Source organism: Pseudoalteromonas sp. G5_S1_54_S4 (genome assembly GCF_054968565.1).
The window spans coordinates 1-57,243 of the sequence record NZ_JBQKUL010000025.1 but is presented as its reverse complement, the minus strand read 5'-3'; the positions used below and the strand labels follow the sequence as shown (position 1 = coordinate 57,243).

Here is a 57,243-nt window from a genome sequence, read left to right as displayed (position 1 = left end):
GTCGCGCATATTTCTGCCGACGCTACGCTCATTTTTCTACATTATATAGTTTTAACAAATTACCTAAGGCATTACTATCACTAAGTTTTCTAAATTTTTTAGGTAAAGTTAAATGAACTAATATGCGCGCAGCGCTCTAACCAATCAATTAACGACGATATTCAGCCAATCTCAATGACCGATGTTCACTCTTAGCTGCCTATTAAATGAAGCCCTAAGCTTTTATTTACGTCTTCTATTCGGCGCTCTTTGTCCTGTAATACGTTTTTTATCGCGATCTTTACGCGCTTTGTTAGTGTTTTTGCGGTTATCTTTAGGTGGCTTATTTAAGTCGGGCTCGTAGCCTTCAAGCCATTGTGGTGTTAAGCGGGTATCAAGCAGTACTTCAATTTCTTCAAGCAGCCATTGCTCATCTAAGCTCACTAATGACATTGCAAGGCCTTGCTCGCCAGCTCGTCCTGTACGGCCAATACGGTGAACATAATCTTCAGCTATGTATGGCAATTCAAAATTAATTACGTATTTAAGTGCCGGTATGTCTAAACCGCGCGCCGCTACATCGGTGGCTACTAAAACACGCGTACTGCCCTCTTTAAAGTTTTGTAATGCGCGATCGCGAGCACCTTGCGATTTATCACCATGAATAGATTCGGTTTTTAAACCATCTTTACACATTTCTTTAGCAAGCTTATCGGCCATTTGTTTTGTGCGGGTGAATATAAGCACTTGGCGCCAGTTTTTCATGCCAATCATGTGCGAGACCAGTTCGCGCTTTCTGTCTTCATCTACTGCGTAAATAACTTGTTCAACCTCTACAGCAGCAGAGTTGCGCTTATCAACTTCAATAAGTTCAGGGTCTTTGAGCAATTTTTTACTTAGCTCAAATACACTGTCATCAAAGGTGGCGGAAAACAGTAAGGTTTGACGATCGCCTGGGATGTGACGCAGTATTCGTCTAATTTCGTCAATAAAACCCATATCCAGCATACGGTCTGCTTCATCAAATACCAAAGAGTCCACGCTTGAAAGCACCACACTGCCCTTCACTATGTGATCAAGTAAGCGCCCTGGCGTTGCCACTATTACTTGCGCTGTTTTAAGTGCTTTGATTTGTGGGCCAATGCTTGCGCCACCATAGGCAAGTGCACCTTTTATATCTGTACCTTGTGCGTATTTTTCAAAGCTTGCAAATACTTGCTGAGCAAGCTCCCTAGTGGGCGTTAAAATAACCACACGGGCAATGCCTGGTTCGTCTTTTTTAGCGGAATTTAAAAGCTTATGTAATAGCGGCAAAACAAAAGCGGCAGTTTTACCAGTACCAGTTTGAGCGCTGCCCATCACGTCTTTGCCCGCTAAAATTGGCGGTATAGTTTTGTGCTGAATGGCGGTAGGCGTAGTGTAATTATTTTGCTCTATTGCCGTTAATAGTAACGGGTCTAGGGCTAGTGATGAGAACGATGTGGCAGACATAAGCTTGGCTTTAAAATAACAAAGAACGCTATTATACCTGAGCTTTAGTAATAAAAAAGGCGCTAAATAGCGCCTAAGTAAAATGAAATATTTAAGCTGGTTTTAATGTGGCTTTACGCTCATTATAAAATGCAATTAAATCATCTACGGTGCTTTGACAGTATTCACGAATACCCGATACCACCATGTGCTTTTCACCAAAACCCACCTTTTCGCCGTTTTCGAGTAAATTAAAGCGCAAGGTTATTTTGCCGCGTTTACCAGCGTATTCAAAGCTAGGCTCTGCAAACTCTAGGGTCGGTGATTTAATATCAATGTTATTAAGATTAATGATCATTGATTCATAAATAATCATAGGGCGCGCAGGATTTATCATTACCTCTTGCTTGCCCATTAAAGGAATAATTACATGCGGGAACGCAGCACCTGAGAACTCAACATAATTTTTTATTAAACTATTTGTAAGTGTTGGGCATTTGCTGGTTTTACCGTCGCGCTTAACCTTTAAAATTACTTTTTCGCCATGGTTTACATCAAACTCTTCTCCAGGTTGTTCTGGAAAATTTAGCTTGGTATTTTCATCAACCATACCGGCAAAGGTAAACTCCATTCGCTCACTAATGCCATAGCGGTCTAACACTAGAGAAAAAAGTAAGTCTCCTGGTGCGCAAAACTTTTTAGCGTCTTTATCATGAAGCGGGTTGTAGTCGTCGGCTACACATTTAGCAAAGCGACAACCTTGCTCACGAGAAATTGAAACATAATCAGCATGCTGCTGATAGTAAGGACTTAACATAGTGTGTTCACTGCTTAAACTGCTTATAACCTAGCTATACTACCAGAAAAAAAATCTTGAGAGGTCGAATCTGTTTAATAAAGGCGAAAAATGATAATTTGCAACTCGCTAATTAACTAAGTAAATTAGGCAAATACGAGTTTAAGGGATTAACTAATGAAGTATTTTTCTTTATTAATATGCGCGGTTTCATTTTTAACTGGCTGTAATAACGTTACTTACACAACCAATATCGACGACGAGGTTTTATCAGAACACGTTTCAAGCCACATTAATAAACGTGGCCTAGAGCAGTTTTACAGTGTTCAGGACGCTCTCGATAGAGGTGCAAGCCCTCTTGGTGGAATAAAAGGCGAAAGCTGCGATGTATCAGATGATACGCGAACATCCTCAATTAGCTATAACCGTTTGAAATCACAAGCTATAGAATCCCTTAAAAACGATGTACTTTATTTAGGTGGCAATGCATTTACACTAGAGCAGTGCCAATCAGTATCCCGCTACAATTGTGATTTAGCCGTTATTTGTAGCGGACAAGCCTATAATTATTAATAGCTCAAAATTATCTAATTGAGACTATAACGCTATGTAATTCGTTTTCTCTCATTTCCCCTATCAAACAACAAGCTGTATTTGCCAATGACTTTTTACTTTTTAGCTGCCGCTATTTTATGTGTTTTCCCACAGTGTAAACTCACTGTATTTTGCCAACCATTATGGCAATACTTATTGCTGCTAAGTGTTATTACTGCCTATTATCAAGAGTATATAAATTTAAACGCGGTTGCTGTTATAGCTGTTTATGTGGGGTTGTTTCACTTTACGCTATTGGCAACCTCAGCGTTAAAACGTAATGTTCTAACGTCTTTATTTATAACAGCCTCACTCGGGTTAGCCTTACATTGGTTTGCGGGTTTTAATAACCTGCCAATTGTTGTTAATGAACAAGTCACCAGTAACGCAATTGCATTTACCCTGTATGCTAATTTTGATAAAGCATTAGCGGGTTTAATGCTGAGCGCTTATTTTTTTGCAAAAAATAAAACGGCAAAGCCAGTGACTATCGGCTACCCCGTTTTAATTATAACTATCACTATTTTAGCGGCGCTTATAACTGCTTTAACATTGAACCTTGTTGAATTTGCGCCAAAAGTACCTGAATTTTGGTTGTTATTTATAGCTATCAACCTACTTTTTACCTGCGTTGCAGAAGAGGCATTATTTAGGGGAGTGATACAAACTAAGCTTTCAAAACTAATAACCCCTAGCAGGTTTGCACTGCTCGCACCGGCTATCAGTACTTGTGTATTCTCACTGGCACACTTTTCAGCGGGTACTCATTATATGCTTGTGGCGGCCGTTGCAGGTTTTGGATATGGCTATATTTACTATAAAACAAGCCGGTTAGAATGGGCCATTTTATGTCATTGGCTCGTTAACGTGTTTCATTTTTTCTTATTTACTTACCCTATGCTGGCAACTCCATCTTAGAATTACAGGCACAAAAAAGCCGCTTAAATTAAGCGGCTTTTAAATCTGTATACACGATTACGCACTTGGGTAATCGCGGTATGCGCGTTCTATCTTTTTAGCCTGCTTTTTAGAAATACCTAAATGGGCAAGCGCGACACGTAAACGTGCACGCGATAGGTCAGACCCTAAAATCTCCATTGCATCTAATACCGAAGTTGATGATGTTTTGCCGGTAATAGCCACAAATATAGGCTCTAAGAAATCTTTAATTTTAAGCTCGTGGAAGGTGGCTACTTCTTTTGCAATTGCAAAAATAGCTGGTTTTTCAAAGCTACGTAAGCCTTCTAACTGCCATACAAAAAACTGCAGCGCTTGGCGAATAACATCTTCGTCAGCTTTACCGGCTGTTAATAGCGCTGGGTCGTAGGTCGGGATGCCGCCTACAAAGTGCCCTGCTAAATCAACCATGTCAGAGAGTGTATTTATACGCGTTTTAGCTTCAGGTAAGACTTTAGCCAGCATGTCGCCATTAAATTTCCAGTCAACAAAACGCTGCATTAGCTCTGCATCAGTTAAGTTTTCGCGGATCCACATACCGTTTAACCAGCTTAACTTGTCTACGTCGAATACTGGGCCACCAAGCGATACACGCTTCATGTCAAAATGTTCAATCATTTCATTAAGGGTGAACTTTTCACGCTCATCAGGCATTGACCAACCCATACGGCCTAAGTAGTTTAGTACCGCTTCTGGTAAGTAACCCATTTCTTTGTAGTAATTAATAGACGTTGGGTTTTTACGCTTAGACAGTTTTGATTTATCTGGATTACGCAGTAATGGTAAGTGACCTAGTACGGGTGCTTCCCAACCAAAATCTTCATACAGTTTTAATAGCTTAGGCGCTGAGTTTATCCACTCTTCACCACGGAAAATGTGGCTAATTTGCATATGGTGATCATCCACCACGTTAGCTAAAAAGTACGTTGGAAAACCATCCGCTTTTAATAGCACTTGCATGTCTACGTTTTCCCACGGGATCTCAATTTCGTCGCGTAGGTAATCGTTAAACTTAAAGGTACCTTCGCTTGGGATTTTCATACGTATAACGTACGGTTTACCAGCAGCTAGGTTTGCTTTAATTTCCTCTTCTGTATGGTTTAAGCCACGACCATCGTATTTAGGACGCAGACCTTCGGCCATTTGCTCTTCACGCATTTGGTCCAGTTCTTCGCTGGTTGCGAAACAGTAGAATGCTTTGCCGTCTTCAACTAACTGATGAGCGTATTTTTTATATAAATCACTGCGCTCAGATTGACGGTATGGACCAAACTCACCACCTACATCAGGACCATGATCCCACTCAAGGCCTAACCAGCGTAAGCTATCCATGATGGCTTGTTCAGATTCTGGTGTGCTGCGAACTTGGTCAGTATCTTCAATACGAAGTACAAATTCACCGCCTTGCTGTTTAGCAAAACAGTAGTTAAATAAGGCAATGTAAGCGGTGCCAAGATGCGGGTCACCAGTTGGCGACGGAGCAACACGGGTACGAATTGTCATGGTAATGTCTCTTTTAATAAGTGAGATGGTATGAAATACCAATAAATATTTTAAGCGGCTACTTTGTTTAAGTAAGCAATAATATCGTTTGATTCATAAAGCCATTTTACTTGGCCATCTTGCTCAATACGTAAACAAGGTACTTTAACTTTTCCGCCTTGCTCTAATAGCTCTTGGCGGTATTGCTCATCATTTTTTGCATCGCGTGTTTCAATTTTTAAGCCTTCACGCTTAATTGAACGGCGCACTTTTACACAAAAAGGGCATGCTTTGAATTGATAGAGCTTAAATTGTGCGGTTTGCTGATCAAGCTTAGTTTGCTCTTGCGGATCACGTTTTTTGCTACGCGGCGTAAAAACAAAATTAAAAAATAAGATGATACAACCTAAAACCCAGCGAACTAATTTCATCTTCAATACTCTTTACAACAAATTTAAGGTGCAAGATTTTAACACAAAAAAGCGCAACACTATAAGCGGATTATACGTTGCGCTATATCGTTAAAAAAGTGCTTAATTACAACACCACCATATCATCTCTGTGTAGCACTTCCACGCCGCTATCGTAATCAAGTAAATGGCTGATTTGATTAGAGTGTGCGCCTTTTATTTTATCGATTTCAAGATGGCTAAAGCGCGTTAACCCGCGTGCAATAATTTGCTGGTTTACATCAATTAAGTTAATTAAATCTCCACGTTCAAATTCACCTATTGCACGCGTAATGCCTTTAGCAAGTAAACTGGCGCCCTTAGATTGCAATGCATGCACCGCACCGGCATCAATTAAAATTTGGCCGCTACTTTTAGGCCCTGCTAATAACCATTTTTTTCGGCCATCTTTAGGGGCGGTAAGTTTTAAAAAACGGGTGCCAGGCAGTTGCTCGCTCATGCATTTTAAAATCACATTTTCATCCGCGCCTTTGGCAATAATCACCTCAACCCCAGCTCTTCTGGCAATATCTGCTGCCTGCAGTTTGGTTGCCATACCCCCTGTGCCTAGGTTTGTACCACTGCCACCCGCAAGTTGGCGTAACTCATCATTAATATGGGTAACTTCGTCAATCAAGGTGGCGTTAATGTCGGTGCGCGGATCGCTGGTAAATAACCCTTGTTGGTCGGTCAGTAGCAGTAACTTATCGGCATTGGCTAAAATTGCCACCAATGCCGACAAGTTATCGTTATCACCTACTTTTATTTCACTAGTAGCAACTGCGTCGTTTTCATTAATGATCGGCACAACATCGTAATTTAATAAGGCATTGAGGGTATCGCGGGCATTTAAATAACGCTCTCTGTCGTCAACATCCGCGCGCGTTAGTAGCATTTGCCCCACGTTAACACCATATAACGCAAATAAACTTTGCCAAATATGAATGAGTTGCCCTTGCCCAATAGCGGCCAACATTTGTTTGTCTATTAATGTGCGCCCACAGGGTTTTAATAACTGTTCGCGACCTGCGGCAACCGCACCACTAGAAACTAAAATAACCTGGTGACCTTGCTTTTTTAGCTCACAGCATTGGCGAACAAGTTCCACCATATGTGCTTTGTCTAACTTATCGGTACCGCCAGTGAGTACGCTTGTACCTAGCTTTACAACTACGACCTGTTCCCTTTGCATGTTTTTTACTTAGTGCAATAAATGATGAATTTATTTATACCAGTTCGGTATTTTTGAACAAGTAAAAAATATTCAATCACACCGTCGCCGTGCTAGGATCGCACTATATTCAACCGATTAAATTACACCTTATGCCTGCCAGTTTATGTTTAATTATTGCCACCTTTTTGTGGGGTAGCTCCTTTATTGCACTTAAATACGCGATTGCGATTTATGATCCGGCCTTGGTGATATTTTTGCGTATGCTCACCACTTTACTGATTTCGTTATGTTTGTGGCGTTACGTAATTCGTTTTGAATATTTAAAAGGCGATTGGAAGTATTTATTAGGTATGTCGCTGGCAGAGCCTTGCTTGTACTTTTTATTTGAAGGCCACGCAATGGAGTACACCTCAGCCTCTCAGGCGGGGGTTATTGTGTCTTGCTTACCTATTATTGTGGCGTTATTAGCCTTTTTTATGCTCAAAGAATACATTAGTAAAGCTATTGTGGTGGGTTTTACACTGTGCATTGGCGGCAGTATTTTACTGACCCTACTTTCACCCAGTTCAAGCCAAGCACCAAACCCGTTATTAGGGAATTTTTTAGAATTAATGGCCATGGTGTGCGCTGCATTTTATACCGTGTGTATAAAGCATTTAGCTAACCGCTACTCCCCACTCACATTGATTGCTCTGCAAGGCGTGAGTGGTAGTTTGTTTTTTGCTCCGTTTTTACTATTTATTGACCTACCCAGTGAAAACCAACACGATTTAACCGCACTAATGAGCATATTGTACTTAGGCTCTTGTGTTACTTTGGGTGGGTACGGCATGTACAACTATGCGATTAGTAAAGTGTCGGTATTAACCGCCGCGGCTTACTCTAATTTAATCCCTATTTTCACTTTAATTTTGTCAGCCATTATCCTCAACGAAGTACTGACTCTTGGCCAGTGGATCAGCATATTTGTGGTGTTTATAGGCGTAATGATTAGTCAACGCCATCAAGAACTAGTGGTCGATATTCCTAACTCAACTTCGGGTGAGAATATTTCTGCCGACACTAACCATCTTAAATCGGTACCCGAGGCCAGTGAATCAAAAGGGTAACAGGTTAATAAATACAACCCTGATTGCTGCAAAAAATCGGTGTTGTACTGATTAATTACCTCAACGTGTGTTACTGAATAATGCTGCACTTGGCCATTTTTAAGTTGTAGAGAAAATTGCTCCCCCACTTTAGCGTTTTTTAAAAACGCAAAGTGGGTATCGTTGTGGCCAGCAATAAGTGCTCCTTGCGAGTTACCAACATCAGCCCCACCTAACTCCCCAGCTGGTAAAAAGTGGCTCGGCGCAAACGCTAAGTTTCTACCACTTGCACCATTAAGCACGGTTAGTCGTTTATTATGCTTTGGCCATATTATTTGTGCCACTGGGTAACTATCAGCATAAAACCACGGCTTAATTTTTTTATTGGGTGATTTAAGGGCTGTTTGCCATGCTTGCTCTATTAACACTTGTGCAAGCCATGCCTTTGCCTGCATATATGCACCATGACCAAATAAGGTCAGTCCTAAGGCTAGTAAACCTATGCTCAACCACTTTTTCATTTACAGCGCCTTACTAACAACAGGCCACCTAGTAGCATTAAAGCTCCAAACACAATATGCATTTTGCTTTGCCCATCAGTTTGCGGCAAGCGCATACTCATTCCTTGCGGCATTGAATTAGCCACTTGTGTAGTTTGTTTAGCAACTTCTTTAATGGTGCTCTCTTCTATGGCAATAAACGCAGTAAATGGGCTAAGTAACTGATGCTCAAGCGCAAGTTGCTGCACTTGCTGTTTTACTTCACTTTGTTGGTTGTATAGCAATAATGACTTTATTTTTTGACGTGCCCAGAGCTTATCAATTCCTGTGGCTTTTGAGCTTGCTTGCGAATTAAGCTTAACCTTAAACTCCCCATGTGTTGTTTGCCCAGTAAAAGTAATTGTATTGGTATTATCTAATTTAATAGCCACCATAATAGGCTCAGCAAAATACAGATCCGGTAATGGGGAGGGCCAAAAATCTAAGCTATCTCCATTTGTATTTGTTAACGCTAAATTAGTCATCGCCGGGTGAGCGAGTTTATCAAACAACTGCTGCATTTTTGGCTGCACATCAAAGGTGCTACCAATAAAGGTATAAGACCCCTTACCTATATCAGCAGCGCGGCGCATAAAAAAGCGATTAGGTGCGCTACCAATACCGACGGTAAATAAGCGGCTGTCACCTAAAGTGCGCGCAATACTTTTAAATAACTGATCTTCGTTACTCACGCTACCATCGGTTAAAAACACCACTTGGCGTACAAAACCCTCAAACTGCGCACCATTAAGTACGGCATCAAGCGCACCTTGTATTTCAGTACCACCGTCGGCTTGTAAGTTATAAATAAAACGCCTTGCACGGCGTAAATTAAAGTCACTAGCAACCAAAGGGGTATCACTCATGGCAGTAACCTGATTATTAAAGCCAATAATATTAAAGCTATCATCACTATCAAGTAACGAGAGTGCGTAAAACAATGCTTTTTTAGCTTGCTCCATAGACTGCCCATGCATAGAGCCCGAGGTATCAACCACAAACACCATTTCACGCGGCAAACGCTCAGACTGGATAAACTGATCGCTTGGCGGCATCAACATCGCTAACGCAAACTGCTCACCATTTTTTGCTTGCTGAGTAAAAAGTGCGGCTTGAGCTTGCGCTTTTTGTAGTGGCTTAAACTCCAGTACAAAGTCTTTATTTATTGCTTGCTGTGGTTTTAGCACAATGCTGTATTGCCCAAACGCAGAGTTTCCAATATTTACCTGATGGTACTTAGCGTTTATATCAACCAATTCTAAGCCTATATCCATGTTAATTGTTAAGCTTAAATCGCTGGCATTAGCCGCCTCATTGGTTTGCTTTGTATAAATAGGGCTTAACCATCCTTGTGGAGTAAACGAAGATGTATGATCACTTTTTACCGCATGTTTATCTTGCTCTTCGTTCAGTTTCCCTGTTGTTGCATGATAGCGTGGCGTAATTGTGGTTGGAAAATGGATCGCAAAGGTTCCGTGTTGGTAATCAATAATCTCTTGATACTCAAGCGTTATAACTATTTCTTCTCCTGGCCCTACATTTGCCACATTTGTAATAAACATATTTGCACGCTGCTGTCGCAGCAATGAAGCTTGTTTGCCTGCTTTTTTGGCAGCTTGGTACTGTTTTTCAGCTTGGCGTTTTTTTGCTATTTTACCTTTAATAACTCGCTCGCCAATGCGCATGGTCATTGCTTGCACGGCGCTTTCATCGGGTAAAGGAAATACATAACGTGCATTTACTGCAAAAGGATTTTCATTTATGTAGTGCTGCGTTACTACAACATGATTAATTAGTCCTGTTAGGGTCATTTTCGCATCGCTTTTTAAAATAACCCCAGGGTTTACCGCCACTCCTTGGCTATCAAACAAGGATAGTTTTGGCGACTGCGCATGGTTTTTAAAGCTGGCCAAAAGCACAATGATAATAAAAATAAAAAGGCTTACCTTGGTAAGCACTTTGGTGGGTTTACTCAACATAAATCACTCCATCGAACGCCTTGCGATTAATTGCTTGCTGTTTGATTAGTCGTTTGATTAAGCGCACGGGTGGTCAGGGTAACGCGCCTGTCAAAAAAGTTATCTTCAAGGGTGTTACTATTTGCTATGCTTTGTTGCTCGCCAAATGCTTGTGCGCTTAAACGTGTATGGCTTACTCCCTGTTTAATTAAGTAACTTTGTACGGCGTTTACTCTGGCTTTTGAAAGTAATAAGTTCGCTTGCTCTGCACCACGCTGATCGGCAAAGCCACTTAAATCGAGTGCGAGTTGCGGTTGGCTTTTTAATAACGCTACCAATTGATCAAGCTGCTTGGCAAAATGTGGAGCAATATCGCTAGAGCCTGTTTTAAATTGCACTGTCATTGCCAATAAATTATTAAGCTGTGATTGCGTTAGTTGCTCATTCTGCTGCGCCAGTAGTTCAAGTTGCGCCTCTAGGTGACTGTTATGATTAAGTACGTGTTGGTAGTCGTTGGTTTTCTCTGCCATTACAGTTAAAGCTTGCTGCTGCTCAGCAATGGTTTGCTCAGCCACCTTGGCATCGCCAATCAAACCACCAGCAAATGCGCCTACAAACGCGCCGATTGGCCCACCAACAACACCACCAATAATGGCACCGGTGCTCAGGCCAACAATTGTTTCTTTTTTTGCTTCTTTTGATGGGGTATCCGCAGCAAATACTGGCGTACAAAAAGTGCTAACAAGTGTGAGTGCGATTAATGTTTTCTTCATGGTCTATTCCTTACTATTAATAATGGTTGGCAAGCTATTGGTTGGCACTTGCGTTGTATTGGTAATTTCAATAGCTGTATTAAAACACCATGAAGTAGCAATAAAGGGGAGTAAAAATGGCAAACTGCTGAGCAATTGTGGCAAAAAAATGGCAATTGTGTTTTTAACCTTACTTAGCGCAAAAACTTCGCTATAGTGCGCCTAAGTCAATATGAGTAATTAAAAAATGAAAAAAATAGCTATCGTTGAAGATGAAACCGCCATTCGCGAAAACTACATAGAAATGCTAAGCGCTCAAGGCTATCAGGTAAGTGGTTATGAAAACCGCCCTCAAGCAGAAGTAGCTTTTAAAGAAGCACTCCCCGATTTAGCCATTGTTGATATTGGCTTAGGCCATGAAATAGATGGCGGCTTTTTACTGTGCCAAACACTGCGTTCACTTTCTAAAACCTTACCAATTATTTTTTTAACCGCTCGCGACAGCGAAATAGACACCGTATGCGGCCTGCGCATGGGCGCCGATGACTACTTAACCAAAGATATTAGCTTAGCGCATTTAGCCGCGCGTATTGGTGCGCTATTTCGCCGTATGGAAGCATTAGAGCAACCCGCCGATGCCAACGCACTGATAACACGCGGCCAACTAACACTCGACACGCAACGCATGCAGGTGCTTTGGCAGCAACAGTTGGTTGATTTAACCGTAACTGAGTTTTGGATGCTGCATTCACTCGCCCAACGACCTGGCCACGTTAAAAGCCGTAATGAGTTAATGAGCGATGCTAAAATTTATGTAGACGACAGTACCATTACCTCGCATGTAAAACGCATTCGTAAAAAGTTTATAGCACTCGATAGCCAGTTTGACTGCATTGATACCGTGTATGGCATGGGCTACAGGTGGGAGCAACCCACATGCTGAGATTTGGCCTACGCAGTAAATTTATTCTACTTTCATGCTTTTTGTTTTTGTTGCCATGGTTAGGCTACGAGTACGTATGGGAAATGGAAAAGTTTTTACGCCAAGGCCAAGAAAAAACGCTCGTAGGCACTACACGTGCACTGGCCACGGCCCTGCACGAACGTCCCGCTTTATTTGACGAACAAACCAACTTTTTAGACCAAGTTGTAAAAGGCCGCGATCTCTATGCTTATAATTTAAAAAGCCCGATTCAGCTCGATGGCAAACTCAACGACTGGGACGCTTATCAATCGCTGTTTTGGCTTTATGATAAACGCTACTTACAAGCAGCCAATGATAACCATCAACTGAGCGACTTATCATTTGAGCACATGGTAGGTAAGTTTGATAATTACTTATATGCTGTATTTAAAGTCACAGATGACACTGTAATTTACCGTGCTAAAAACAGCCTCAGCATTACCAATAACGATTACATAAAAATTGGCCTAAAAAACCCTGATGGACAATTTAATACTTATATTATTGCTCCGCGCCAAGATGGCTGGGTCAACGCATTTGATGCCAACAGTAAAATGCCTTTTACTAAAATTCAGGGTTTCTTTAAACAAACTGACACTGGTTACAACCTTGAGCTGCGCTTTCCTTTGAGTATGCTTGGCAATAAACTGGGATTTGCCATTGCCGATGTTGATAGTAAACAGTCAAACCAAACACCCAATACCATGTCTACATCCAACTTAAATAACCCGAATGATTTAGGCTCAGTACTGGTGCCCTCCCCTGAAATAAACCGTATATTAAAAGGCATGGGACACAGCGGCAGTCGCATATGGGTGGTCGATAATCATCACCGTGTATTAGCGCAATCGGGCAGTATTCAAAATGCCGATGGCGTATGGGCCGATGGGCTAAAAAATCAAGCGCCAAAAACTGCGTGGCAGCGCTTTGAACAAGCCTATTTACATCCTTTGTATTATAAAATTTTAACGCGTCCTGAAGATGAATTTATAGATACCTTACACGATGTTGCTTCAATGCAAGGTACTCATTTAGCCAAAGCACTCAAAGGCCAACCCGCATCGTCGTGGCGACTCACCCCCGACAATAAAGCAGTGATTTTATCGGCCGCGTATCCTATTTGGATTGAGGATAAGGTTATTGGCGCAGTTATAGCCGAAGAAACCACCAATGGCGTGCGCACACTGCGTAATAAATCGCTGGAAAAACTGTTTAATGTGATTTTAGCGGTCATGTTAATTGGCACAGTCACTTTGTTCTTTTTTGCCTCACGTATATCGAGCCGTATTAGGCGACTACGCGATACAGCAGAGCAAGCCATTGATGCACAAGGGCGGGTAACAGGCCATATAAATTACAGCGATGCCAATGACGAAATTGGCGATTTATCGCGTAGCTTTTCAAATATAGTGAGCCGCCTTGGAGGGTATACCGATTATTTAGAAAATATGTCGTCGCGCTTATCTCATGAGCTGCGCACGCCGGTTGCGGTTGTACGTTCATCACTTGAGAACTTACAAAGCTTGCAGCAAAGTGAACTGAGTCAAAAATACCTTGAGCGTGCTAGCGAAGGAGTTGAGCGCTTAGGAAAAATAATTACCACCATGAGCGAGGCAACCCGCCTTGAGCAAAGCATTCAAAGTAATGAGCCAGAGCCGTTTGATTTACAAAAAGTAATTAGTGGCTGTATGCAGGGCTACCAACTTACTTATCCTAACCAGTTATTTAGACTCAACATTTGCCAATGCACACTGCCAATGCAAGGTACCCCTGAATTTATAGCGCAACTGCTCGATAAGCTAATAAATAATGCCTTGGAATTTAGTGAAGCTAACACCGCGATTGAAGTCAGTCTGAAGCAAAGCGAAAACAAAGCAACATTAACGGTAAGTAATACAGGTACTTTGTTGCCTGAGGGGCTTACTGAACATATTTTTGATTCTATGGTATCGGTGCGCAGCCAGCAAATGCAGCAACAACCGCATTTAGGTTTAGGACTTTATATTGTCAGGCTGGTGTGTGATTACCATAACGGTACAGTAACAGCACACAATAATGAGCAAGACAATGGTGTGGTGTTTACCGTGAACCTGCCTTTAAATAATTAAACAAAAAGCGGTTTAATTATAAACCGCTTTATTTTAAAGCTTTGCAGTTAATTTAATTCACACTCAAGTGTAACGATTCACTTTTAATTCATTCGCTCAGTCTTAGTCTACTCACCTAGGAGGAGTCAAAATGAAAGAGTTATTAGAACCCGAAGAAATAGAGTTTATTCTCGATTTATATCGTCCTAATGCAGCCAATAACCATGCTCAACAGGGCGCGACTAAAAAGCACAAGGTAAGTAATAAACAAGCCATGCAAGCTGAGGCTTTAGCTCGTAGTGCTTAACTACACAAACCTTACAAGTTAGCCATTAAGCTGTAAAAACGCTTTAATACAGTCTATTTCTGCCTGCTTGACCGTTTCGCCTATTTCGGGGCCTTTTTTACCGCTTTTAAGTGCATGTTGCACAATTTGTTTTTTATCCATTTTTTGTAGTTCGTTGTGAATAGCACGTAATTTAGCGGCTTGTGGATAGGGCTTATCCACTAGCGTTTCGCCTCGTCCTTGTGCATCACACTGGCACGCTTGAGTAAAGGCAATAAAACGCTCTGGGTGCACTAGTGCATTTAAATTAGTGACGATTAATTTATGAATGGTTTGCGGCCTTAATTGTTCAAGCGTGTGACAAAGGGTATGGTTATCGCTGGTGAGCACGCCGATATCGCGAAAGCGATTAGGCACTTTTAGCCGCTCACAAAAGGCCTCAACCACAGCAACCCCTTCACGTTCATGGCCGCGTAAATTCCCCTGTTTTTTGTAACTGAGCGCTTTACCAAAATCATGAGTTAAAGCAGCAAACCGGGTTTCTAGGTTAAAGTTTAAATCGGCTGCTCGTCTAAGGACTAACATAGTATGGACAAAAACATCGCCCTCGGGATGATGATTTGCCGGCTGCGGAGTGTTTTTCATCTGTTCAATTTCAGGAAAAATACCTAAGCCATCTAATGCTTGAAAATAAAGCTCTGGATGCTTTTCACCAAGCGCTTTTTCTGTTTCAAGCCAAACTCGCTCTGGCACTAAATGTTCCAGCTCGCCTTTATTTTTAAGCTCCTGCATTAATGCAGTAGTACTTGGATGAATAGACCATTCACTACCATAACGGGCTAAAAAACGGGCAATACGTAATACCCGAACAGGGTCTTCTACAAATGCGTGTGTGGTGTGGCGCAGTATTTTATTTTTTAAATCATCTTGACCATTAAAAGGGTCAATAACAGTGCCGTTTTCGTCAAGTGCCATAGAGTTAATGGTTAAATCTCGGCGTGCTAAGTCTTCTTCAAGGGTTACGTTTGGGCTCGCATCCACCACAAAGCCGGTATAACCTTTACCACTTTTACGCTCAGTGCGCCCTAGTGCATATTCATCTTTGGTTTTTGGGTGCAAGTAAACGGGAAAGTCGCTGCCAATGGGTAAAAACCCAAGCGCTTCCATAACCTCTGGCGTTTCACCAATAACAACGTAATCGTTATCTTTTGATTGTATGTTTAGCAGTTTATCTCGTACTGCTCCGCCAACTAGGTAAACTTGCTTTAAGCTTTGTTGCACTTTATCCCCAACCACTACTTTTAAGGTTTTCTTTGATGTTAATCATACCTAATCGCAATTTAAAAATCAGCGTTGTTTGCCAAGCTTTAGTAAGCTCATTACAATAGTGCATTATTTTTTTATACCTAAACTCACCTTAACTAATGAAAAAACATTCAGCAAAAAAAGAACTTAGGTTACTACCCATCCTTTTGATCGTTATTATTATGTGTGTTGCGGGGCATTTTTTGCTGCAAGCTAATTTTCAAGACAGTCATTTGGTCGAATACCTATTAGCCGCGATTCCATTTGCTATGTTTGGCTTAGTGATAGTGGCCTTTAAAATGGCAGCTAAAAGTGAAGAACAAGAAAGTGATGAGTAAATAAGTTACTGATAGTTTTTTTCTGCTTTAGTGACTTTGTATAAATAGCGTCTTGATTCCGCACGTGAGTGCTTAGTGGTGAGAATGTTATAAAACTGGCTTGAAGTAAGCTGATTTATTTGTGAAAACGCCACACTTCTATTTTTATTAAATATGCGCAATACATTACCCGCCCCACCGTTATAAGACGAGATCATGGCAAAGTGCTTACTTTTATCGGTAGTAATTTTATGTAAGTAATTATTTTTTAAGATACTTAAATACGCGCTGCCAATATCAATATTATGTTTTGGATTAAACAACACCGCTTTGGTTGGCTGCCCGGGTACTTTTTTAATTTTTTGATACACATCCCGCCCTGCAGTTGCGGGGATCACTTGCATTAATCCATATGCGTTTGATGAGCTCACCGCATGTGGATTAAAGCTACTTTCGGTTTCAATAATGGCATAAATAAGTGCTGCCGATATTTGATATTTTTTTGCAGCCGCCAGCACATAATCACTGTACTTTTGCTTTCTTAAATGGGTGTTTTGCTCCACTAAATCAAAGCTAACCGACGAAATAAGATGCCCATACTGACGCCTTTTTTGTAAGCGATTACTCACTAAATAACGCGCAAACCGATTCGCCCGCCAAGAGTATTTTATTGGTAACTTATCTTGGTCGAGTACTTGTTGATATAAAAACGGTTCGCCTTCTAATATGGGGGCTTCGCTGGTAAAAATATCGGTTTTATCGGGGTCGCTGGAGGTCAGTAGGGTCATAACAATGGCCTGCTGTAACAAGCTTATTGTATTTTTTAACGCGATGGTTTCTACTTTTACAGTGCCTTGCTCAAAATCAATAATGGCACGAGCTTGGTAATCATTACTGTATTTGACGTATTTTTTTGCACTAGGCTCTTGCGTATTTTGCTTACCCCACTTGCGCCCAACAACGCTTTCTAATGCGGCTAAAAGCTGTTTTACGCTACCAACCTGCGCTTTAATAGAGCGGTGTGTTTTTTGAGCTTGCTTGTGAATTGCAACCACATTGGTCGGGTCGTTTTTTACTTGCTTTACCAGTTTATTTAAATCAACAACGGGCGGTAAACCCGACAGTGATTTACAGCCACTTAAGCCAACTAGCAAAAGTATAAACGCATACTTTTTCACACAATATCCAAACAAATGCTTAGCAACTATAATACATAATAACCAAACCAGTCCGGTTTAATTGGTTGCGCTTGGCCGCTTGGGGTTAGCTTAATATTAAGCTGACTATCGAGTAAATCAATCGCAAAGCAGTCATCAACATCATATAAATCATCTTTATGAAGATGACTCAGCCCTGCTAATAAGTCATTTTTAGCGCGTTGTTTCGCTTCTTCACTACTGCTGGCGACATACAAAGCAAAGTCGTGTTGCTCTGCCATTGAGTCGCTTCTGTAAGCACCTAAGTTAACAAAATAAAGTTGCTTATTTTGCTCTACATAACTATCAACCACCTCGATTTTATAACCATCAATATGATTAACCGCCATGTAGCTATCCATGTGTACACTGTTTTTATCACCCACCCATTGGCTTTTTAGTTTGGTATAGGTTTGCTCAATATTTTGGCCTACCACAAAACGTACGTCGTGCATTTCTATGTGACAACCTTGAATGCGTCCACCTAAATACACCATGAATAACTGCATGCTCACTTCCTTTTAAAAACCAAATTAAATTAAACTATCTACGTCAATCTCATGCTTTTTAATCAACTTATAAAAATCAGAACGATTACGCTTGGCAAGTTTGGCGCCTTCTGCCACATTGCCCCCTGCCATTTTCAGGGTATTAATTACATAGTCTCGTTCAAATTCTTTTTTAGCTTCATTAAGTGATAATGGCTCAACGTTACTTTCATTACTGTTTAGGGCACTAAGCACTAAATGTTCAGATATAACCTCACTAGGAGTCAACGCAACCACCTGCTCCACTACATTTTGTAATTGACGTATATTACCTGGCCAATCATACCTTACTAGGGCATGCATGGCATCGTTTGCAAAGCGCTTTTCTTTTTGCTCCATACGCTTTGCGATGTTGGCACTAAAAAAGTTGGCTAATAAGCTAATATCTTCACGGCGTTCACACAGCGGGGGCAACTTTAAGTTTACGACGTTTAACCGGTAGTATAAATCTTCTCTAAACTGTTGATTACTAATCGCTTCAGGCAGGTTTTTGTGGGTTGCAGAAACAATTCGCACATTAATAGGAATTTCTTCTTGAAAGCCCACTGGGCGAATGGTTTTTTCTTGCAGCACACGCAACAACTTAACTTGTAAATTAAGCGGCATATCACCAATCTCATCTAAAAATAAGGTACCGCCTTGCGCTTGCTGAAATAGGCCTTGATGATCTTTTACAGCTCCTGTAAATGCCCCTTTTTTATGACCAAATAACTCTGATTCTAATAGCTCACCAGGCACGGCCCCACAGTTTATTGCCACAAATGGACCATCACTAACATGGCTATGCTGATGAATCGCCTGCGCAAGCAACTCTTTACCGGTACCGCTGGCACCAGAAATAAGCACGTTAACTTGTGTAGGCCCTAATAGTTTCACTTGCTCCAGCAAATGCAGCATAGCGCCACTGCGGGTGACAATATTACTTTGCGGGGCGACTTCATCATTATTAACCCCATGTATCTCAATGACTTTGGCTAGGCTGTCAAACAGCTCATCTTTATCAACGGGTTTTGTGATAAAGGCAAAAATACCTTGCTTGGTGGCCTCTACCGCATCAGGGATAGATCCATGAGCCGTCATCATAATAACAGGCAACGCAGGGTAGCGGTTTTGCAGCTGTCGGTGCAGCGCCATGCCGTCCATTTCATCCATTCTTAAATCGGTGATCACCGCATCAAACACTTGGTTTTTAAGTAGTTGTAATGCGTTCATACCACTATCACAGGTCGTTACTTCATAACCCTTTGATTGAATTCGAATCGCCAGTAATTGCAGCAAGCTGGCATCATCATCAACGAGTAAAACTTTAGCACTTGATGGAAGTGTGACTGACATAGTTACTGCTCCTTGGTTTCTTCACGTAATAAAAGTTGCTGTTCAATTGCGGCTAATGACGACAAGGTTTTTTGCATTTTGGCGTTCAATGCTTGCTGTTGTTTTTTTGCATCTATTTGCATTAATACATGCTGTTTTTGCAGCCATAAATAGTGCTTTATATCATCGGGCCAATAGTACGCCTGATCCAGCTTAAGTAATTGACTCATCACAGTATTGGGGTCACTACTAAGCTTTAAACATGCTGTACTAAAAAACGCTTTTAGTGCTTGCTCCCCTAAGTAGGTTTCATTACTGGGCGCTAATTTAAAACCACCGCACTGATTGGCATGCCAAGCAATAACTTGCGCTGCAGAGGGATATATTGGCTCTGATTTTGGCCGAGGTTTGGGGTTTGGCTGATTCGTTTTGCTACCTGGCTGAGAGGGTACATTTAATGCTGATTCCCCCTGTGTTTGAGTGTTTGTTATTTCACACCCAGATAAAAAAACAATACTGCTGGTTAGCCATACAATAGCCATTAAACGCGCAGACATATTATTTAACTCCTTTATTTTTATAGGGGATGACAATGTTAAATCGACAGCCTTGCGGCTCATTATGCTCAATTTTTAGTTGCCCATGTAACTGTTCAACTGACTCTTTGACTATAGTAAGGCCTAAACCACTGCCTTGTAAGCTAATCTCTTTGATATGTTTACCTTGATAAAACGCCCCAAAAACATGCTCTCTTTCATGCTCTTTAATGCCACAGCCCTCATCTGCTACCTGCATATTTAGGCCGTTATTTTCTAGACTCAAGCTAATAGTAACGAATTGGTTTGGCTGAGAAAACTTTAAGCCATTGGAAATTAACTGAATTAAAATCATTTCAATTAACTCCCTTGGCAAACTAAGAGAAATATTAGGTAAACTATTGTGCCAAATAAGCGATTGTTCTCGCGCATTTAAGCGGTGCTCAAAGTGGTTATTTACCTTTTTTATTAGCTGGTTAAATTCCACTTCACTGACGTTGTCTTTACTGGTGCGAATGGCGTTATAACTCAATAAACTGTCTATCATAGTACGTAGCCTCACCATCGATTGACTGATCAGCCCAAGTACCGCTTTTTGCTCGTTATTGATGGGGCCAACGATTTCATCGGCTAGTAATTCAGTGCCCTCAACCATAGAAGCCAAAGGGGTTTTTAATTCGTGAGTAACGTGGCGTAAAAATGTATCTTTTTGTTGTTCTAACATATGCAGCTGCGCTTGCACCCACTGCAACTTGTTACCTAACTCTATGAGTTCAGCCGACCCTTGCACCGATATTTTTTGCTGCCAATCTCCTTGGCCTAACTTATCAATCACTGAGGTTAAGCTTTTTAAGCGCCCGCTTATGCGCCACAAAAAACCGCCGCCAACAAGCAGCGTTAAAGGCGTAAGTGCAATCAACCAGTTTATAAAGGAAGCTTGTAAATTTGTGAGCTTAATTTGGTTTTGAGTGATTTTGGCTTCATTTTCCTCACGTAACCACAATGTTAGCTCCGCTAATATTTCGCTGATTGGCACAAATAATTCAGCTTGTTGACGCGCTTCAACCACAAGTTGAGTATGCGCCGTTTGCAAAGTATCCGTTAGCCGTTGCCATTGGTGTGTATTTGCTTGGTTATTTGAAAGCTGTTTTAGCTCATTGATGTTTTGCAATGATGATTGCCATTTATCTACGATTAGCTTATCGAGTGAGTCGCTCTTTAATACCCAGTTTTGTCTTGTTGCCCTTTCTAAACTATTAAGCTCTTGCTTAAGCACATTAAACGACTTAGTTACTTGGTAATTATTACTCACAATTTGCTGAGTGACCGCTAATTGCTTATTTAATACATTTAAAAACACAATAACCACTATAGATAAGGGCAACAGCGACAACAGCATGCTGATTACAAACTGGCCAATTAAATTGGGGCGCCAATTTATCAATGCTTTATATTTTTCAGCCATGACTGCGGGCATACAAAAGTCCTTTGCTATTTTTAAACGTTCTATTATTAAGCGCTCAACTTATACACTCGCTGAACCATCAAGGATAAAAACCCTGCTGTCTCTAAATAGCGACAAGTTAAGCAATTGATTTAAAAAATTTTAAACGCTTATAACTGCAAAATTGTTGCATAAAACACACAGTTACTTGTAAAAATTACGCACCAATCACCACAAAAAAACATAACTCACTGATTATTAATAAAAATAAATATTGGCATCATTTTTGTTACGAGAACATTAATATTAATCTAAAAAGAGCCAAGGAATGTTCAGAAACAATTTACAGAACGCTGCACTTATCGGTTTGTGCCTAACCAGTACTCATTTATTCGCTCTTGATGTAGATGCTGAATTTAATCGTTTAGACAAAGACAGTAATGGCACATTGAGTGAAGCTGAAGCAGGTGAAGATGCTTTATTACATGAGAACTTTGCACAGATAGACACCGATGAAAACGGGCTCATATCTCTAAACGAATTTAAGCTGTTTATAAAATAAAGGAGTACATTCATGAAACAACTAATTGGTGCTTTTTCGCTCCTATTTTTAGCTATTAGTGCCACCGCACTGGCATCGCCATTAAATGTACGTTTTATGCATTTAGATAAAAATATGGATGACCAAATATCGCTTGTTGAGGCAAGGCAAGATAAACAATTACTTAAGCAGTTTGCCGATTTAGACAAAGATAATAACGAGATGATTTCTAAAAAAGAATTCCAAAACTTTAAACCTTAAGTTTAGATTCAAGTTTAATCTATTAGTATAGAGTTAAAAGCACTTGCCATAATCCCTGAGGGAGTGTGTAAACGGATTTAATGTTGGGATTTAAATTATGGCAAGTGCTTTATTTCATTACTGCCAGCAATTAAAATATGCCTTGGAACGCCAACCATGAAAATACAGCTTCTCCTTATTGGTGCTTTACTATTTGTTAGCCATAGTGCATTTGCACTTGATGTAAAGCAACGCTTTGAACATCTAGACACCAACAACGACGGGTATTTAACCCATAGCGAGCTTGCTGCTCAGCCTCAGCTATTAGACTCATTTTCAAATTGGGATGAAAATCAAGACAACAGAATTTCTTTAACTGAGTTTAAAAACTATCTAACCACCAATTTATACTGAGTATTTAGATGAAACCTATCCGCCATATTATTTTGCTAACGCTTACTGTTGTTAGCTGCATGAGCTTTGCGACAAGCAGCTATATTGCCTCAGAATTTGAAAAACTTGACCGTAATCAAGATGGTTTTTTAACTCGTTCGGAAACTGCCAGTGATCCTGCTTTATGGTCACGCTTTGGCAGCTACGACCGTGACAAAGACGCACAATTGTCATTAAGCGAATATAGTTTGTACGCCAGTAAATAAATAGCTCCCTCAAATAAAGCCTAGTTAATTAGGCTTTATTTGAGAAGATTAAACAAATTCTTTCCTGTTAACACGCACCCTATCCTACCCTGAATTTGCTTGCTCTAGCTAAAAACTGGGCTTATTCGACTATTAATAAATTATGCTATTGGTATTCTAAATTTGAGTTTGCTACTGTGATAGTACAAATAATAACAACATACCTCTTATGCGACTCAATAAATTAATTAAACCGGTATTACTAGCAAGCCTCTGCGCCTTATCTAGTGTGGCAATTGCACAAACGAAAGTAATATATAATGCCAATGGCTACACCCCTTTATACAAAGGAAAAATGCGCCATGGCGAAGTAAATACATTTACAACCTTAGTCATAAAAGATGGCAAAGTTGTAAAAACAGGTCCTGACAGCTTAAAAAATAGCTTCCCGGGCGCAACCCTAATTGACGCCAATGGAAAAACCTTATTACCAGGGCTCATTGATGCCCACGGACACGTAATTGGCCTCGGTGAAAACTTGTCACAGCTGGATGTGCGCGGCGCAAAATCGGTAGATGAAATAACCGCTAAGCTCAACGAATTTGCCAAAGGCAAAGAAGGTTGGATTATTGGTCGGGGCTGGAACCAAGAGCTATGGTCCGACACGCGTTTCCCTACCGCTGCTGATTTAGACAAAGTCGTCAGCGACCGCCCTGTTATTTTATCGCGAGTAGATAGCCATGCTATTTGGGTTAATTCAAAAGCACTAGAACTTGCCAATATTAATGCTGACACACCAGCCCCAGCAGGTGGAGAAATTATAAAAGACGAGTTTGGCAAACCAACCGGTATTTTTATAGATAAAGCAGAAACCTTGGTTACCCAGCATATGCCTGCAACGTCTGCGCAATCGGTTAGCAATGCATTAGATGCCGCAGGTAAACATTTGTTAAGCTTAGGCATTACCTCAACTCACGATGCAGGTATTGATAAAACCACGTGGCAAGTTTATAAACAGCACGCTGAGTTAGGTACATTACCGCTTAGAATTGTAGCGATGTTAAGTGCAGCAAGCCCAGATTTAAACATGATGCTTAAAGCGGGTCGGTATCAAGATGCTCAAGATTTTTTATCTATTCGCAGTGTAAAAATTTACGCTGATGGTGCATTAGGGTCACGCGGTGCCGCGCTTATTGAAGAATACGCAGACAGAGCAAACCACTTTGGCCTAATGCTTGAAACCCAACAAAAGCTAGAACAATTATTTACACTCACTTTTAAAAGCGGGTTTAGTGCAAATACCCACGCCATTGGCGATAGAGCAAATAAAATTGTGCTCGATGCCTATCAAAATGTATTTAAGCAAACCGGTGGTATACTACTGCGTAATCGCATGGAGCATGCACAAATAGTCTCGCCAGAGGATATTCCGCGCTTTAAAACCCTGAAAATAATTCCATCAATGCAACCTGTGCATGCTACATCTGACATGCATATGGCAGAGCAGCGTTTAACCGATAAACAACTCCAAGGCGCATACGCTTGGCAAACATTCTTAGAGCAGGGGTCGACTATTGCAGCGGGTTCTGATTACCCTGTCGAGCTGGCGAACCCGTTTGATGGCTTATATTCTGCCATTACACGTATGGATCATAATCAATTGCCTGAAAACGGTTGGCGCGCCAGTGAAGTGTTAAGCAGAGAAGATGCATTACGTGCGTTTACCCTTGGCGGCGCGTATGCAGCGCATCAAGAGTTTAAGCTAGGGAGTTTAGAGCAAGGTAAATGGGCTGACTTTATACTGGTTGATCAAGACTACTTTAAAGTCCCCATTGAGCAGCTATACAAAACTCAGGTGCTGCAAACCTGGATTGCGGGTACGTTACGCTACGAAAAAGACGTCGCAAAAGCTGAGTAATTAAAAACAAAAAAGGGTTAACTTGCGTTAACCCTTTTTTGTATCAACTTTTGACTGACGATATAGCTTAATAATGTGATAAATATTAACCAAAGCCAACAAGCCGTTGGTAAAAGCCACCGGCACTGAGCCTATAGCCGCACCGTAAAAAGTAAACGCAATACAGCCCAATAAATTAAACCAACGTAGTTTGGTTACATCAGTCATGGTTAATGATATGACTAATAAGACGGATGCTAAATAACCTAAATATTCCCAACTCAATTGTTCTCTCCTAGGCTTTAGGTTAGTATTATGCGTTAAATTTTAGTACATTATTAAGCTACGCTACGCAGTAGTTAAAATAAAAAAGCTAACTTACCAATAAAACCTTAAAATATACTGGTTAATACCACAATTTTTAATCATTACACGGAAGAATGAAGGTCATTTAACGCTATTAATTATCTTAACGGCGTGGGCAAGTTAGCATAAATTCTTAATCTTAATGCTATCGTCATTAAGGTGTAATAAATAGGACAATTGTCCGAAGAGCATGATTGATGTTTCAATACCATTTTTCCAGTTACCTTGTTGATCAACTGCTGACGTTTGCCGGCAGTAGTTTTCAGCAATCAAAAAAAGAAATATTAATACAGCAAGACCAACCGTTAACTAAGTTGGTGTTAGTGCGAAGTGGAACTGTATCGTTTAGTTACGATGTAGGTAATGGCAGGCGCCTGCTTCTTGGCCAACTCGACTGTAACAATACCCTAATTGGCGAAATTGAAGCACTTAATAATAACCCCTGCATTTACACGGTAACCTGCTTTAGTGATGTCACGTATAACTTGATTGAATTAAAACATTGGCGCGCATTATTGCTCGATAAACCCGAGCTAAGCTTATATACGGCGCAAACGATTGCGGCTAAGTTTCAAGAAAATCAAAAAATTAATTTAGATAAGCTGTTACTGCCGTTGAGCTACAATATTGCCAAAGACTGCTTATTACGTGCAGAGAATAACAATCCCACCTTGTTACGTGCTTACCCTACGGTAAATGCAGAAGCTGAGCGCTTTGCAACCACTGAGCGTGCATACAGGCGTGTAGTGAGTGAGTTAGTAGAGAAAAACTTAGTGCAAAGAAGCACGCAAGGACTACAAGCTGTCGATATACCCAAATTAAGTGACTATGTAGATAGCTTTGCACAGCTTTAAAGATAATAAAAAAGGCCATTAAGGCCTTTTTTATTGTTTAAAGTAATACTTACTTTTCAAGTAAAATATCGTGGATTTTAGCTAAATCAGATTTACCTTCAATAATTTCATCCGGCGTTAAACCTGATAATTCATGCGGGAATACTAACCATTCTTCAGATTCATGAATGTAGTAATCAGGCACTGTATCTACTTTTGAATTTTTTGGCTTGTAGTATGGACAAGCAATACGAATATCACGTGGTAAGTTTAAACGCATTAGCTCAGAGAGCTTCTCTTTTAACGCTACAATACTACGACCTGAGTCAAAAACATCGTCAACAATCAATAAGGAGTCACCTGCATTTGCGTTTTCAACTATGTAGTGTAAACCATGTACTTTGATTTCTTTTGATTGCTTACCAATACCGTAATAAGACGAGGTACGAACCGCAATGTGATCCGTTTCTATGCCTTTGTAATCATAATATTCCTGAACCGCAATCCCAATTGGAGCACCACCGCGCCATATACCAATAATAAAATCTGGACGAAAGCCATCTTTATACACTTGTGCCGCTACGCGGAATGAATCTTCAAGTAATTGTTGAGCCGTGATATAGCACTTTTCTGACATAGTAAGGATCCCAGTGGTATGTATAATATTTGAGCGAGGTTTAAATAAAAATAGATGCCCAAACACGTAATGGCGAAGGATTTTACCGTAAATAAAACAAAATTGCTTGTTTGGCGGATAAAAAAATAGGCACCCTAAGGTACCTATTTTTTAACTAATGCGTAATCTCAGTAGATTATGCCTTTTCAAGTAGGGTACGTGCTACGGTGCGCATACCTTGTGTAGTTGCACCTGAAGCCCATTGACTTGTGCTACCACCCATATTAAATGCAGCAGCTAAATCGATGTGTACCCAGCCTTTGCCATCGTTTGGCACAAAGCGAGATAAGAAACCAGCGGCGTTAGATGCACCACCGAAACCACCGCCTTTTTGGGCGCGGCTATTTGCTGTATCCGCATACGGCGATGGGCAGTTTTGTTGATGCCATTTTTCAAGTGGTAATGGCCATGCGGCTTCCATTTCTTGTGACGCAAAGTCTTCCACTTCACGCACTAGCTCTTTATCAAGGGCAAACAATGCATTGTACTCTTGACCAACAGCAACAAGGGCGGCACCAGTAAGGGTTGCCGCATCAATAATAAGTGGAGCGCCTGTCTCGCCTGCGGCCATTAAGCCATCAGCCAATACTAAACGTCCTTCAGCATCGGTATTTACAATTTCAACGGTTGTGCCATTTTTGTAAGTAAGAATGTCACCTAGTTTGTATGCATTACCCGAAATTAAGTTCTCTGCACAACATAAAAACAACTTAATACGCTTTTCTACGCCACGGCTAATTGCCAGTGCCAAACCTGCGGTTACCGTTGCTGCACCACCCATGTCGCACTTCATACCCAACATACCTTCGCTTGGTTTAATTGAGTAACCACCTGAGTCAAACGTAATACCTTTACCAACAAGAGCTGCGCTTACCGGTGCGTTCTCATCGCCAGTTGGGTTGTAATCAAGCTCAAGTAATACTGGCGGACGCTCACTACCACGACCAACGGCATGAATACCAATCCACTGCTGTTCTAATAGCGCATCACCTTTTATGATTTGATAGCTAACATGCTCTGGTGCAAGTGATTGAATAAATTCAGCGGCTTTTTCAGCTAAGCTTTCTGGGTAAATGTCATCGGCGGTACCATTGATCATTTCGCGCGCCCACGTTGCCGATGCTTTTAAATCAGCGAGTTCTTTAAGATCAGATTGTGCGTTATCAACAAACTCAACACCGTTTAGTACTTTTGGTGATACAAAGCCTTGGTAAAAAGCCCATTGGCTCTCTGTGCACCATACATCACCCTCAAGAACAACATTTTTAATGCCTTGATTTGCAATTGTACGACCCGCTTTTTGCACATTTTTTAATGTTTCTTGCTCAGATAAATGAACCGTTGCGCCGTGTTCGTTAAAAGATAATGACGCACTTTCGCCCCAATGCCCTGGTGCCAACTGCTCGCTTAATTGAACAACAAATTTTTCACTCATGTTAGAATATCCTTGCACTTAAATGTGCGGTTGAGTTTACTATAGAGCGCTTAAGTTCCCAACAGCTTGAGGTGAATAACCTCAACCTGCCTGTAAACCTCAATTTCACTTACCCTAAACTCGGGTTAATAAATTTGCTAACATATTGAGCTATAAAAATATTTAAGTTTATTATCTCTAGAAAAAATGAACTCAACGCAGTTAGCGCTAAAACAACTACTTGAAATAAACTTATTATCCAGCGCTCAGGTTACATAAGGAAGTCATAAATGAAGTACACCCCGCCATTACAATCTGCCACTTTATTAAAGCGTTACAAACGCTTTTTAGCTGATTTAGAGCTCAGTGATGGCACTACTTTTACCGCTCACTGTGCTAATACGGGTAAGATGACGGGCTGTGCCGATGCCGGTTTTACTGCCTTTTATTCCACCAGCAGTAATACCAAGCGAAAGTACCCGCAGTCATTAGAGCTGACGCAAAATAATGTATCACAGCTTATTTGTGTAAATACCGCTATCGCCAATAAAGTGGTCGAAGAAGCACTTAATAATAGGGTTATTGATGAGCTTACAGGCTATCAACACATACAAAGTGAAGTGAAGTATGGCAGTGAAAACAGCCGCATCGACTTTTTACTTACCCACAGCAGCAAAGCCAATTGCTATGTTGAAGTTAAATCAGTCACGCTGCTGAGCGAAGATCGTCCACAAAGTGGTCAAGGCTACTTCCCTGACGCCCAAACTGTTCGTGGGCAAAAGCATATTCGTGAATTAATCGACATGGTAAAACAAGGGCATCGAGCGGTATTACTATTTGCAGTGCTGCACCAAGGCATCACACAAGTCAGTGCTGCGGTGCATATTGACCCAACCTATGCACAATTGCTTAGCGAGGCCATTGAGCAAGGCGTAGAAGTATTAGCTTATAAAGCACACATTTCAGCGAGTGAAGTTACTTTAATTGAAAAAATAAACTTTGTTGAATCGCCAAATTAAGCGTATGAATAAAATCTGATTAATTTGCTCAATTCACTAATAAGCTCTTAAAGCGCAATTAATATTACTAAAATAAGAGTGCAATTTGTTAAATATGCACTTTGCTGGGCTTTTCTGAACAGCGTGCTTTTAAACGCTGGTATTGTATTACGCCTAAAAAAATACTTAACCGAAAAGTAAAAGATAAGTTGTTTTTATTATTTTTGCCCACATAACAACGCCAGTTTATAAACCGATACTGTAATAAAAAAGTATAAACACTGCTTTTGCTACTTTTATATGGGTAAACAGGGTTGAAGCTAATTCGATTATTTAAAAATAAATTTGCCTAGGGTATGAGTTTCTGTTATTTATACCGCCGGCTAATGCTGAGGCATTAAATTAAGGATTTAGGAGAGAGTTATGCCAGACCAAAAAAGACATGGTTTATTGGCTCAAGCCGGTTTAGAACCATACCAAGAAAAACCGGGTGAAGAGTACATGAATGAAGCACAACGTGCTCATTTTAAAACAATTTTAGAAACTTGGCGTAATGATTTACGGAACGAAGTTGATCGTACTAAGTCACACATGCAAGACGAAGCAGCTAACTTTCCTGATCCCGTTGACCGCGCAGCACAAGAAGAAGAGTTCTCATTAGAGCTTCGTACTCGTGACCGCGAACGCAAATTAATTAAGAAAATTGAAAAAACAATCAACTTAATTAAAGAAGACGAGTTTGGTTTTTGTGAGTCTTGTGGCATTGAAATTGGCATTCGTCGTTTAGAAGCACGTCCTACTGCTGATTTATGCGTAGACTGTAAAACACTTGCCGAAATTAAAGAAAAACAAGCTGGACGCGGCTAATTAAGTTATAGCCATGTCTTCTACAGCCGTTACCGCGCAAGTATCTGACTATCGCGGCCGATTTGCACCGTCTCCTTCGGGGCCGTTACATTTTGGCTCACTTGTGGCGGCTGTAGGTAGCTACCTAGATGCAAAAGTTAACCAAGGGAAATGGTTAGTACGCATTGAAGATATAGACACCACTCGCGTTGTTAAAGGCGCAGCCACCGATATCCTAAATACCTTAGACGCCTACAGCCTTAATTGGGATGAAAACGTTGTGTATCAAACACAGCGTCTTACTATTTATCAAGATGCAGTAAACTCACTGTCAAAACAACAGCTTATTTATGCCTGCCAATGCTCTCGTAAGCAAATAAAAGCGCTAGGTGGAATTTATCAAGGGCAATGTAAACATAGCCAACTCAGTGAACAGGGTCATGCCCTTCGCTTAACTCAATGCCATGCAACTGTGACTTATAACGACCTTATTCAGGGGCGTATTGACGTTGACCCTGCTCTGGCCCATGAAGATTACATTATAAAACGTAGCGACGGTTTATTTGCCTATCAACTGGTGGTGGTTATTGATGACATTGAGCAAGGGATCAATCGAATTGTACGAGGCGCTGATCTACTTGAACCTACCGCCCGTCAAATAAGTCTGTTTAAGCAACTTAATAACCCTATTCCAGAATTTGCTCATTTACCTTTAGCGGTAGCAAAACCTGGATTTAAACTCTCTAAACAAAATTACGCCCCCGCTATTTGCAAACAAAATCCCAAACCGACTTTGATAGCGGTATTTAACTTTTTAGGTTTGCCAACCCACGACCAACTTATGGATTTAACCACAGAGCAATTACTTGCTTGGGGCGTGGCACATTTTAACTTAAGCCGCGTTCCCACTACGCGTGAAATACAGATTTAACGCTCTTTCGCGGATTGGGTATAACAAATTCAAATAAAATCGTTAAAAATGGCTTAATTTCAGCACTGCAACTTAATTTTTCCACCTTGCTGGTATATGATAGCCGCCTAAATATATGCTAATTACATAAAACAGTAAGTACAGCTCTATGAGAAGGTACTTGTTGTCATTTTGATTGCAATGGCGAGTCAATCAACCGCTTCTCTAGGAGACAGACTATTATTTCCAAGCTTTTTCAATTTTGTCGACAAATTATCGGCCCGAATGCCAGTGCCGAAGATGTCGCAATCAGCAGTGAACCGTTGGTGATCCCTCGAGGTGAGCATGGTATTTCTCGCAAACAATTTAGCCCAAATGCAATCAAAGTACTCTATCGCCTAAAAGATGGTGGCTATGATGCCTACTTAGTTGGTGGTTGCATTCGCGATGTATTGTTAGGTCAACAACCCAAAGATTTTGATGTTGTAACCAATGCAACCCCTGAGCAAGTTAAAAAACTGTTTCGTAACTGCCGTTTAATTGGCCGCCGCTTTCGTTTAGCGCACATTGTTTTTGGTCGTGAGATTATTGAAGTGGCCACCATGCGCGGCCATCACGAAGCACAAGAAGACAAAAATCAAATTAGCCAATCAAGCGAACATGGGCAACTACTTCGCGACAACGTATTTGGCAGCATTGAAGAAGATGCCGAGCGTCGTGATTTTTCAATCAATGCCTTATATTACTCAATCAATGATTTTTGTATTTATGATTACGCCAATGGTTTAGCGGCCATAAAGGCAAAACAAATTGAGTTAATTGGCGATCCTGAAACACGCTATCGTGAAGACCCCGTGCGTATGCTTCGTGCAGTGCGCTTTGCTACTAAACTCGATATGCAAATAGCACCTGCAAGCGAAAAGCCAATCACCGCTCTAGCTAGCTTGCTTGATAACATTCCACCGGCACGTTTGTTTGAAGAAATACTCAAGCTGTTTTTAAACGGCAAAGCACAACAAAACTTTTTAATGCTGCGCAAATACGGGTTATTTAAATCGTTATTCCCAGAGCTTGACCGCATTTTAGATAAAAACCCAGGCGGGCTTGAAGAAACCTTCATCAAGCAAATGTTTGCAAACACTGACATCCGCATTAATGCAGAGAAAAAAGTCACCCCTGCGTTTGTATTTGCAGCGTTACTGTGGTTTCCATTGGTTGAACGTACTGAAAAAATTCGACGTCAAGAACAACTCTCTGAATACGATGCCTTTGCCCAAGCAATTAATAAAGTACTTAGTGAGAACGCTCAGCATATTGCAGTACCAAAACGCTTTACGTTAGGCGCCCGTGATATTTGGCATATTCAACAACGTTTAGACAAACGTGCAGGCCAACGTGCCTATCGCTTAACACAACAGCCTCGTTTTAAAGCCGCTTATGACTTTTTACTACTGCGTGTTGATGCCGGTGAAACTGAGCATACAGAGCTTGCACAGTGGTGGACACAGTACTTGAGTCAAGATATTAATGGCCAAAAAGAAATGGTGCGAGAGCTAGGTCATCAAGGTGGACCAAAACCACGTAAGCGTTCTCGTCGGCGCACCACTAAAAAACCAGCTGAGTAAATAATGCAACGTGTCTATTTAGGCTTAGGTGCCAACCTTAATACACCTAAAAAACAACTTGATGATGCTGTTGTTGCACTTAAAAACTTGCCTAACAGTGAGTTTATCGCTTGCTCACATTATTATGCGAGCAAGCCTATGGGGCCACAAGATCAACCCGATTATGTGAACGCGGTTGCCTGTATCAATACCTCGCTACAGCCAGAGCAGTTACTTGATTTAACGCAAGCCATAGAGCTGGAGCATGGTCGAGTCAGAAAGGCTGAGCGCTGGGGCGCACGCACACTGGATATTGATATTTTATTATTTGGTGAGCAGGTTATAAATACTAAACGTTTAACGGTGCCTCATTACGGGTTAAACGAGAGAGAATTTGTTGTTTACCCGCTGCAAGAAATTGCACCCGAACTTATTTTACCAAGCGGCGCATCTATCAAACAGATAGCAAATAACCTACCGCTTAACGACTTACAACAATTACCGCTGTAATTAACTAATGCTTATGTCTGCGAGAATATTATGTCTAAAATAACCGTTTCAACTTTGAATAAAATGAAGGCTGAAAGTAATAAAATCACTGCGTTAACAGCTTATGATGCCAGTTTTGCTAAGTTATTTCATGAGAATGGCGTTGAAGTTGTTTTGGTCGGTGATTCTTTGGGAATGGTATTACAAGGTGGCGATGACACACTCGCTGTGACAAACCAAGAAATTGCGTACCATACTCGCTGTGTTCGCGCTGGAAGCCGTGACCTATTTGTTATTGCCGACCTACCGTTTATGACCTATGCAAATCCAAATGATGCGTGTAAAAATGCCGCAGAGTTGATGCGCGCAGGTGCTAATATGATCAAGCTTGAAGGTGGCGAATGGCTGCATGACAGCATTAAATCACTTACTCAGCAAGGTATTCCGGTGTGTGGGCATTTAGGGCTTACGCCGCAATCTGTGCACGTATTTGGTGGTTTTAAAATTCAAGGCCGTGAAGAAGCACAAGCACAAAAAATTATTGCCGATGCAAAAGCATTAGAGGCAGCGGGTGCTCAACTACTCGTGCTTGAGTGTATTCCAAGTGCCTTAGCAAAACGTATTACTGACTCATTAAGCATTCCGACTATAGGGATTGGTGCGGGCAATGTAACCGATGGCCAAATTTTGGTTATGCACGATTTAGTCGGTATTTCTGCAGGCTACATTCCTAAATTTTCAAAAAACTTTTTACTCGAAACAGGCAATATGCCTGCCGCTGTTAAAAAGTATTGTAACGATGTTAAAAGCGGCGTTTTTCCAAGCGCTGAACACGAGTTTAAATAATGCAGTCAATCACTGAAATTAAATCATTACGCAGTCAAATAAGAGCTTGGCGCCAAGCGGGTTTAAGTGTTGCACTAGTACCTACTATGGGTAACCTGCACCGCGGTCACTTTTCGTTGGTAGAAAAAGCAAAAACACTGGCCGACAAAGTCGTTGTTAGTATTTTTGTTAACCCGATGCAATTTGGTGCTAATGAAGATCTAGACAATTATCCGCGTACCTTAGATGCCGATAAACAAGGTTTAGCCGATCTTGAAACGGATATTTTGTTTATCCCCAGTGTAGAGGCTATTTACCCAAATGGCTTAGGGGTGCAAAGTTTTGTTGATGTACCAGGTATTTCGATGGGCTATTGCGGCGGCTCACGTCCTGGTCATTTTAAAGGTGTAGCAACAGTTGTCACTAAACTATTTAACTTAGTCCAACCTGATTACGCCTGCTTTGGTGAAAAAGACTTTCAGCAGCTGCAAGTTGTTAAAACAATGGCCCGTGATTTGTCGATACCAGTAGAAATTATTGGTGTGCCAACGATGCGTGAAGTTAGCGGCCTTGCCATGAGCTCACGCAATGGGTATTTATCAAGTGATGAAAAGCAAACCGCTACGATTTTATTCAACACTTTAAATCACTGTGCGCAGCAACTAAAAAGCGGAAATAAAGCGTTTGCTACTCTTGAAGCTGATGCTAAAGCGACTTTAGAAAGCGCAGGGCTAAAACCAGATTATTTTTCGATAGCTCAACGAGATACATTAAAAGCTGCTACACTCGAAGATACACGATTTGTTATTTTAGCTGCCGCCTTTTTAGGAAGTGTTAGATTAATCGACAATATACAGGTTGAAGTTTAATACTGGTGTAGCCTCACTTTAAGGATAAGTATGAAAACTTTTATTAAAACCACTCTAGTGGCTTTTTCTTTTGCAGCATTGGCAGGGTGCCAAAGCCAAGCAGGTAATCCAGCACTTAACCAATGCGCTCAGCAAAGTTATCAATGCGAAACCAGCTGTGAACAACAAACAACCACCGACAGCCTTAAGTCACAGGTTTGCTCATCTAAATGCATCGAAGCGTATAATCAATGCAAAGTACAAGCTGAAAACTTAAGTAAAGCTGACTAATATCAATCGGCATAAATTGTAAACCAAAAAAAACCGCTCATTTGAGCGGTTTTTTAATTATTAGCGGTTTATTTTAAGCCTAACTTTTTCAACTCAACTTCAACTAGCTTTGCAGAAAGTGGCACATAACCATCTTTTTCTACAATTTTTTGACCTTCTTGCGAAAGTACCATCTTTAAAAACTCAGCTTCAACTGGGCCAAGTGGCTTATTTGGGTGTTTATTTACATAAACATATAAGAAACGTGAAAGTGGGTATTTACCTTGAGCTACGTTTTCAAGCGTGGCATCAACAAAGTTAGTACCTTTTTTAGATAACGGAACAGTACGCACACCCGATGTTTTATAACCAATGCCAGAATAACCAATGGCATTTAGTGATGCTGAAATTGACTGTACAACAGAAGCTGAACCCGGTTGCTCGTTCACGTTATTACGAAAATCGCCTTTACATAAGGCTTTCTTTTTAAAGTAACCGTAAGTCCCTGATACTGAGTTACGTCCATATAATTGCACGTCTTTTGCAGCCCAATCACCTTCTAGACCAACATCACTCCAGCGGTTTACTTGCTCTGGTGCGCCACATTTACGTGTTGATGAGAAAATAGCATCGATTTGGTCAATACGCAGCCCTTCAATTGGGTTATCTTTATGAACAAATACCGCCAATGCATCAATTGCTACACGTACTTGTGTTGGCTTATAGCCATAGCGCTTTTCAAATGCTTCAATTTCTTTCGACTTCATAGCACGGCTCATTGGACCTAAATTTGCCGTTCCTTCTGTTAATGCTGGTGGCGCAGTAGACGAACCTGCCGCTTGAATTTGAATATTTACATTTGGGTAAATACGCTTATATTCTTCAGCCCAAAAGGTCATCATGTTGGCTAACGTATCAGACCCTACCGATGAAAAGTTACCTGATACACCGCTAATTTTTTGATACTCAGGCATACCGTCTTCTAATGCTACTGCTTGCGCAGATACAAATGTTGTAACAGCCACACCCATTGCGGCAACTAAGTTTTTAAATTTCATTTTGGGGTTCTCCAGTTTGTTCGTCCCATTTCCTAACTGCGGTTCACTCTAAAGTGAGTACATGACAATGGTGTGACTCTTAAATGACACTTTTATGACTAGCAGTATTACTCGTCACTAATGGCGAAATAGAGATCAGCCTATCGCTTGAAAACGCAAAAGAAAAACAGGAGCCTTTACCCTGTTCACTGTTAATTTTTAATTGGCTACCATGGCGAGTAAGCACATGCTTGGTAATAGCTAAGCCTAATCCTGAGCCACCTGTGGTGCGGCTTCTGGCTTTATCGACCCGATAAAAACGCTCAGTTAAGCGATTTATATGCTCTGGTGCAATACCATCACCATTATCGGTAACACTAAAACATGCCTGTTCATTGTTGCGCTGCCAACACACCTCAATTTTACCACCTGGCTTAGTATAATGAATGGCATTAAATACTAAGTTTGAAAACGCACTTCTGAGCTCATCCTCAGCACCGGTAATATCAAGTAACGCATCAATATTAAAAATAAGTTGATGGCCTTTATCTTGATTTATAGACTGTGCTTCAGTTTCAATCAGTTTTAGCAATTGCGGTACCTTTACTGCCTTATCATTACTGTGGCGTTTTGCGCCTTCAATACGTGATAACGAAAGTAACTGATTCACTAAACTATCCATGCGTTTACATTGCTCTAGCATGGTAGTTTGTGCTTTATTCCACATTGCAGGCGGAGGAAGCGAATCACTGTCGAGCATTTCAAGGTAGCCGGTAACAACCGTTAAAGGGGTTCTGAGCTCATGAGACACATTAGCAACAAAGTCTTTACGCATCTGCTCAAGCTGCTTTAAACGGGTGACATCACGTACTACCACCAATAACTGAGTGTTAGCATAAGGCATCACCCTAAACTCAAGTACTTGTTCTACACTGTGGCCACTTTCAAGCTCCAGTGCATCACTAAACTCTTTACGGCGCATATATTTAGCAAATTTAGGATCGCGAATGAGGTTATCTAAACGCTGACCATGATCAACCGGCCATTGTAACCCTAACACTTTGAGTGCAAGTTGATTACACCACACAATTGATAAATCGTTTTGCAATACAACAACAGCATCAGGCACCGCCTCAGCACCGTCACGAAAACGGCGTATCAGCTCTGCCAGTTCGTTACGCTTTTTACGATTACGATGTTGCAGCTGATAGATGCCTTCAAATACTTGCTCCCACGACCCTTCACCTTCTGGTGGATTAAAACTGCGCTGGTTATGCAGCCAATCACTTAACCGATAAAGTTGATGGTAATGCCACATAAGTAGCGAAAAAGCGCCCAAAAACAACATCAAAAATGGGGCACCAATAAGCACCCCAATTAAAAGTAAAGGTATAAAATAGACAAACAGCCGCTTTGTTAGCGCCTGCTTGTTAATAACTCGATACATACACGCTCTTTACCTTATAAACGCTAGCAGACAAGTTGACTGAGCTAGGTTAATAGATTGCTACTTAACTAAGTAAGCTTAATTGTAAGCACACTATAATTTACTCGAAAAGCGATAACCAGCTCCGCGTACCGTTTGTACTAAGCGGTCGTGTCCAAGCGTAGCAATCGCTTTACGCAAGCGACGAATATGAACATCTACTGTTCTGTCTTCAACATACACATTCGTGCCCCATACATGATCAAGCAGTTGCTCACGGCTGTAAACCCGCTCTGGATGGGTCATAAAAAAGTGTAATAGTCTAAATTCGGTTGGCCCCATATCAAGCTCACTGCCCCCTGAGGTAACACGATGCGAAATAGGGTCCAAGCGCAGGCCGTGCACTTCAATTGCTTCTTCTAAAGAGGTAGGTGCTACTCGGCGAATAACCGCTTTGATACGCGCCATTAACTCTTTAGGTGAAAACGGCTTAGTAACGTAATCATCAGCACCGACTTCTAAACCGCGTATTTTGTCTTCTTCTTCGCCGCGAGCAGTCAGCATAATGATAGGGATTTGGCGTGTGTGTTCATTTTGTTTGAATTTTTTAGCGATTTGAATTCCACTACCACCAGGTAGCATCCAATCGAGTAACACCATATCTGGATAAGGTTCGACCATTGCGGCTATTGCAGAATCATAATCTTCTGCCTCAATGGCTTGAAAGCCATTTTGTTCTAAAACAAAAACCAACATTTCCCTGATAGGTGCTTCGTCATCAACGACTAATACTTTACGTGACATTCCAATTTATCTCTTAGGCTATTGAGTAGGTTTCATTATTATGACTAAGTATGACATTTTTATTAAAGTGTAACGTCTAAATTAAAATGAGACTAAAAAAAACACAAAATAGTAACAAAAAATTGAATATGTCATATTTTTACCATCTTGAGCAGTAAATAAAAAAGTGGTTTGCAGTAAAGTGAGTCGTTATTAAAGGCACTATTTATGATATTAACTTGGGATCATCAAATTACTAACTAGCAGCTATTTTTAGGCTTAATAATAAAAGTCGGCACCTATTTAGATCAGGTTTATTATGATCTTAAATACAAGGATCAGAGTTTTATCAAGCAGATCCCTTTTCGGATCACTATTTTACCCACTAACAAAGCTAAACCAATGATTTACTGTGTGATTTTTATCCATTAATTATGATGTTCGACACTTAAAAGTACAAAATGCGTCACTTTAAGCCCTTCACTTAGTAAAGTAATGATCCCAGATAAGGTTAGTTAGTAATCGAGTGATCCCAGATTTATCGGTAAGTAAAATACTGAACTCTTACAGATCAAAAAAGCCAGTGCGTAAGCAACTGGCTTTTTATAATGAGTGCGAGAGTATCGCCGTTATTGGCTCATTATTTTATTTTTGGGTTTAACTCACCGCTTAAGTATTTAAGGTGCATTTCATCTAATGAAATTGGCTTAATTTTACTTGCTTGACCCGCCGTACCAAACGCTTCGTAACGAGCGATACAAATATCAGTCATTGCTTGGGTTGCAGCAGCTAAAAACTTACGTGGGTCGAAGTTAGACGGGTTCATCGCTAAATGACGACGAATCGCACCGGTAGACGCTAAACGTAAGTCAGTATCAATGTTTACCTTACGCACACCATATTTAATACCTTCAACGATTTGCTCAACTGGCACGCCGTAAGTTTCTGGAATTTCGCCACCGTATTGGTTGATCACTTCTAACCACTCTTGTGGAACAGAAGACGAACCATGCATTACTAAGTGGGTATTTGGTATACGCGCGTGAATTTCTTTAATACGATCAATTGCTAAAATGTCATCGGTTGGTGGACGAGTAAATTTGTAGGCACCGTGTGATGTACCACAGGCAATAGCCAGCGCATCAACATGGGTTTTATTTACAAAGTCTGCCGCTTCTTCTGGATTTGTTAGCATTTGCTCAGTGGTAAGTTTACCCTCAGCGCCAACACCATCTTCTTCACCCGCTTCACCAGTTTCAAGTGAACCTAATACACCTAGCTCACCCTCTACAGATACGCCACACGCATGCGCCATTTCAACTGTTTTACGTGTTACATCAACGTTATAATCGTAGCTTGAAGGTGTTTTACCATCGCTCATTAATGAGCCATCCATCATTACTGATGAAAAACCTAGCTGAATTGAACGCTGACATACACCCGGTGATGTACCATGATCCTGATGCATAACCACTGGAATATGTGGCCATTCTTCAACTGCAGCTAAAATCATATGACGAATAAAAGGTGCACCGGCATACGCACGTGCGCCCGCAGAACCTTGTACAATAACTGGGCTGTTTGTTTTATCAGCCGCTTCCATAATTGCACGCATTTGCTCTTGGTTATTTACATTAAACGCGGGTACACCGTAACCATGCTCTGCGGCATGATCAAGAAGTTGTCGCATACTGATTAAAGCCATTGGGTATTCTCCAATTTATCGGTAGTTATTTTACTACCTAGTTTGAACGGATTTGTTAGTTTGGCGCAATCACTGCGCCATGAATTAAAAGGCAAATGGCCTAAAATTCATATTATTAACGACTAAATAAAAGTGAGAGGTATTTACTCGTTAATTGTAGCAGATGTGAAATAAGCACATCTGCTTTACGGCTAGCTAATACCCAAAGGTATTATTTAGCGCGTGATTCTAGCATTGCAACTGCAGGTAGTTTTTTGCCTTCTAAAAACTCTAAGAACGCACCACCACCTGTAGAGATATACGATACTTTATCACTAATGCCATACTTATCAATTGCCGCTAGGGTGTCACCACCACCAGCAATAGAAAATGCGCTTGAATCAGCAATCGCTTTTGCAATAGCGCGAGTGCCATTACCAAATTGATCAAACTCAAACACACCCACTGGGCCATTCCATACAACAGTGCCCGCATTAGCAATAATTTTTGCAAGTTTGTTTGCTGTATCAGGGCCAATATCAAAAATCATATCGTCGCTGGTAACTTCGCTTACATCTTTAAGTGTTGCTACAGCTGATTCTGAGAATTCATTACCCACAACAACATCAGTCGGTACTGGAATTTCACCATTGTTAGCTTTTGCTGCTGCACATAAGCGATTAGCTTCGTCCATTAAGTCAGCTTCAAAAAGGGACTTACCTACAGGATAACCTGCAGCGGCAATAAAGGTATTAGCAATACCGCCACCGGTAACAAGCTGGTCAACAATTTTAGATAACGAATCAAGTACGGTTAACTTAGTTGACACTTTAGAGCCACCCACAATCGCCACTAATGGGCGTGCTGGGTTATCAAGTGCTTTGCCTAGCGCTTCAAGTTCAGCCGATAATAATGGACCGGCACACGCTACATCAGCAAATAAACCTACACCATGCGTTGATGCTTGTGCGCGATGCGCAGTACCAAAAGCATCCATTACGTACACGTCACATAATGCAGCTAATTGCTTTGATAAGGTTTCGTCGTCTTTTTTCTCGCCTTTATTAAAACGCACGTTTTCAAAAACAACGACTTCGTTATCTGCAACATCAACGCCGTTTAAGTAATCTTTTTCTAGGCGAACTGTTTGCTCAAGTGCATCATTTAAGTAATCGACAACCGGAGCCAATGAAAACTCTTCTTCGTATTGCCCTTCCGTAGGACGGCCAAGGTGTGACATAACCATCACTTTCGCGCCTTTCTCTGACGCTAGTTTGATAGTAGGTAACGCAGCACGAATACGTGCATCTGACGTCACTTTTCCTGCTTTAACGGGTACATTTAAATCTTCACGAATTAATACGCGTTTGCCGTTTAAATCTAAATCTGCCATTTTAATGACCGACATGAACATCTCCTTAGTTAACGATACTAAACCTAGGGTCTGTTGACCTTTCAAGGTTGAATTTGCAGCTGCCTGTTTGGTATTTAGGCAAGGCAGAGCCTATGTGGTGTGGTTATTCCCCATAAATAGGCGATAACGCAGCATCAATGCCAAACAGGCGCTGCCCAAAGGGTTCTACCTAGGGGCAATTAACTCTTTGTTGCTCGGTTTTTACTTAGCCCACTAGGTTACAAACCTCGCGCCGCGATTAAATTGCCCTTAGTTTGAACAAATATTAATCCGCAAAGGTCAACAGACCCTAACAAATACGTTTTAAATATTACTTAAATGCCATCATAGCACGCGCGGTATCGAGCATGCGATTCGCAAACCCCCACTCGTTATCACACCAAACTAATAACTTTATCAGTCGTTTATGACTAACACGTGTCTGTGTGCCATCTATGATACAAGAATGTGGGTCATGGTTAAAATCAACCGATACCAACGGCTCTTCGGTGTAACTTAAAATACCTTCAAGGCGGTCTTTAGCTTGTGCTTTAAGGGCATTATTAACCGCACTTAAATCTACATCTGCATTAACCGTGACACTTAAATCCATCGCCGTCACATTAATGGTCGGTACACGGACCGCAATGGCCTCAAAGCGACCTTTAAATTTAGGTAAAATACGGTCTATACCACGGGCTAATTTTGTATCTACAGGAATAATAGACTGGCTGGCGGCACGCGTACGGCGTAAATCATGGTGATACGCATCAATCACTTGCTGATCGTTCATTGACGCATGAATAGTTGTAATAGCGCCAGACTCAATACCAAAGGCATCATCGAGTACTTTAATAACAGGAACAACGCAGTTGGTGGTACACGAGCCATTAGAGACAATAGTATGCTCGCTTTTAAGCTCATCGTCATTAATACCGTAAACAATAGTGGCATCAACATCATTATCCGCAGGATGTGAAAACAGCACCTTTTTTGCGCCCGCAGTCAAATGTAATTGCGCGTGTTCACGCGAGTGATAAACACCCGTACATTCAAGCACCACGTCAACATCTAGCGTTTGCCACGGTAATTCAACTGGATTTTCTTCACAAAATAATGCAATGGTGTCATCAGCAACGCTGATAGTGTCTTCACCTAGTTTAACTGGAAAAGTGAAACGACCATGAGAGGTGTCGTATTTTAATAAATGGGCAATAGCTTCAGGGTCGGCTAGTTCGTTAATTGCAACAATTTTGATCTCGTCGCTTAAGCCTGATTCGTATAGTGCACGGACAATATTTCGACCAATACGACCAAAACCATTAATTGCAAGTTTGATTGCCATGAAATATAAAATCCACTCTAGTTACGTACAGAGAAAGGCAGCGTCGCCTTTTAGATGGCGGTATTGTAATCGACCTTGCCTGTGATTATAAGAGCCAAGCATTAGAAACTTTAAATTAACGCCATAATCAACACGCAATGCGCTTTTACTTTTAACCCGGCTTTGCGATATTTGCTATTTTAGTTTTAAATCAAACACCACGTTTATTGATGCTTTAACGCTTATTCTTGCACCTAAATATTGCTGCTGCGTAAATGGGTTCTCGTTATTTCTAGCAGCCATGCTATTTCTGTGGCTAGATAAAACAATGTGCTTAACACCGCTCGCGTCGTAATCTGAGCTACTGGAATTTGCACTAATACTATAAACGTTGCCAAGTTCAGCACCAAAAGACTGAGCGAGCTTATTTCCCTTCGCTTTTGCGTTATCTATTGCTAGTTGTGTTGCCTCTGCCTCTAACTGCTTGACTTTGGAGGATAAGCCATTAATTTTTTTGATATTGTCTATTTGTAAGCGTTGAGCAAAATCAATAAATTCATCGACTTTTTTAATATCTTTTAATGTGACTTTAACTGTTTTCAGAGCTAAATAATTATCGCTTAAAGCAATCCCAGATTCTGTACCAACCTTAGTGTATATCTTGCTTTTTAAACCCGATATATGAACATCGCCTTGTCCAAAATCATACTTATCTAATTCTTCAAGTAACACGCTAACTCGGCCATCAAGGTCACGTTTAGCTTCAAGTAATGTATCTTCAATGCTTTTTACTTCAAATATAATTTGAGCCATATCTGGCTCAACTAATACCTCAGCTGTGCCATGTACAGAAATATGACGATTAGTTGGCACGCTTGAATTAGCAAAAGTAATAAGAGGGAATAAGGTAATAAAAATAGCGGTGATGAATTTCATATTCGTTCCTTGAATTTTTAATAAAATACGCGTTCCCATAATTATACAAACAAGAATAAAAGTAAACTGCATGCAATTAAGCTTAGTGCATACTTTATAGTTGGGTTTCTTATAGTTGGGTTTCGCTGTCCTTAACCAACCTACATTAGATCGCCTACTTTAAGTTCTTTACCGGCGCCTATTTGATGGCATTGGGCTAATAACAGCTCAGCAGTGGCTTGTGCATCGGTAAGCGCATGATGGCAATGATAGCTTGGTAAATCGTAGCGATTACGGCATTCATTTAAGGTTAAATCATCTAATTTGATATCGCTTGCGTGTTGCAGTAAGCGCTTTTTTTCTATTTGTAAGGTATCGATGATCAGCTTAGGCCGCTGGATGATCCCTGCATTTTTTAGTGCTAACTTTAAAAAGCCCCAGTCGAGCATGGCATTATGAAATACTAAAATGCAGTCACTAAAGTGAGCACTTAAAGACATTAAAATACTCTGTAGGCTTTGCCCTTGTGCCACCGAGTCAGTACTAATGCCGTGAAAAACAGGGCTTTGCTCTAGACTTTTAACCTCTTTATTAACGATATGCTGCGATTGACTGTTTTTGATACATTGATTCTCAATCAGTACCCAAGCAACCGAGACAATTTCATGTTGTTTAGGATCAAGCCCTGTTAATTCCAAATCAATCACTAAATAACGTTGCTTTAAAGCACTTTGCGCAAGCAAATGACGACGCTTTAAGTATCGCGTAATAAGCAGCTTAACCATTATTGTTACAAACTCCCACGCGCAAATTTAAACGCCGCGCCTTGCTGCGCTTGTTTTACTAGGTAAAACGCTTCTTTAAGCTGATGACGTTCTAACGAATTGAGTTTGTCTGGGTTAATGCAATTACTAGGTAACCCTTCTTCATTTATTTGCGTGCGCAGCCGAAGCTGAGTTAAAAATCGCCAACAATCTTTTAAATTATAAATATCTTCTTTGCTTAATAGTGAATACTTTAATAAAGCATCCAACCTCTCTTGGGTGTTAGCACGGCGAATGCCTACTTTTAATGCATAAAGTCGCGCTAGATCGTTAATGATCACCACCCCGCGCTTTTTAAGATCGATGTACTTATGGTGTTGCTCTGTTTTTTCGGTTTTAAAGTTATTGAATAAACCAATCGGCGCACTGTTAGCGTTAACATCGCTGGCCATTGCCGCATAAAAAAGATCGTTGCGAGAAATATGGGTCAACTCTTCACAAAACTGGCTATAGAGTGTGGTTGAGCCTTCAATAAAGCGCAGATCAAAAAAGATTTTACAGTTGAGCATTGCCTGGGGTGTGGGACTGGTGATCCACTTTAAAAACTTCGCCCCCCAATCACTAACACTCATTCGACACGCATCACTGCTAGCCATTATGTTACCAGGACAACGACGAATGCCGCACTCAACTAAGTTTTCACAAACAAATTCGCCCATCTGTTTAAAATATGCGTGCTGTTCATCGTTTAGACCATCAGGTAATAACAAGCCATTATCTTGATCTGAATGCAGTGTTTGCTCTTCGCGCGCTTGAGAGCCAAAACAAATAAAACTAAAACTGGTTGGCGCGGCGCCATGGTGTTGTTGAAATAAAAAAATTAGCCGCGAGGTCAACGCATCGGTTAAACCACTGAGTAACTTTCCGATCAGCGAAATATCATCAATATTATTTGAAAAACCTTTTAATAACTCAGGAATTTCTTTCGCGTAACGTTTTAAATCAGCCACATTATGGGCCTTGTAAATACGACCAATTAGCTGCACTGGGTCGCTTTTTTGTTGGCGTAGTAAGTCTGTACTGGTGATCATTCCTAGCGGTTTGTGGTTTTCGTCAAGCACAGGTAAATGATGAATATTATGCTTAAGCATTAAGTGCAGCGCTGAAAATACGCGGTTATTTTCAAATATAAACTTAGGCTTATTGGTCATAATACTATTGATAGCTTGCGCGGGATCCACTTCATCAGCAAGCACTCGGTTACGTAAATCCCGATCTGTAACTACTCCAACAAGATGCGAATTTTCGGTGATCATCATTGATGAAATCCCATGCTCTTGCATTTTTTTAGCACTATGACGGATGCTGGCATCGGGGGGCAGCGTAATCGCTTTGCGAGTCATGATCTCTGATATTTTACGCTCAGACCAGCTGTCGTTATTACTTTTATAATGTGATGACAGCAATCGATTAGCATGAGCACGAACAAAGTATTGCTCGAATGCTTTATATTCTCGACGTAAGTAATCAAAATCCGTTTGGTCGAGCATATAGACAATGCCCTCTTTTTGTACTTCTAAACTGTTTTGTATTGAATCTCCCGTCAGTAACGAGGGATAACCAAAGTAATCACCTTGAGTTAAACGCGTTACCGTATCGCCTTGAGCATCCACTAAATCGTATAACCCGGAACGAATTAAAAATAATTTAGGCTGTTCACTGTTAAGCCATTGCGTTTGGTTTTCTCGGGTCAAATAAATACTATCGAGATGGTTAACAAAATAACTGCAGGCGCTGTCCTGTAACATTGAAAATGGTGCTTGCTTGTTAATAAACTGCGCGACTTCCTGTTGCTCACTACTCATAAATCATCCTCAATAAAAAAGCGACTTAACCTGAAATATAGTTATTTAATGTAGTCATTATTTAAACAAATAAAAAGCCCGACTTAAGTCGGGCTTTGATGCGTTATATCATTAGATATATGGATTAGTGAGCATGCGCTTCACTAGACCCTTTAGGATTACGAATACCTTCAACCATTTCTTGAATTTCAACTGGTGTCGGTTGAGTCATTTTCATAACACCTGCAGCTACTGCAAAGTTAATGATCATGCCTACTAAACCAATCCCTTCAGGTGAAATACCTAAGAACCAATTTTCTGGGCTATTAAGCTCTGGACTCACAAACTTGAAGTAGATGATGTATGCAGCAGTAAAGGTGATACCCGTTACCATGCCTGCAATTGCACCATGTTTATTCATTGATTTAGAGAAAATACCCATAATAATTGCAGGGAAGAAGCTCGCCGCCGCTAAGCCGAAGGCAAAGGCAACAACCGAGGCCACAAATCCTGGCGGGTTAATCCCAAAGTAAGCGGATATTACAATAGCAATCATCGCTGCCAACCTCGCTGCAAGTAATTCTTGCTTGTCGGTTATATCCGGTTTGAGTGTCCGTTTAAGTAAATCGTGCGATACTGAGGTTGAAATAACCAATAGTAAGCCCGCTGTAGTCGATAGTGCCGCGGCAATACCACCAGCAGCAACGAGTGCAATAACCCATGCTGGTAAGTCGGCAATTTCAGGGTTCGCTAGTACCATAATATCGCGGTCAACGTTTACTTCGTTCGCGCTATTAGGGTCAGTGATTTTACCTGATGTGTAAAACATTTTGCCGTCACCATTTTTATCATTAAAGGTGATTAGGCCCGTACGTTCCCAGTTTTTGATCCATGCAGGCGCATCTGCATACGCTGTGCCGCTACCGTCTTTACCATTAATGGTGTCAATCATGTTTACACGGGCAAACGAAGCTACTGCGGGTGCTGTTGTGTAAACAATAGCAATAAATACCAGTGTCCACGCCGCTGAAATACGTGTGTCCTTTACGCGAGGTACAGTGAAAAAACGAACAATTACATGTGGTAAACCAGCAGTACCCACCATAAGAGCACCTGTGATTGCAAATACATCAATCATGCTCTTCGAGCCTTCAGTGTATTGCCCAAAGCCCAACTCAGTACTTAAACCATCTAATTTATCCAATACATACATGCCTGAACCATCACTTAGCGTGGCACCAAACCCTGTTTGTGGAAAAAAGTGACCGGTTGCCATCATCGAGATGAAAATAGCCGGTACTAAATAAGCAAATACCAGTACACAGTACTGCGCAACTTGCGTGTAAGTAATGCCTTTCATGCCACCAAGTACAGCATAAAAGAAAACAATTATCATGCCGATGTAAACGCCGGTTTCAATTTCAACTTCTAAGAAACGCGAGAACACCACACCCACACCACGCATTTGACCCGCAATGTAAGTAAAACAAATAAAGATGGCACATAAAATAGCCACTAAACGCGCAGTACGTGAGTAGTAACGATCCCCGATAAAGTCTGGCACAGTAAACTTACCGAATTTACGTAAATAAGGCGCTAAACACATGGCCAGTAGTACATAACCACCCGTCCACCCCATTAAGTAAACACTACCGTCATAGCCAGCAAACGAAATAATACCAGCCATTGAAATAAATGACGCAGCACTCATCCAATCCGCAGCAGTTGCCATACCATTGGCTAGTGGAGGTACACCACCACCGGCAACATAGAATTCATTTGTTGACCCTGCACGAGCCCAGATTGCAATGCCGATATAAAGCGCAAAGCTTAAACCGACGATTATAAAAGTGAGTATTTGAACATCCATTGCTTAGCTCCTATTCGTCTACGCCATATTTTTTATCTAACGTATTCATTTTGAAAACGTACACAAAAATCAAAGCTACAAAGGTATAAATCGCGCCTTGCTGGGCGAACCAGAAGCCAAGTTTAAACCCAAAAAAACGTACTTCATTTAGTACATCTACAAGTAATATGCCAAAGCCAAAAGAGACCACAAACCATACCGCTAATAACTTAAACAGTAATGAAATGTTTTCTGCCCAATAAGCTTTTGCTTGTTCTTCATTTTTAAAAGCCATTTTTATTTTCCCCTTTAAACATCGCAAGATTACGATGGGTGGTTTTTTATATTCGTTAATCAATTTAGCAACGCTACTCAAATATTGAATTGCGACAATAGTCGTAACAACATGTTAACGTTTTCGTAAACTGTAGGCGCTTAATTAGTAAACAACAAGTGAACTACTTTAATTTCAGTAAGTTAATTAATTTATTTGCGAGGTGTTTACGCCAATTTTTGAGTCAAGCGTGGGAATAAGACATTAGTCTAACTAAATAACCAATTTAAAATAAATCATTAAAAATCAATGCTTTATTTTATTTATAGATAATATAAATAAAATGTATACCCCCCTATTTAACCCGCAACCAAGTATTGTAAAAACCCAAACTACCTCAAACGCCAACTGACGCTCGCATCTTGAAATAGTTTGGGTATAGTTATGGCAAATTATAAAAATATTCTACAAGGTTAAATAAACATGACGGCTGTACTACTCATTGTTGCCTTTGGCTACATAGGCGTGCTGTTTTGGCTGGCTAATTGGGGGGATAAAACCACGCCACTTGCCAAGCGTATTAGTCATCACCCGTTTGTGTATTCATTTGCACTAGGTATTTATTGCACTTCATGGACTTACTACGGCTCAGTAGGCACAGCAGCGACCAGCAGCTGGAGTTTTTTACCTATATTGTTAGGCCCCGCTTTATTGTTTTTTTTCGGTCAAGGCTTTTTACGTAAACTGGTACTGGTGAGTAAAAAACAAAATATCACCACTATTGCCGACTTTATTTCAGCCCGCTATGGTAAGCGTCAAACCACCGCCATTATGGTGACAATAATCGCCTTATTGGCCACCATTCCGTACATTGCATTGCAATTAAAAGCACTCAGCTCTAGCTTTTTACTCCTACAAAACAGCAATCAGATATCAGGGGATATTTTAGCGCTATCGGCCACGTTAATGATGGCGCTATTTGCTATATTTTTTGGTACGCGCAAAGTTGATGTAACCGAATACCGTTCAGGTTTAATGCTCGCTGTTGCGTTTGAGTCGCTAATAAAGCTGTTTGCTCTGGCTGCTGTAGCAGGGCTTGCAATATATAGCTTATTTAATTTACCCGCAGAAAGTTCTGGCCAAGTCGCCGAGTCAATTTGGCTGCATTGGGCGCAGTTTGACTTTTTTAGCTTTAACTTTGTAGGTCAGTCGCTGATGGCGGCGGCCGCTATTATTTGTTTGCCACGGCAATTTCATGTCACCGTGGTTGATAACCAAGATAAGCGCCATTTATTTACTGCTCGCTGGGCTTTTCCATTGTACTTGTTATTGACCGCTGCAATGATTTTACCTATAGCCACCGCTGCTATTCATCCAGAAATTGGTCGTAGTTTATCACCTGACAGCTTTGTACTGGCACTGCCTATGCTGCACGATAACGCTTTTTTAACCACCTTTGTGTTTATAGGTGGGCTTTCTGCTGCCACAGCCATGATTGTTGTTGCAACGCTTACGCTAAGCACCATGATCTCCAACGACGTGGTGCTACCCTTAATGTTGCGTCGTAAATTTAAACGTAATTTAATCACCAGCAGCTATAAATCCCGCATTTTATTGGTGCGCCGCTTTACCATTGCTGGGGTGCTTATTTTAGCCTACTTCTATCAGCAATGGTTTGGTAGTGGCAGTGCGCTGGCCAGTATGGGGTTAGTGGCTTTCTCATTGGTGTCGCAATTATTGCCTGCTATTGTGGGTGGGTTATATTGGCGAAAAGGCCATGCTTATGGTGTTTATGCCGGGCTACTCGCAGGAGTCATTTGTTGGGTGCTATTTTTGATGCTACCTATTTTAGAAGCCCCTAACCCACTAGACAGTGAGCTACAGCAAACGCTTATAACTAGAGGCACCTTAATTGCGTTGTTTGCTAATATTGGCTGTTATATTAGCTTTTCCTTGGGAGCTGAAGAGCGCTTAATTGATAAAATTCAAGCGGCAGCATTTGTTAATCCCAAAGATCAGGCCATTTTATCTCGTCGCTTAAATAAAAACGTAAAAGCCACGGTATACGACTTTAAAATTTTACTGCAAACCTTTTTAGGCATTCAGCGTAGCCAACAAATTTTATCGCATTACGCACTTCATCATGATTTAAACGACAACAACGCACACCCTCGCGCTGATTTTATTGCCTACTGCGAACGCGCACTAACTGGTGTATTGGGTGCTTCCTCTGCGCAAGCACTTATTCATACAGTATCATCTGGGAAACGCATGGCGTTTGAAGAAGTAGTAAACTTTTTTGATGAAACCACACAGGCACTGCAGTTTAATCAAAACTTATTATTTACTTCACTAGAAAACTTAAGCCACGGACTCTCTGTGGTAGATAAAGATCTCAACCTCGTTGCTTGGAATAAGCGCTACAGCGAAATGTTTAATTACCCTGAAGGTTTTTTACAAGTTGGCCAGCCAATTGAAGAAATAATCCGTTATAACGCAGAGCGCGGTGAATGCGGCCCCGGTGAAATCGAGCGCCATGTTGATAAGCGTGTTCAGCATTTAAAAAATGGCAGTTCACATCACTTTATTCGCCATCGTCGTAATGGCCAAGTTTACGAAATGATAGGCAACCCATTGCCTGATGGGGGGTTTGTAACAAGCTTTTCTGATATTACCAATCATATTAGTACGCAAAATGCGCTCGAAGAAATCAATATGGACTTAGAAAACCGTATTGAAGCGCGTACCCAAGAGGTGCAAACCATTAATAGTAACCTGCAAGCACAAATCGATAGTCGCGTACAAACAGAGCAAGCACTTACTTTAGCCAAACGCGAAGCAGAACAGGCGAATGATAGTAAAACCCGCTTTTTAGCACTGGCTAGCCATGATATTTTACAGCCGCTCAATGCGGCACGATTATATCTCGCCGCCATTGATGAAACTCAGTTAGATAGCACCAATAAAAATAACTTTAATAAGCTAGGTGATAGCCTCGATTCCACCGTGCATTTAATGTCGGCTTTATTAGAAATTGCCAAGCTAGAGCAAGGGGCGATGACCCCAAATCCTCGTCACTTTTGCATTGATGATATTTTAGACCCCCTTAAAAGCGAATATGCGATTTTATCGAGCGATAAAGGGCTTTCATTTAAAGTGCGTTCAAATAAACAAATAGTACACAGCGACATTACTTACTTGCGTCGAATACTACAAAACTTGCTGTCTAATGCAATTAAATACACCGAAAATGGCCGAGTGTTAATTGCCTGCAGAAACAGAAAACACAGTTTACGGATTGAAGTATGGGATACCGGCCCTGGCATTAGCGATATTGAACAAGCAAAAATATTTAACGACTTTTACCGAATTGAAGCGGGCGATAATAAAGGCGTTGGCTTAGGTTTAGGGGTGGTTAAACGTATGGCTGATTTATTGAGCCTGCCGATTGATGTGGTTTCATTACCTAATAAAGGCAGCCGATTTAGCATTGAAGTGCCTTATGGTGATACGCAATTAGTACAGCAAAAACAAACCAGTCAAAATATAGTCGACAACCGCGCCGCGATAAATATTATTGCCGTTGACGACGATCCTGAAAACCTTGCCGCCATGGCCAGCCTAATGAAGCGCTGGCAGGCAAATTACACCCTATTCGATAAAGTAGACGCGGTGTTAACTTATGCAAAAGAACAGAGGGCACCTGATGTTATTTTAATGGACTATCAATTAGGTAATGATTGGGATGGGATTACATTAATTAAAGCGCTACGCGAGATTTGGCAAAGCGATATTCCGGCTATTTTAATTACCGCTGTGCGTGACACCGAGCTAAAACAAACCACCAAAGCCGAAAATATTCATTACCTGAGTAAGCCAGTAAAACCAGGCAAACTTAAAGCACTGCTGAATCACAGTACTTGACGATTAATAAGAGTTTAAGCCCAGTAAGTACTGGGCTTAAACTTAACTATGACTGCGCTTTCTGAGTTTTTGGAACAACCAACTTAGCCCTACCAGCGACAGCCCTAAGCCAATAAACGATAATGCTTTTAGAAGTCCCGTTAAGTTTGCCATATCAATTAAAAATACCTTAACAATTACAGCGCCAAGAATACCAAGACCAACATTTTGCAGTAACCGTTGCTGTTTTAAATGCCCGGCTATCACGACCAGTGCGCCGAGTAACAACCAAATAACCGAATAGCTATATAGTTCGGCGTCACTGGTTGCTTTATCAAGATAAATAAAGCCACCTTGCCAATATTGGCGGATCAAGGTATTGATAGCTAACAGGGCTAATAAACCAGACACTCCGAGTGTAATTTGACTCAATTTAGCATTTAACGATTTAACTAAACTCGCTAACCATAACGCCAGTAGGCTCGGTACCAACCAAATTAAAATCACCCAGTTAAATATTGGCGTTTCAGCAACATAAAGACGCATTAATAACGGATTATTATCCAGCGTTGTATTGATTAATAACAAGCCAGCTAACGCTGATAAAATCAAACCTGCAGTGCGGTATAACTTACCCAGCTGCCCTGCACTTTGCGCGCGATATAAATAAACGCAGCCTAAAGCAAGCAAGTTACAGCTGAGCAAAACTTGCTCATAAAAACTTAAAGAAAACAACTGAGGGTAGTGCCCTACCAGTTGATAACTGGTTTCGGTTGTCACAAATAACGCTAAACAATGCAGTGCCGCCCCCTCTAACCATATTTTTAGTTTTGAAGTATTAAAACATTTAGCCGCTGCAAAAAATAACCCAATACACAGCGGGTAAACAACTAAGCTCCAATGCAAACCAAAGATAGTTAGATCATCATAACTAGGCGTCCACGGCGATAAGGTAAGGCGTAAAAGTAATGCCGCCACAAGGGCTTTTATTGGCCAGTGTGGCATAGCCACACTGTATTTTTTTATTAATAAGCTCAGCAGTAATACTTGAACAGCCAGTGCAATGGTAAGGCCGCTATCGCTCAGTAGCATAGTAATTGCTAAAGTGATATTGGCGTTTGCTCCCACCCAATAACTAAAACGCTGCCATAAGGTTGTATTATTTTGCGTAAATTTAATTAACACCGCACTCATTAAACATAACAATACCGCCCAAAGTGGATAAGCGGTTGCTAAAGCCGTATTTGGGATCATCGCATACAAAGTGCCAACTAATGCAAACACGCTTAATGAAGCAAGCAAATGAAAAGCTAATCGTTTTGGGTATTTATTACCAAAATAGAGTCCATAGCCACTTAACCCCAGAGCAAGTAATAAGCCTAGCCCATATTCGTTTTTAAAAATAAATAACGCATCATCAAAGGCATAAGTTTGTTTAGCACTGACCACTAGTAACAGCGCAATCACTAAAGAAACCCCTTGCCATGCATCCCAACGGCTATTTTTTAACACTAAAAATAGTAACAAAGCGATGCTTAACAACGCCACGATTTGCCATTGTAAATTAAACAAACTCAATAGCATGGCAATCATTAAAGGCGCCATAAAGGCCAGTAATAATCCGTGATCTGGAAATAAGTTAACTAATCGTTTGAAGCTGTGCGGGCGCACTTCAAGGGTATTAAAGCCCAAGCCTAAGCGTGCAATAGCGATTAAGCCTAAAATACTTAGTAACGCATAAGCGCCTATTAACCACACTGTGTCATAGTTAAATAGAGTGAGTCCGACCAAGTACCAGCCTATATGCCCTACCCACAGTAAATACCACAACCACACTCGCTGTACTTTATGTGCCACAACCGCTGCGGCAACACTCACAAGGGCAACATAAATAAGTAAAGAAAATAACTGACCACTGCCCGTATTTACCCAAATAGGAACACTGTATGCGCCTATAATGCCAATTACAGCAAGTAAAGGACCTAACTTAATCGCCATTGCACTGGCGCAAAGAGCAATCACTGCTAAGCCAATAAATGCCCACTCAGCACTTAGCATGGTAAAGCTGTTATAGGCCAAAAACATTAAGGCAAAGCAAGTCATAAAGCCGCCACTGGCAAGGGCTGCAGGAATGTAATTATTAAAGCCTTCAAAAACGATACGTTTATAATGTAAATAATACGCTGCTGCGATTAAGCCAATGCCAAATAATCCACCGGCACTGAGCCTCATCGCAGGTGAAAGTAGCCCCGCCTCTAAACTGTACTTGGCTAAAAACACGCCACCTAAAGCCAAAGCAATAGCACCAATCCAAGTCATCCAGTTTTGTTCAAAGCCTGCACGTAATTGTTTAAAAAGCAGTTCAATACTCGATGGCTTTTTAATTGCTACTTTAGGTAGTGGCGTATGTTTAATGCTCGCAGGTTTATAATCAGAGGCAGGAATGTCTGAGCGGTTTAGAGGTATTGCGTTATCTACTTGAGGGTCAGCGGAGGATTTTTCATTTTTTGCTGCATTTGAGCTTAACTCGAACTGTAATAGTTTTAGTTTTAATACTGCAACCTCTTGTTTAAGGGTGTTTAATTGCACTAAGGCCACTAATCCACAAATAGCCCCTGCAACAATCGCAATAGATACAATAATTGCTAATCCGATTAACTCATCCATACAGTCCCTTTTTTATCTCGCAACACAAGTCCCCAAAAACAGCATGAGCGAAATCTATTTTATAAAATTACTATGTTTAAGCAACCTCAAGGCGATCACGGCCTGCTTTTTTGGCTCGGTATAATGCCTGATCTGCACGTTTCATTACATTGTCAAAGGTCTGTTCGCTACTACGGTGCGCAATACCTATACTAACCGTTAAAGAACGCTGATTTTGTACTGTAATAGTACGAGCCGTCTCTAGAATAGTCTGCGAAAAGTTAAGTACTTCATCAAGCTCATAACTAGGCAGGTAAGCGGCAAACTCCTCACCACCTATACGAGCAAAAATATTTTCATCTTTAAAAAGACGGTTCACTTTATCAGCAAACTGTTTAAGCACCTTATCGCCCACATCGTGGCCATAATCGTCATTAATACGTTTAAAGTGGTCGAGATCTATAATTAAAACAGTGTAAGGATTATTAACAACCTCCTTCACATGCTGATAAAAGCAGCGACGGTTATACACTTTGGTTAAATCATCCATAATAAACTCTTGCGCTAACCGGTTGTGCATTCGCTGCATAAAGTGCATAGTTTTAAATAAACCATAAGCGGTAATTAGCATACCTAATGTGCGACATAAGTCTTCTACGTAATTGCTTATCCAAAAAGGCTGACGTATTACTTCATCGAGCACATCGGCAGTAGAGCCTACAATCCATAGCATTAAACCGATACTGACGTATAAATACGCTTTTTTAGCTAACCGTGAACATTGCACTACAAAAAAATAGCAAAAATCACCACTAAATTAATAAAGTCAGTGGTAAAGCCATAGAGGTTTTGGGCTATGTCTAATCGGGGAAAGTACATCAACGAAAAAATTGAGAAAGCGATAATAAACGCCAGCATAGCTAAAATTAACAGCTTGTTTAATCTGGTAATTTTTACAAAGCGGCTGAGCTTGAGGCTCACTTTTTCCGGATTCATCATGGGCTGTGTTTAAATTTATTATTGTTAATAAAAACTATACCATAAACTTAAACTGCTTTATTTATATTTGCGTACTAATTATCCAGCCAATAGCAATTAAAATAGTTAATCCAATCATGGTCTTAGTTTTGTGCTTGCTGATAAGTCGCTCAGCTTGATTGCCCGCATAATACACCACGATTGCCAAACCAAAATAGCGTATAGAGCGCGCAATCGCAGATGCCACTAAAAACAGTGCCAGCGAATACTTAGTTGCACCAGCGGCCAGCATCGCAATTTGAAACGGAATAGGAACGATACCTAGGCTTAACACAAACCAAAATCCTTGTGCCTGCATTTTTTGTTTTACGTTTTCAAACTGCTCAGGGCTTGAGAATGTGTTGATAACCCAATCGCCAATGATATCAAATAAGTAATAGCCTAAAGCATAGCCAAATAACGCACCTACAATACAGCCTAGTGTTGCCATTAGGGCAATTTGCCAAAGCTTTTCCCGCCTTGCTTGCATAAGCGGTACCAGCACCGCCTCGAGTGGAATGGGCACTATGGTGGATTCTAAAAATGAGGCGATAGTAATCCCACCCAGCATATTTTTAGACTCAATAAACTGACGTGTTTTTTGCTTGAGCTTTTTTTGTATAGCCATAAACGTCCTGTTAGCAATTAGGTAAGTGATTAAATCATCTCATAATTAGGTTAATGCTACCTGAAGAAATACAGTCAACATAGTAATCAGTAAAAGACTGCTTTATTATCTTTATATACCATTATACTTTTAAAATTTTCACAATATGCAAACTGCTCGCTACATTCCTTTTAGAAAACACGACATCATTACAATGTGCGCCAAAGAGCTTACCAAAGACCAACAAACTTCTTTTAAGCAGCTTTGTGAACTTTTAGCCAGCTTAATTCACTTTCAGTACCATGGCACACTTGAGTCATTAAAAAACAATTACGCGCCTTTTGACCCAAATAGCGATACTCGTTTAATAAACAGCGTGACTGATGAGCAAAAAGCTCTGTGCCAACGCGATTTTGCTAAAGATTTCGCCAACGTATTAAATGCGGCTAATTTTGAAGTGATCACCCATCAAGACTTACAAGATGCATTAAACGAAGAATCGCTTTTTAAAGTTCGCCTTGAGGTAGAGTTTGAGGATTTTGAAGAAGTGGTTTTTTATCGCAGAGGCGAATCGCAACTAACCGAAACCATAACCAGCTTTTGGGGGTTACGTAAAAAGCCACTGCATTTTACCAACTACGATCGCGTAGCAGTATTTATCCGTTTTAAAGATAAAGCCTATTTTGAATCAAAAAATAAACTACCTATGGGGTTTGAGCCCAGCTCAACCATAGTAAAACTATTTCAAAATGTGCCAAAAGCTGACTTAGAAATGCTATTCCCTAATAGCGAAGTACGGATGCGTCCTATTGATAAAGTGATTATTGGCTCGTCAGCACTTATTGGCGGTGCGGTGGTGTTAGTTACCAAACTGGGCGCCTCATTACTTCTACTGTTTGCTTTGTTTACATTTTAGGGAGGGTTTAGTGATAAAGTCGTTACCATGACTCAGCAGCACTTTATTACGTTAGCCATTGGTATTGGTGTATTTGGCAGTTTTGTATTTAAAGAGTGGAGTAAATTTAAAAACCGTAAAATTAAATTTATGAAAGCGCTGAGCGATAATCTGTACTTTAAAAACCTAGATAACAACGCCGGTGTTTTTCATACACTAATAGACGCCGCCGAAGAAGAAGACATAAAAGAA

The 57,243-nt window shown here is 40.8% G+C and carries 52 protein-coding genes and 2 pseudogenes; 23 read left to right on the top strand and 31 right to left on the bottom strand.

Annotated elements, in window-relative coordinates:
• Window positions 1–222 precede the first annotated feature (222 nt).
• Together ACTRWE_RS11055 and ACTRWE_RS11050 are read right to left on the bottom strand one after the other, a co-directional pair.
• Entirely contained in the window at window positions 223–1,470 is a 1,248-nt protein-coding gene (locus ACTRWE_RS11055; RefSeq protein WP_069440166.1) for a DEAD/DEAH box helicase, read from the bottom strand.
• Window positions 1,471–1,561: 91 nt separating this feature from the next.
• Window positions 1,562–2,266: a DUF3581 domain-containing protein gene (locus ACTRWE_RS11050; protein WP_016900441.1), complete on the bottom strand. Its 705-nt coding sequence runs from the start codon at window positions 2,264–2,266 to the stop codon at window positions 1,562–1,564.
• Window positions 2,267–2,422: 156 nt separating this feature from the next.
• Between ACTRWE_RS11050 and ACTRWE_RS11045 the strand changes: the two genes are divergently transcribed.
• Window positions 2,423–2,818 carry a hypothetical protein gene (locus ACTRWE_RS11045; protein ID WP_462880000.1) on the top strand — a complete coding sequence of 132 codons (396 nt, stop codon included), beginning with the start codon at window positions 2,423–2,425 and terminating at the stop codon, window positions 2,816–2,818.
• An 87-nt stretch (window positions 2,819–2,905) separates the two neighbouring features.
• The gene (locus ACTRWE_RS11040; protein WP_462879999.1) at window positions 2,906–3,757 is read left to right on the top strand and encodes a lysostaphin resistance A-like protein; all 852 of its coding nucleotides are present in this window, start codon (window positions 2,906–2,908) and stop codon (window positions 3,755–3,757) included.
• Between the two features lie 57 nt (window positions 3,758–3,814).
• Here ACTRWE_RS11040 and gltX read toward each other — a convergent pair whose 3' ends face one another.
• From gltX to proB, 3 genes are all read right to left on the bottom strand, one after another.
• Entirely contained in the window at window positions 3,815–5,299 is a 1,485-nt protein-coding gene (gltX, locus tag ACTRWE_RS11035; protein WP_462879998.1) for a glutamate--tRNA ligase, read from the bottom strand.
• A gap of 50 nt (window positions 5,300–5,349) precedes the next feature.
• Window positions 5,350–5,709 carry a glutaredoxin family protein gene (locus ACTRWE_RS11030; protein WP_008111110.1) on the bottom strand — a complete coding sequence of 120 codons (360 nt, stop codon included), beginning with the start codon at window positions 5,707–5,709 and terminating at the stop codon, window positions 5,350–5,352.
• A 106-nt stretch (window positions 5,710–5,815) separates the two neighbouring features.
• Entirely contained in the window at window positions 5,816–6,919 is a 1,104-nt protein-coding gene (gene proB, locus ACTRWE_RS11025; RefSeq protein WP_462879997.1) for a glutamate 5-kinase, read from the bottom strand.
• 131 nt (window positions 6,920–7,050) lie between these two features.
• Here proB and ACTRWE_RS11020 point away from each other — a divergent pair, with 131 nt between their 5' ends.
• A complete protein-coding gene (locus tag ACTRWE_RS11020; RefSeq protein WP_350605943.1) occupies window positions 7,051–8,010 on the top strand; it encodes a DMT family transporter in 960 nt (319 codons plus the stop codon).
• On the opposite strand, the gene ACTRWE_RS11015 is transcribed toward ACTRWE_RS11020, so the two are convergent.
• From ACTRWE_RS11015 to pdsO, 3 genes are read right to left on the bottom strand one after another with little or no spacing between them, the layout of a single operon-like run.
• Window positions 7,905–8,510, bottom strand: coding sequence for a class GN sortase (locus ACTRWE_RS11015; protein WP_350605946.1), 606 nt, complete (start codon window positions 8,508–8,510; stop codon window positions 7,905–7,907). The two genes, ACTRWE_RS11020 and ACTRWE_RS11015, sit on opposite strands and share 106 nt — an antisense overlap.
• On the bottom strand, window positions 8,507–10,507 hold the full coding sequence (locus tag ACTRWE_RS11010; RefSeq protein ID WP_462879996.1) for a marine proteobacterial sortase target protein: 2,001 nt from the start codon (window positions 10,505–10,507) through the stop codon (window positions 8,507–8,509). Before ACTRWE_RS11010 ends, ACTRWE_RS11015 begins: the two co-directional genes overlap by 4 nt.
• Window positions 10,508–10,533: 26 nt before the next feature.
• A complete protein-coding gene (pdsO, locus tag ACTRWE_RS11005; RefSeq protein WP_462879995.1) occupies window positions 10,534–11,259 on the bottom strand; it encodes a sortase-associated OmpA-like protein PdsO in 726 nt (241 codons plus the stop codon).
• A gap of 226 nt (window positions 11,260–11,485) precedes the next feature.
• On the opposite strand from pdsO, the gene pdsR reads away from it, so the two are divergent.
• The 3 genes from pdsR (at window position 11,486) to ACTRWE_RS10990 (ending at window position 14,596) form a co-directional block, all read left to right on the top strand.
• Entirely contained in the window at window positions 11,486–12,181 is a 696-nt protein-coding gene (pdsR, locus tag ACTRWE_RS11000; protein WP_109874194.1) for a proteobacterial dedicated sortase system response regulator, read from the top strand.
• Window positions 12,175–14,310, top strand: a complete 2,136-nt coding sequence (gene pdsS, locus ACTRWE_RS10995) for a proteobacterial dedicated sortase system histidine kinase (protein WP_462879994.1) — start codon at window positions 12,175–12,177, stop codon at window positions 14,308–14,310. Before pdsR ends, pdsS begins: the two co-directional genes overlap by 7 nt.
• 130 nt (window positions 14,311–14,440) lie before the next feature.
• Window positions 14,441–14,596: a hypothetical protein gene (locus ACTRWE_RS10990; protein WP_010387666.1), complete on the top strand. Its 156-nt coding sequence runs from the start codon at window positions 14,441–14,443 to the stop codon at window positions 14,594–14,596.
• A gap of 18 nt (window positions 14,597–14,614) precedes the next feature.
• Here the strand turns inward: ACTRWE_RS10990 and ACTRWE_RS10985 are convergent, their stop codons facing one another.
• Entirely contained in the window at window positions 14,615–15,856 is a 1,242-nt protein-coding gene (locus tag ACTRWE_RS10985; protein WP_138764820.1) for a multifunctional CCA addition/repair protein, read from the bottom strand.
• 143 nt (window positions 15,857–15,999) lie between these two features.
• Here ACTRWE_RS10985 and ACTRWE_RS10980 point away from each other — a divergent pair, with 143 nt between their 5' ends.
• Complete coding sequence (locus tag ACTRWE_RS10980; protein ID WP_462879993.1) at window positions 16,000–16,218, top strand: hypothetical protein; 219 nt, start codon at window positions 16,000–16,002, stop codon at window positions 16,216–16,218.
• Between the two features lie 5 nt (window positions 16,219–16,223).
• On the opposite strand, the gene ACTRWE_RS10975 is transcribed toward ACTRWE_RS10980, so the two are convergent.
• The 5 genes from ACTRWE_RS10975 to ACTRWE_RS10955 are packed head-to-tail and all read right to left on the bottom strand — an operon-like array spanning window position 16,224 to window position 21,268.
• Window positions 16,224–17,375, bottom strand: a complete 1,152-nt coding sequence (locus ACTRWE_RS10975; protein ID WP_138686704.1) for a murein transglycosylase domain-containing protein — start codon at window positions 17,373–17,375, stop codon at window positions 16,224–16,226.
• Between the two features lie 26 nt (window positions 17,376–17,401).
• Window positions 17,402–17,902 carry a DUF1543 domain-containing protein gene (locus tag ACTRWE_RS10970; RefSeq protein ID WP_036956577.1) on the bottom strand — a complete coding sequence of 167 codons (501 nt, stop codon included), beginning with the start codon at window positions 17,900–17,902 and terminating at the stop codon, window positions 17,402–17,404.
• A gap of 24 nt (window positions 17,903–17,926) precedes the next feature.
• Complete coding sequence (locus ACTRWE_RS10965) at window positions 17,927–19,276, bottom strand: sigma 54-interacting transcriptional regulator (RefSeq protein ID WP_138686703.1); 1,350 nt, start codon at window positions 19,274–19,276, stop codon at window positions 17,927–17,929.
• Window positions 19,277–19,278: 2 nt separating this feature from the next.
• A complete protein-coding gene (locus ACTRWE_RS10960) occupies window positions 19,279–19,812 on the bottom strand; it encodes a hypothetical protein (protein WP_138686702.1) in 534 nt (177 codons plus the stop codon).
• A gap of 1 nt (window position 19,813) precedes the next feature.
• Window positions 19,814–21,268, bottom strand: coding sequence for a HAMP domain-containing sensor histidine kinase (locus ACTRWE_RS10955; RefSeq protein WP_138686701.1), 1,455 nt, complete (start codon window positions 21,266–21,268; stop codon window positions 19,814–19,816).
• A 295-nt stretch (window positions 21,269–21,563) separates the two neighbouring features.
• Between ACTRWE_RS10955 and ACTRWE_RS10950 the strand changes: the two genes are divergently transcribed.
• The 5 genes from ACTRWE_RS10950 (at window position 21,564) to ACTRWE_RS10930 (ending at window position 24,572) form a co-directional block, all read left to right on the top strand.
• The gene (locus ACTRWE_RS10950) at window positions 21,564–21,797 is read left to right on the top strand and encodes an EF-hand domain-containing protein (RefSeq protein ID WP_036981479.1); all 234 of its coding nucleotides are present in this window, start codon (window positions 21,564–21,566) and stop codon (window positions 21,795–21,797) included.
• A gap of 12 nt (window positions 21,798–21,809) precedes the next feature.
• On the top strand, window positions 21,810–22,037 hold the full coding sequence (locus tag ACTRWE_RS10945) for a hypothetical protein (protein ID WP_138686700.1): 228 nt from the start codon (window positions 21,810–21,812) through the stop codon (window positions 22,035–22,037).
• A gap of 156 nt (window positions 22,038–22,193) precedes the next feature.
• Window positions 22,194–22,430, top strand: a complete 237-nt coding sequence (locus ACTRWE_RS10940) for an EF-hand domain-containing protein (protein ID WP_138686699.1) — start codon at window positions 22,194–22,196, stop codon at window positions 22,428–22,430.
• Window positions 22,431–22,438: 8 nt separating this feature from the next.
• Complete coding sequence (locus ACTRWE_RS10935) at window positions 22,439–22,675, top strand: EF-hand domain-containing protein (RefSeq protein ID WP_033102860.1); 237 nt, start codon at window positions 22,439–22,441, stop codon at window positions 22,673–22,675.
• A gap of 208 nt (window positions 22,676–22,883) precedes the next feature.
• Window positions 22,884–24,572: an amidohydrolase gene (locus ACTRWE_RS10930; protein ID WP_462879992.1), complete on the top strand. Its 1,689-nt coding sequence runs from the start codon at window positions 22,884–22,886 to the stop codon at window positions 24,570–24,572.
• A gap of 27 nt (window positions 24,573–24,599) precedes the next feature.
• On the opposite strand, the gene ACTRWE_RS10925 is transcribed toward ACTRWE_RS10930, so the two are convergent.
• Window positions 24,600–24,836 (bottom strand): YgjV family protein, encoded by a 237-nt coding sequence (locus ACTRWE_RS10925; RefSeq protein ID WP_024602364.1) that lies wholly within the window; start codon window positions 24,834–24,836, stop codon window positions 24,600–24,602.
• Between the two features lie 278 nt (window positions 24,837–25,114).
• Here ACTRWE_RS10925 and ACTRWE_RS10920 point away from each other — a divergent pair, with 278 nt between their 5' ends.
• Window positions 25,115–25,771, top strand: a complete 657-nt coding sequence (locus tag ACTRWE_RS10920) for a Crp/Fnr family transcriptional regulator (RefSeq protein WP_013465733.1) — start codon at window positions 25,115–25,117, stop codon at window positions 25,769–25,771.
• A gap of 49 nt (window positions 25,772–25,820) precedes the next feature.
• Here the strand turns inward: ACTRWE_RS10920 and ACTRWE_RS10915 are convergent, their stop codons facing one another.
• Both ACTRWE_RS10915 and pepB read right to left on the bottom strand, forming a co-directional pair.
• A complete protein-coding gene (locus tag ACTRWE_RS10915) occupies window positions 25,821–26,387 on the bottom strand; it encodes a phosphoribosyltransferase (protein WP_008111161.1) in 567 nt (188 codons plus the stop codon).
• A 175-nt stretch (window positions 26,388–26,562) separates the two neighbouring features.
• Window positions 26,563–27,861, bottom strand: a complete 1,299-nt coding sequence (pepB, locus tag ACTRWE_RS10910; RefSeq protein WP_028835718.1) for an aminopeptidase PepB — start codon at window positions 27,859–27,861, stop codon at window positions 26,563–26,565.
• Window positions 27,862–28,130: 269 nt separating this feature from the next.
• On the opposite strand from pepB, the gene sfsA reads away from it, so the two are divergent.
• The 8 genes from sfsA to ACTRWE_RS10870 all read left to right on the top strand — a co-directional run bounded on the left by sfsA (window position 28,131) and on the right by ACTRWE_RS10870 (window position 34,651).
• Window positions 28,131–28,859: a DNA/RNA nuclease SfsA gene (gene sfsA, locus ACTRWE_RS10905; protein WP_462879990.1), complete on the top strand. Its 729-nt coding sequence runs from the start codon at window positions 28,131–28,133 to the stop codon at window positions 28,857–28,859.
• Window positions 28,860–29,261: 402 nt separating this feature from the next.
• Window positions 29,262–29,705: an RNA polymerase-binding protein DksA gene (gene dksA / locus ACTRWE_RS10900; RefSeq protein ID WP_013465738.1), complete on the top strand. Its 444-nt coding sequence runs from the start codon at window positions 29,262–29,264 to the stop codon at window positions 29,703–29,705.
• Between the two features lie 13 nt (window positions 29,706–29,718).
• A complete protein-coding gene (gene gluQRS / locus ACTRWE_RS10895) occupies window positions 29,719–30,615 on the top strand; it encodes a tRNA glutamyl-Q(34) synthetase GluQRS (protein WP_096038716.1) in 897 nt (298 codons plus the stop codon).
• Between the two features lie 305 nt (window positions 30,616–30,920).
• Window positions 30,921–32,219: a polynucleotide adenylyltransferase PcnB gene (gene pcnB, locus ACTRWE_RS10890; RefSeq protein WP_462880001.1), complete on the top strand. Its 1,299-nt coding sequence runs from the start codon at window positions 30,921–30,923 to the stop codon at window positions 32,217–32,219.
• Between the two features lie 3 nt (window positions 32,220–32,222).
• Complete coding sequence (gene folK / locus ACTRWE_RS10885; RefSeq protein ID WP_016900471.1) at window positions 32,223–32,708, top strand: 2-amino-4-hydroxy-6-hydroxymethyldihydropteridine diphosphokinase; 486 nt, start codon at window positions 32,223–32,225, stop codon at window positions 32,706–32,708.
• A 30-nt stretch (window positions 32,709–32,738) separates the two neighbouring features.
• Window positions 32,739–33,533: a 3-methyl-2-oxobutanoate hydroxymethyltransferase gene (panB, locus tag ACTRWE_RS10880; RefSeq protein WP_016900473.1), complete on the top strand. Its 795-nt coding sequence runs from the start codon at window positions 32,739–32,741 to the stop codon at window positions 33,531–33,533.
• Entirely contained in the window at window positions 33,533–34,381 is an 849-nt protein-coding gene (panC, locus tag ACTRWE_RS10875; protein ID WP_016900475.1) for a pantoate--beta-alanine ligase, read from the top strand. The genes panB and panC overlap by 1 nt, the downstream gene beginning before the upstream one ends.
• 30 nt (window positions 34,382–34,411) lie before the next feature.
• Window positions 34,412–34,651, top strand: a complete 240-nt coding sequence (locus ACTRWE_RS10870) for a hypothetical protein (protein WP_013465744.1) — start codon at window positions 34,412–34,414, stop codon at window positions 34,649–34,651.
• 68 nt (window positions 34,652–34,719) lie between these two features.
• Here ACTRWE_RS10870 and ACTRWE_RS10865 read toward each other — a convergent pair whose 3' ends face one another.
• The 11 genes from ACTRWE_RS10865 to ACTRWE_RS10815 all read right to left on the bottom strand — a co-directional run bounded on the left by ACTRWE_RS10865 (window position 34,720) and on the right by ACTRWE_RS10815 (window position 47,944).
• Window positions 34,720–35,688 (bottom strand): PstS family phosphate ABC transporter substrate-binding protein, encoded by a 969-nt coding sequence (locus ACTRWE_RS10865; RefSeq protein ID WP_013465745.1) that lies wholly within the window; start codon window positions 35,686–35,688, stop codon window positions 34,720–34,722.
• A gap of 79 nt (window positions 35,689–35,767) precedes the next feature.
• A complete protein-coding gene (phoR, locus tag ACTRWE_RS10860; protein ID WP_462879989.1) occupies window positions 35,768–37,114 on the bottom strand; it encodes a phosphate regulon sensor histidine kinase PhoR in 1,347 nt (448 codons plus the stop codon).
• 93 nt (window positions 37,115–37,207) lie between these two features.
• Complete coding sequence (gene phoB, locus ACTRWE_RS10855; protein WP_013465747.1) at window positions 37,208–37,897, bottom strand: phosphate regulon transcriptional regulator PhoB; 690 nt, start codon at window positions 37,895–37,897, stop codon at window positions 37,208–37,210.
• A gap of 619 nt (window positions 37,898–38,516) precedes the next feature.
• Complete coding sequence (fba, locus tag ACTRWE_RS10850) at window positions 38,517–39,581, bottom strand: class II fructose-bisphosphate aldolase (RefSeq protein WP_008111197.1); 1,065 nt, start codon at window positions 39,579–39,581, stop codon at window positions 38,517–38,519.
• A gap of 211 nt (window positions 39,582–39,792) precedes the next feature.
• On the bottom strand, window positions 39,793–40,968 hold the full coding sequence (locus tag ACTRWE_RS10845; protein ID WP_462879988.1) for a phosphoglycerate kinase: 1,176 nt from the start codon (window positions 40,966–40,968) through the stop codon (window positions 39,793–39,795).
• Between the two features lie 316 nt (window positions 40,969–41,284).
• Complete coding sequence (gene epd / locus ACTRWE_RS10840; RefSeq protein ID WP_462879987.1) at window positions 41,285–42,298, bottom strand: erythrose-4-phosphate dehydrogenase; 1,014 nt, start codon at window positions 42,296–42,298, stop codon at window positions 41,285–41,287.
• 174 nt (window positions 42,299–42,472) lie between these two features.
• Entirely contained in the window at window positions 42,473–43,213 is a 741-nt protein-coding gene (locus ACTRWE_RS10835) for an SIMPL domain-containing protein (RefSeq protein ID WP_462879986.1), read from the bottom strand.
• Between the two features lie 140 nt (window positions 43,214–43,353).
• Entirely contained in the window at window positions 43,354–43,977 is a 624-nt protein-coding gene (locus ACTRWE_RS10830) for a 3'-5' exonuclease (protein WP_462879985.1), read from the bottom strand.
• A 5-nt stretch (window positions 43,978–43,982) separates the two neighbouring features.
• Entirely contained in the window at window positions 43,983–45,821 is a 1,839-nt protein-coding gene (locus tag ACTRWE_RS10825) for a DUF294 nucleotidyltransferase-like domain-containing protein (protein ID WP_010387614.1), read from the bottom strand.
• Window positions 45,822–45,945: 124 nt separating this feature from the next.
• Window positions 45,946–47,670: a sodium:solute symporter family protein gene (locus ACTRWE_RS10820; protein WP_013465754.1), complete on the bottom strand. Its 1,725-nt coding sequence runs from the start codon at window positions 47,668–47,670 to the stop codon at window positions 45,946–45,948.
• 10 nt (window positions 47,671–47,680) lie between these two features.
• The gene (locus ACTRWE_RS10815; RefSeq protein WP_008464847.1) at window positions 47,681–47,944 is read right to left on the bottom strand and encodes a DUF4212 domain-containing protein; all 264 of its coding nucleotides are present in this window, start codon (window positions 47,942–47,944) and stop codon (window positions 47,681–47,683) included.
• Window positions 47,945–48,406: 462 nt separating this feature from the next.
• Between ACTRWE_RS10815 and ACTRWE_RS10810 the strand changes: the two genes are divergently transcribed.
• The gene (locus ACTRWE_RS10810) at window positions 48,407–51,847 is read left to right on the top strand and encodes a hybrid sensor histidine kinase/response regulator (RefSeq protein ID WP_036956595.1); all 3,441 of its coding nucleotides are present in this window, start codon (window positions 48,407–48,409) and stop codon (window positions 51,845–51,847) included.
• 42 nt (window positions 51,848–51,889) lie between these two features.
• On the opposite strand, the gene ACTRWE_RS10805 is transcribed toward ACTRWE_RS10810, so the two are convergent.
• The 3 genes and pseudogenes from ACTRWE_RS10805 to ACTRWE_RS10795 all read right to left on the bottom strand — a co-directional run bounded on the left by ACTRWE_RS10805 (window position 51,890) and on the right by ACTRWE_RS10795 (window position 56,117).
• A complete protein-coding gene (locus tag ACTRWE_RS10805; RefSeq protein ID WP_033102871.1) occupies window positions 51,890–54,493 on the bottom strand; it encodes a DUF2339 domain-containing protein in 2,604 nt (867 codons plus the stop codon).
• A gap of 76 nt (window positions 54,494–54,569) precedes the next feature.
• A pseudogene (locus ACTRWE_RS10800) lies at window positions 54,570–55,468 on the bottom strand (GGDEF domain-containing protein).
• Between the two features lie 64 nt (window positions 55,469–55,532).
• Complete coding sequence (locus ACTRWE_RS10795) at window positions 55,533–56,117, bottom strand: YqaA family protein (protein WP_033102872.1); 585 nt, start codon at window positions 56,115–56,117, stop codon at window positions 55,533–55,535.
• Window positions 56,118–56,262: 145 nt separating this feature from the next.
• Between ACTRWE_RS10795 and ACTRWE_RS10790 the strand changes: the two are divergent.
• Window positions 56,263–57,243 (top strand): annotated as a pseudogene (locus tag ACTRWE_RS10790) (TMEM143 family protein); the annotation flags it as partial.

What these genes read in the sequence shown, in the direction of transcription:
- ACTRWE_RS10955 (WP_138686701.1), bottom strand. Translation starts at nt 21,268, where the DNA reads ATGCCCGCAGTCATGGCTGAAAAATATAAAGCATTGATAAATTGGCGC.
- ACTRWE_RS11010 (WP_462879996.1), bottom strand. Translation starts at nt 10,507, where the DNA reads ATGTTGAGTAAACCCACCAAAGTGCTTACCAAGGTAAGCCTTTTTATT.
- ACTRWE_RS10920 (WP_013465733.1), top strand. Translation starts at nt 25,115, where the DNA reads ATGTTTCAATACCATTTTTCCAGTTACCTTGTTGATCAACTGCTGACG.
- ACTRWE_RS10845 (WP_462879988.1), bottom strand. Translation starts at nt 40,968, where the DNA reads ATGTCGGTCATTAAAATGGCAGATTTAGATTTAAACGGCAAACGCGTA.
- pdsO (WP_462879995.1), bottom strand. Translation starts at nt 11,259, where the DNA reads ATGAAGAAAACATTAATCGCACTCACACTTGTTAGCACTTTTTGTACG.
- ACTRWE_RS10970 (WP_036956577.1), bottom strand. Translation starts at nt 17,902, where the DNA reads ATGCAGTTATTCATGGTGTATTTAGGTGGACGCATTCAAGGTTGTCAC.
- ACTRWE_RS10835 (WP_462879986.1), bottom strand. Translation starts at nt 43,213, where the DNA reads ATGAAATTCATCACCGCTATTTTTATTACCTTATTCCCTCTTATTACT.
- dksA (WP_013465738.1), top strand. Translation starts at nt 29,262, where the DNA reads ATGCCAGACCAAAAAAGACATGGTTTATTGGCTCAAGCCGGTTTAGAA.
- gluQRS (WP_096038716.1), top strand. Translation starts at nt 29,719, where the DNA reads ATGTCTTCTACAGCCGTTACCGCGCAAGTATCTGACTATCGCGGCCGA.
- ACTRWE_RS11020 (WP_350605943.1), top strand. Translation starts at nt 7,051, where the DNA reads ATGCCTGCCAGTTTATGTTTAATTATTGCCACCTTTTTGTGGGGTAGC.
- folK (WP_016900471.1), top strand. Translation starts at nt 32,223, where the DNA reads ATGCAACGTGTCTATTTAGGCTTAGGTGCCAACCTTAATACACCTAAA.
- ACTRWE_RS10795 (WP_033102872.1), bottom strand. Translation starts at nt 56,117, where the DNA reads ATGGCTATACAAAAAAAGCTCAAGCAAAAAACACGTCAGTTTATTGAG.
- panB (WP_016900473.1), top strand. Translation starts at nt 32,739, where the DNA reads ATGTCTAAAATAACCGTTTCAACTTTGAATAAAATGAAGGCTGAAAGT.
- ACTRWE_RS10990 (WP_010387666.1), top strand. Translation starts at nt 14,441, where the DNA reads ATGAAAGAGTTATTAGAACCCGAAGAAATAGAGTTTATTCTCGATTTA.
- ACTRWE_RS10820 (WP_013465754.1), bottom strand. Translation starts at nt 47,670, where the DNA reads ATGGATGTTCAAATACTCACTTTTATAATCGTCGGTTTAAGCTTTGCG.
- ACTRWE_RS10825 (WP_010387614.1), bottom strand. Translation starts at nt 45,821, where the DNA reads ATGAGTAGTGAGCAACAGGAAGTCGCGCAGTTTATTAACAAGCAAGCA.
- ACTRWE_RS10915 (WP_008111161.1), bottom strand. Translation starts at nt 26,387, where the DNA reads ATGTCAGAAAAGTGCTATATCACGGCTCAACAATTACTTGAAGATTCA.
- ACTRWE_RS10865 (WP_013465745.1), bottom strand. Translation starts at nt 35,688, where the DNA reads ATGAAATTTAAAAACTTAGTTGCCGCAATGGGTGTGGCTGTTACAACA.
- phoR (WP_462879989.1), bottom strand. Translation starts at nt 37,114, where the DNA reads ATGTATCGAGTTATTAACAAGCAGGCGCTAACAAAGCGGCTGTTTGTC.
- ACTRWE_RS10930 (WP_462879992.1), top strand. Translation starts at nt 22,884, where the DNA reads ATGCGACTCAATAAATTAATTAAACCGGTATTACTAGCAAGCCTCTGC.
- epd (WP_462879987.1), bottom strand. Translation starts at nt 42,298, where the DNA reads ATGGCAATCAAACTTGCAATTAATGGTTTTGGTCGTATTGGTCGAAAT.
- phoB (WP_013465747.1), bottom strand. Translation starts at nt 37,897, where the DNA reads ATGTCACGTAAAGTATTAGTCGTTGATGACGAAGCACCTATCAGGGAA.
- panC (WP_016900475.1), top strand. Translation starts at nt 33,533, where the DNA reads ATGCAGTCAATCACTGAAATTAAATCATTACGCAGTCAAATAAGAGCT.
- proB (WP_462879997.1), bottom strand. Translation starts at nt 6,919, where the DNA reads ATGCAAAGGGAACAGGTCGTAGTTGTAAAGCTAGGTACAAGCGTACTC.
- ACTRWE_RS10950 (WP_036981479.1), top strand. Translation starts at nt 21,564, where the DNA reads ATGTTCAGAAACAATTTACAGAACGCTGCACTTATCGGTTTGTGCCTA.
- ACTRWE_RS10980 (WP_462879993.1), top strand. Translation starts at nt 16,000, where the DNA reads ATGAAAAAACATTCAGCAAAAAAAGAACTTAGGTTACTACCCATCCTT.
- ACTRWE_RS10805 (WP_033102871.1), bottom strand. Translation starts at nt 54,493, where the DNA reads ATGGATGAGTTAATCGGATTAGCAATTATTGTATCTATTGCGATTGTT.
- fba (WP_008111197.1), bottom strand. Translation starts at nt 39,581, where the DNA reads ATGGCTTTAATCAGTATGCGACAACTTCTTGATCATGCCGCAGAGCAT.
- ACTRWE_RS10810 (WP_036956595.1), top strand. Translation starts at nt 48,407, where the DNA reads ATGACGGCTGTACTACTCATTGTTGCCTTTGGCTACATAGGCGTGCTG.
- sfsA (WP_462879990.1), top strand. Translation starts at nt 28,131, where the DNA reads ATGAAGTACACCCCGCCATTACAATCTGCCACTTTATTAAAGCGTTAC.
- pdsS (WP_462879994.1), top strand. Translation starts at nt 12,175, where the DNA reads ATGCTGAGATTTGGCCTACGCAGTAAATTTATTCTACTTTCATGCTTT.
- ACTRWE_RS11040 (WP_462879999.1), top strand. Translation starts at nt 2,906, where the DNA reads ATGACTTTTTACTTTTTAGCTGCCGCTATTTTATGTGTTTTCCCACAG.
- ACTRWE_RS11045 (WP_462880000.1), top strand. Translation starts at nt 2,423, where the DNA reads ATGAAGTATTTTTCTTTATTAATATGCGCGGTTTCATTTTTAACTGGC.
- gltX (WP_462879998.1), bottom strand. Translation starts at nt 5,299, where the DNA reads ATGACAATTCGTACCCGTGTTGCTCCGTCGCCAACTGGTGACCCGCAT.
- ACTRWE_RS10940 (WP_138686699.1), top strand. Translation starts at nt 22,194, where the DNA reads ATGAAAATACAGCTTCTCCTTATTGGTGCTTTACTATTTGTTAGCCAT.
- ACTRWE_RS10960 (WP_138686702.1), bottom strand. Translation starts at nt 19,812, where the DNA reads ATGTCTGCGCGTTTAATGGCTATTGTATGGCTAACCAGCAGTATTGTT.
- ACTRWE_RS11015 (WP_350605946.1), bottom strand. Translation starts at nt 8,510, where the DNA reads ATGAAAAAGTGGTTGAGCATAGGTTTACTAGCCTTAGGACTGACCTTA.
- pdsR (WP_109874194.1), top strand. Translation starts at nt 11,486, where the DNA reads ATGAAAAAAATAGCTATCGTTGAAGATGAAACCGCCATTCGCGAAAAC.
- ACTRWE_RS10870 (WP_013465744.1), top strand. Translation starts at nt 34,412, where the DNA reads ATGAAAACTTTTATTAAAACCACTCTAGTGGCTTTTTCTTTTGCAGCA.
- ACTRWE_RS11055 (WP_069440166.1), bottom strand. Translation starts at nt 1,470, where the DNA reads ATGTCTGCCACATCGTTCTCATCACTAGCCCTAGACCCGTTACTATTA.
- ACTRWE_RS10830 (WP_462879985.1), bottom strand. Translation starts at nt 43,977, where the DNA reads ATGGTTAAGCTGCTTATTACGCGATACTTAAAGCGTCGTCATTTGCTT.
- ACTRWE_RS10945 (WP_138686700.1), top strand. Translation starts at nt 21,810, where the DNA reads ATGAAACAACTAATTGGTGCTTTTTCGCTCCTATTTTTAGCTATTAGT.
- ACTRWE_RS11030 (WP_008111110.1), bottom strand. Translation starts at nt 5,709, where the DNA reads ATGAAATTAGTTCGCTGGGTTTTAGGTTGTATCATCTTATTTTTTAAT.
- ACTRWE_RS11050 (WP_016900441.1), bottom strand. Translation starts at nt 2,266, where the DNA reads ATGTTAAGTCCTTACTATCAGCAGCATGCTGATTATGTTTCAATTTCT.
- ACTRWE_RS10815 (WP_008464847.1), bottom strand. Translation starts at nt 47,944, where the DNA reads ATGGCTTTTAAAAATGAAGAACAAGCAAAAGCTTATTGGGCAGAAAAC.
- pepB (WP_028835718.1), bottom strand. Translation starts at nt 27,861, where the DNA reads ATGAGTGAAAAATTTGTTGTTCAATTAAGCGAGCAGTTGGCACCAGGG.
- ACTRWE_RS10965 (WP_138686703.1), bottom strand. Translation starts at nt 19,276, where the DNA reads ATGTCAGTCACACTTCCATCAAGTGCTAAAGTTTTACTCGTTGATGAT.
- ACTRWE_RS10935 (WP_033102860.1), top strand. Translation starts at nt 22,439, where the DNA reads ATGAAACCTATCCGCCATATTATTTTGCTAACGCTTACTGTTGTTAGC.